Consider the following 57,671-nt stretch of genomic DNA (forward strand, 5'->3'; position numbering starts at 1 on the left):
CCCCCTCAAGATGAGATTTCCCAATTAGTAAGACCCCTGGAAGACGACCAGGTTGATAGGTTCGAGGTGGAAGCGCAGCAATGTGTGGAGCTGACGAATACTAATCGGTCGAGGGCTTATCCTAAAAGGTTTCACGAAGTGAACACTTGCTTCGGAAGCATAAACACAGCTAAAGATTTTCATTCCAGTTCGTATCCAGTTTTCAGGGTGTAACACCTGAACGTTTGGTGTCGATGGCGAAGGGGAACCACGCGTACCCATCCCGAACACGACCGTTAAGCCCTTCAGCGCCGATGGTACTTGAACCGCAGGGTTCTGGGAGAGTAGGACGTCGCCAAGCACGGAGAACCGGCTGCAGTGTTGCAGCTGGTTTTTTGTTGTTCTTCTGTTTTTCTGTGTTATGGCTGGGGAGGGTAGCCGATTGTTGCACAACATGCAACATTTGCAGGTGGATGGGGCCGAATTGTACGAAATGTTGTACGTTTTGCAACAATCTCCACCATTTCGGCCCCATCAAGGAGCAGATTGTTGCATTTCGTACAACAATTCGGGGCATGCTTGCCCTCATACCGCGGATTTATTGCATAACCTGCAACATTTGAGCGAGTTCTCCCATTTGCCGGACCGTAGATCCGCTATTTGTGAACAAAACAGCCCGAACGGCTGCTTCGCGGACCGTGGTTCCGCTAATCCCCTCCAATCGCCGCGAAAACCCAGCAAAATCTACGAATAAGGGATCGTGTGTCCACGAAACTGCAAATCTGGCTGCTTTTCGTCAAATAGCGGATTGTAGGTCCACCGCACCCAGCGGCCCGCGGACCGCGGCCCGTGGACCGCCGGAGACGGATCACCGGGATGTACAACAACGGTTACGTTCTTCGATTAGACGAAGAATGGCAAATTTCGAATAGGTTGAACAGTGGAACTTCGCGGCGTCGTTTCGAGAACATACGTTCTGTTTCGAGGTGTAAAAAAATCGGCTCCTGGCGGTCCGTAAAATTGTGTGTTTAATATCGCATTGGGCGGATGTCCGTCCAATTATTCACCATCGATACATACAGTGGGTCAAAATGAACTGCATATTCGCCTGATGTTGCGTAGATTCCATATTTCTGTTTGTAAAAATCAATCGATTCCTGCAGAAATTCCTCTGTAACTTCAAGCCACTCAGCGATACTGTGGCGGCCTTCAACGCCGGCTTTCCCTGCTTGGACAATTCTGGCTAGGGGGATAAGAATCGTATGGCCGCATCTCCGGGCACGCAGTTCTTGTTTTCGGGCAGTCAGGCTTGTCTGGTCTAGGATGTCTCCGGAACTGGTGCGGTAGTGGCCGATCTCCTCTGCCAGAATGCAGCCCTTGGCAATATATGATTGGGCTTTGTTAATCCAAATGATTCCGTCTGCGTACAAGCCCTTCAGACCAGAAGGCAGTTCTTTTTCATAGACGTTCAAGCCGCTCTCTTCGGCGAGCGTTAACAGCTGCTCATACATCGGCTCACCCCTTATTGCTGTTGCGTTGTGAACGAACAAACTCCTTGAATTTTTCGATGGATGCCAGTTCTTCCTCTGTCCAATCCTCCCCATCATGATGAGCGGCAATTGTCTGAATGTCATAGTTGCCCGTCGATGCCATCTCCTCTAATTGTTCCACAGTGATACCCAAAGCCTTGCAAACTTTCATGACATTGACAACGGATGCGCCTCCTACGCCTCTCATCAGCATAGAGCGAAGTGTTGTGTATGGAATACCAGCCTTTTCAGCGAAAGCTTTCGTGTTTAATCCGGCTTTATCAATCAAACCTTTCAATACTTCAGCCCTCTTCACAGTTAATCCTCCCTCGAAAAGCATGGAATCCCACACTTCTAGCACCAGTATAATGCTGTAACGTATAAATGTAAATATTCAATTTCGTATTTTACGCGCTATTTTCATTTGACAATATACGCAATTGAACATATTATGGATTTATAATACGCAATTGAGTACTTTCTTGTACAAGTCATAGTAAATGACGGATGACCACATAAATAATGCTTAAGGAGAGGGTTGGTATGAAAACGTTGGATCGCAAAAAATTGATCGACCATATCGATGCCTGCATTGATTTGGCAGAGAGGAAGCAAGAAACCAAGGTAGCGGAAGTGTTAAAAAATTTGAAAAAGGAAATTAAGGCAGGCGAATTCAGCGCAGCCGAGCAATAAGGAGGAATAATGAGATGGACGAATTAATCCAGCGATATATCGAGACGCAGCGAACTTTGCGGGCGCTTCGCACATTAAATACGGACGAATGGGAGCGTGGCATTATCGGCGGGATGATTTCCGACTGCGAGTTCGCACTGGAGTGGCTGCGGACTGGCCGGAGGCCGGGAAACCGGCGGGGCATTGAACGGAGAGCCCGCTATCAGCGCGAGGAAATTATGGACCCCTTTCGGCTGCAAATGTATATGGTTACGCGCCAGACTGACCGATCGATGATGGATTCCAATACCGGGATGCTGCAGCTTCAAGAAATCATGGACGTCTTGTCCAATCAGGAGAGAGAATGCTTTGAAATGGCCTATGGTGAGTGTATGCCCCACACTGAAATTGCACGGTACCTTGGGTTGTCGCGCGGGAATGTTTCCACTCTCCTGCAGAGGGCGCGCAAAAAGCTGGCCAAGAAGATCGCAGAATAGAAACAACAAAAATCCTGATTATGGATTCCTTGTGGGGCAAATGCCACCAATAAGTGTAAGGGAACATTTGTTCCCTTTTTCTCTCCGAAGCGGCCGAACATGGAGGGCAGCCTGCTGCTAACCATGGTATACGAACTGCGTGAAGGGCAAGCCCCTCTGGAATGAGGCCGCTGCATATAATTGGAACAAGATGTGAGGTGAAGCGGTGGAGGATTTACAGAACGCAATCATCGGCAGGCTGACGCAAGCATATCCGGACTATCAGGTGTACGATGATGATCATGTGCCGGCAGAGATGGAAAGGCCGTGCTTTGTTGTGACGGAACTCCATTCCAAACAAACGCGCGGTGTGGATCGCCGGTATATCCGCACGGTGCTGTATGACATTCAATATTTTCCGGCTAGTCCGGCAAGCAAACAAGAATGCAGATCGATGGCCGAATGGCTGTATGAACATTTATTGTTCGTCGGGCAGGAGGGAGTGCAATTCCGCACCCTCGATATGAGCGCGGAAATTAAAGAAGGCATCCTTCATTTCTCTGCCGGTTTCAGCGTACATCTCATCTTGGGACAATCGCAGTATCCAGTTATGGAAACGATGAATGAGGAGGCGCGTCTCAAATGAGCCAACAAGAGATGGAGACTGCGGCCAGCGCTGCAGGCTACACGAAGGCACAGCTGACGTCATCTGCGCGGTATGCCGAATGGCGGGATCTTCTGGCTGCGCTGCTGGAAGAAGACAAGCTCTACTCAGAGCAGCAGGCTTTACAAATTATCGATGGATATATGAAAAGGAAGGTGAAGTAATATGGCGGGTGGAGTATGGAGCACACAAAATAAAGTACGTCCAGGCGTTTATATTAATTTTTTATCGGAGAAAAGTTCACTCGGTTCGCTTGGGGAACGAGGCATTGCCGCCTTTCCGGCGCCGCTTCCATGGGGGAAGCCGGGGCTGATTGTTTTGGATGCAGCTTCATTTCTGGATAAATCGCTCTCACTAATTGGTTACCGCGCTGGAGATGCGCGAATTCGGCATATTACAGCGGCGCTTGCTCATGCCAGCCGGGTGCTGATCTACCGTCTGGGCGCCCAAGGAGCAGAAAAAGCGTCAGCCACAGTTGGAGCCTTGAAGGCAACTGCCAAATGGGGCGGACTGCGGGGCAATGATCTTTCCGTTATTGTGCGTCAAAGCCTGGATCAGGCAGATGCCTTCGAAGTCGTTACTGCCCTTGAAGGTCAAGAGGTAGACAAGCAAATCGCGGAAACCGTCGAGGAGCTGGCGGCCAACGATTTTATTGACTGGACAGGCTCCGGACCGCTGGCGGCGACAGCGGGAGCCGCGCTAGCGGGCGGCACGGAAGGTACGGCGACAGGCGATGAATATGCAGATGCTTTTGCCGCATTTGAGTCCGAGGATTTCAATGTGCTGGGCGTTCCTGTTGACGATGTACCGACCAAGAAGCTTGCTGTGGCCTTCACGAAGCGTCTGCGGGCGGAAGGCAAGAAGATCGTTGCGGTCGTCGTAAACTATCCCGCTGCAGACCATGAAGGGGTCATCAGCCTGAAGAACGGCATCGTTACCGCCGATGGCTTGCAAGTGGAGCCCGTATATTTATTATGGGAAATCGCAGCTATGGAAGCGGCGGCGAACATGAATCAATCCTTGACTTACCAGTCTATTCAGGACGCTGTCGATGCTTACCCGCGATTGACGAACTCGCAGACGGAGCAGGCGCTGTTGAATGGCGAGCTTGTTATTACGGCTTCTAACGGCCGGGCGTATATTGAGCAGGACATTAATACCCTGGTCAGTTACACGGTGGAGAAAGGCCGCATGTTCAGCAAAAACCGCGTCGTGCGCGTGCTGGACGGTTTTGCGAACGATGTACGCCGGATTTTCGAGCAGTTCTATGTCGGCAAAGTGGATAACAACCAGGACGGCCGGGCATTGTTGCAGGGCGAGATTGTCTCCTACATGCGCAATTTGCAAGAGATTGCAGCGATTCAAAATTTCGACCCGCAATCCGACGTCCGCGTACTGGAGGGCGAACAGTCCGACAGCGTCATGATTGAAGTGCTGCTGCAGCCGGTCGACGCAATTGAAAAAATCTACATGAAAGTGAGGGTTCGCTAATGCCATTCTTAAAAGCGAAAGATACGATCAGCGGTCAAGAGGGCCGGGCATATGCAACCATTAATGGCCAAGTGGAAGAAATGTTTTATGTCAAAAAACTGGAGGCAAAGGTAGAGAAAACCAAGGCCGAGGTGAAAACGCTTGGCCGCCGCGGCACCCAGCATAAAGCGACAGGCTGGAACGGCACCGGAACGATGACGATTTACTATGTCACCTCCATTTACCGGCAGATGATGCTGGACTATATCAACAAAGGCGTAGATATGTATTTCGATGTGACAGTCGTGAATGAAGATCCGTCATCAAGTGTCGGCAGCCAGACGGTGAAGCTGACAGGCGTTAACCTCGATAGCGTCATTATGGCTTCCCTGGACACGGAAAGCGAAGCGATGGAAGAAGAGGTTGCCTTCACTTTTGAAGGGGTCGAAATCGCGGCCAACGGCAAGTTTAAACTGCCCACATTGGGCTAATTTTATACGGGAGGGTACATAAATGAGCGATTTAAGCGTATTTTTTGCAGGTAATGCGGCCGTTGAGGTGACAGAGGATGTAGTCATTTCGCCACGCTTTAAAGATAAAAAAGGCAATGCCGTGCCATGGAAAATCCGCAGCATGACAGAGGATGAGAATGAACAATGCCGCAAAGCGGCAACGAAGAAGGTTAAAACGAAGAACGGCCAGTATGTGCCGGAGACGGACTACAACCAGGTTGTTGTCAACACGGTTGTGACAAGCGTCGTTTTTCCAAATTTGAAGGACGCGGAGCTGCAGAAGTCCTATGGCGTTGTCGGGGCAGACGAGCTGTTGAAAAAGATGCTGCTGCCCGGCGAATACGCCGCGCTCGTGCAAAAGGTGCAGGACATTAACGGCTACGACCGCGAAATGAACGAGCTTGTTGACGAGGTAAAAAACTGATCAAGGAGGGCGATAGCGAGGCGAATTACGCTTACTACGCCCTCCACGAGCTCGGTATCCTCCCCCATGATCTGGTCAAGATGAGCCGCTATGAAAAAGCGGCCATCTTCGCCATGATCGATATACGCGTCGAAGCTGAAAAGCAAGCGATGCGAAAACGGAAAGGCAAATAAGCGATAGAAGGGAGTGAGACAGGATGCCATCGTTTGAAGATACTTTGAACATGTTCAAGACGATGTTTTCTGGGATGAGCAGCGACTATGAAAACTCGCTTCGTGATATGGCAACTCGAATGAACCAAAATGCCAGTGAGGGAGAGCAGCAAATCAAGAAGCTGAAAGATATGATTCGCGCCCCTGCTCGTATGAAATTGGTGATAGATGCCCAGAGTGCCATAGACAAAGTGCAGCTTCACATTTCCTCATTAGCCAAACAAGTCGATGCTTTAAATAGTAAAGCCAGATCTATTAAAATCAAACCTCTCATAGATATTGCTAAAGAGGGTGTCATACAGAAAGCAGAAGCTATACGCAAGCAAATTCAAAAACAGCTTATTGTAGCGACAATAAGCACCAGGCTAATGATGCCTGAAGAAGGGATCCGCGCCTCTCTGGCAAAGAAAGCAGAAGCTATACGCAAGCAAATTCAAAAACAGCTTATTGTAGCGACAATAAGCGCCAGGTTGATGATGCCTGAAGGAGGGTTCCGCGCCTCTCTGGCAAAAGCATTTGAACCGGTGAGTAATAAATGGAATACACTTATGTCGAAATATCGCAGCTTTAGAGAGAAACGGAAAGGTGAAAAAATCAGTGGGGCCAGCAAGGCAGCCAGTAAGACAGAAGAGGCTGCCGAAAAAGCCAAAGCCCCTTTTTTCGGAAAGATAAAAGATTTTGCCGCCAAGCATGTTACAGTAGGCAGTGCAAAAAAGCTCATGAATGCTACAGTTGCTCCTGCCATGGATCAGATGCAGTTGGAAGATACGTTCAAGGCTCGCACTGGCGACTCGAAAGTTGGCAGTGCAATGTTCGCTAAGTTCAAGCAGGACGCTTTGGCGGCAGGGCAAGATGTCAATCAAACGCTGAAAAATACGTTATCCTTTATGCCAATGACGAAAAATACGAACCAGCTTGGCGAGCTGAATCGGCTTGCCCAGCAGATGGCGGTATTTGATACAAGCGGCAACGGGCTGGAGAAAGCAGCAAATGCTTTGCAAGCTGCAATGTCGGGTGACGTCGGTTCACTTGCAAGCAGCTTTAATATGTCCAAAGCGGATGTTGAAGCAGCTAATTTAGGACAGTTCGCCAATGCGGGGGATCTTGACGGCTTTATTCAGGCCTTTGACCAATTGCTGGAGAAGCAGCAGATGGGCAAGGAAGCTTTTGAAACGATGATGGCTACCCCTGCCAAGCAGGTGGAGACGCTGCAAACCAATTTCAATCAGGCTATGGCCGATATTGGCATGGCGGCAGCTGAGAGCTTGTTGCCAATAATTACAATGCTGAATGAAGCGTTTCAGGAAGGCAAGTTCGATCCTTTTATCCAAAGTTTGAGCGACGGTTTAAACTGGGTAGCGCAAGCAGCACTAGGTATCTATAATGCTGCAATGCAAGTTTTTGCATTTTTCATGGAAAATTGGTCGATTATTGGGCCTGTTGTAGAAGCGGTAGCTATTGCTGTTGGTGTATTGGCGTTCGCTATACAGGTTGCTTCGATTGCTCAGGCTATATTTAATGCCGTTATGGACGCAAATCCCTTTGTTTTAATTGCTTTGCTTATCATCGGTGTTATCACGGCTCTGGTTGCGTTATGGCAAAATAATGATGCATTCGCCGCTGCGTTGATAACAGTATGGAATAGCATTTTAGGTTTCTTTGATCAAATCCCGATCTTCTTTATGTGGGTTGGCAATGGTATTGTTAGTGCTTTTCTGTGGGCCAAAGTAGAGGCGCTTAAATTGATGGAAGGCTTGGCCAATGGTGTAATAGATGCGATTAACTGGATTATAGAAAAGTTAAATTCACTACCGTTTATTGAGATCCAAGCTATTGAAAATGTAAGCTGGGCAGCTGAGGCGGCTGTCGATGCCGAGGCCATTCGCCAGGCTAACGAACAAAAGCTAAAAAATGCACAGGATGAAGCTGCACAAAAAGCAGCGGAACGTGATGCGGATCTAGATCGATTCATTAAAGAGCGGCAACAGGAACGTGATAGAAAGAATGCTGACCCCACTAAGCAGCAGAAGGACATAATGAATGACTGGAATAAAAGCCTGCCTAAACAAGATCCGAACAACAAACCGCCCGGCAGCCCTGGTCTAAGCAATGCAAGTAAGCTTGCTAATCCGGCATCTAATGCGGCAGCAAGCAACATTGGCAGCGTCGGTAATATCGGCAATGTCGACAAAGTGAACAGCGTGGGCGGCATCGATGATACGGTAGACATCTCAAGCGAGGACTTGAAAATTATGCGTGATCTTGCCGAGGTTCAGTCGATCCAGAACTTTGTTTCTCTCACTCCCCAAGTCAATGTAACGACCGGGCCGATCATGAAGACGATCGATGAAGATGAGATGATCAATAAAATTGTTGCCGCGGCGGAAAGAGAAATTTCCGAAGCCGCCAAAGGGGTGTATGCATAATGGCAATGCCGAAATTAGAACGCGATTACAACATTTACATGTCGTGGAATAACTATCAGGAAGCGATCTACTTGCCCGTTATGCCTGAAAGGATAGAACTCAAACGGAAAGGCAACGGCAATACTTATGAAATTGTAGGGCTTGGCCAAATTAACACCATTCAAGCCCGGGATTTGGCGGAAATCAGCTTTGAAAGCTTTTTTCCTGGACGCGAGAGATTTCCGGACAATATGTCGGCGGGCAGCTATGTCCCCTTTCTTTCGTCAGAGGTGAAAAAGAACCCGGCAGCGCTCATTCAACCCCCGACGCACTATGTGAACCATTTGAATCGATGGCAGGATTCACGCCGGCCTGTCAGATTTGTATATAAAAGTCCTGTGCTCAACATCAGCCTGGCGGTCAGCATTGAACAGTTTGACCGTTGGGAGGAGGCGGGCGCAGAAGGTGATGTCAGCTTCAAGTTGACGTTAAAGGAGTACGCCTTCCATACGGCGCGCAAAATCATTATCGAGAAAAACCCGGTTACCGGCAAGCAAAAGGTCAAGCAGGCTCCCAAGCCAAGGCTGGATGAGCGAGTGCGCCCCAAAACGTATACGCTTAAGCCAGGAGACGATCTGGTTAAAGTAGCCAGGCTCTGGTATAGCGATTCTTCGGTCGCGAAAGAAATACAAAAGCTCAACAACATCCCTGACGCTCAGCTCAAAAATTTGCCGGTCGGCAAGGTCATCAAATTGCCGGAACGGAAATAAAGATCGCAAACCGCTAAGGTAAGGAGGAGCCGGACATGTTTGAAGTGATTCTAGATAACCGCGACGGGACGATGTGGAACATATCAGAGCTAATCACCTCTATAACTTGGAAGACCAGCCGCATCGGCAAAGCGGGAAGTGTGGACATTACATTTGTCGATGATCCCTATTGGCGCAACGAGTCGTTCCGTTTTGAAGTTGGCAATATCGTCCGGGTAAAAAAAGGGGAAACCCCGCTCATTCTGGCCTATATTTTTGAAGTCTCGGAAGGATTGGACCGCAAGGTTACGCTAAAATGCTACGATCAGACGCGCTATTTAATGGCCAGCGATCACTACGTGGAAGTCAATGTGACGGCTACGGAGGTCATTAAAACATTAGCCGGACGCCTGGAGTTGAAGGTTGGCGATCTGGCGGATACGAAGTACATCATCCCCAAAATTTCAGAAGATGCCCAGAAGATGATGGACATTATTTGCAAAGCGCTGACCGAAACGATGACCGCTACGCTGGAAACGTTTGTTTTCTATGACGATTTCGGCGAGCTTGTGCTCAAGTCGCTGCAAGATATGAAAGTGGACCGGCTCGTGCTTGGCGACAACGCGCAGGTCAGTGATTACTCCAAGTCGGTCTCGATAGATAACGATACGTATAACTATATCATTTTAGCCCAGGACGACAAAAAAGCGGGAATCCGCAATTTGTATAAGGCCCAGGATAGTTCAACCATCGCCAAATGGGGACGGTTGCAAGTTTATGATACGGTAGATGAAAAGTACAATGTGGAGCAAATTAAGCAGCTTTTGGATGCAAGGATCAAGCTCAGCAACCGTCCTACCCGCAAATTGAGCATTACCGCTTTGGGGGATGCGCGGATTCGTGCCGGTTCTTCATTCCGGCTGCAATTGAGCGCAATAGGTGTGGATAGCGATGCGGTCGTAACGGAATGCACACATAAGTTTGAGGGAAACGAGCATACGATGTCACTGGAAGTGGTGGTGAGAGAATGAGTCTAGTTGATGTGATGAAAAAAATTAGCGTCGGCGCTGTGGAAGCGTCCAGCCCGGCGGCAATTTATTATGGAACAATTATTAGCACCGATCCTTTGAAGGTAAACGTTGACCAGCGGTTTAACCTTCCAAAGGATTTTTTAGTTGTGCCGGAGACGCTTATGGAGTATAAGGCTGTGATCGGCGGCCAGGAGGTTGTCATCCGGCGTGGGCTGGAGACGGGAGACCATGTGGTGATGCTGCGAGCCCCCGGCGGACAGCAGTATATCTTGTTGGACCGGGTGGTGGAGTAATGACGATACCGATAGGCAGCATCGCTGACCACAATCAGGAGATTACTGCGGAGCCTAGCCGAACCTATCGTCTGGATCCGGCTTCCGGGCGGATTAGCGGCCATATCGACGGCATAGAAGCCGTCAGGCAAGCGGTATTCAAAATTTTGCGCACCGAGCGGTTTGCTCATGTAATTTACAGCGGCGATTTTGGCCATGACATCAGACAATCTGGAGATTTTTCCTATCAGTTGGAGGGTTGGATTCACGATGCTTTGACACAGGACGACCGGATCGACGACATTACCGATTTCAAGCTGGACATATCCGGCGATCAGGCATTGATCCAATTTACCGTCGTCTCCGCTTACGGCAGATTTAATATCTCGGAGAGGAGGGATACTGCGGATGTATGAACATCAAACGTATGAAACCATTTTGCAGCGTATGCTGAATCGGGTGCCGGATAATGTGGACAAGCGCGAGGGCGCCATTATTTACGATGCCCTGGCCCCGGCAGCGATGGAAATGGCGATTATGTATGCTGCGCTGGATACGGATTTGTCGCTCTCTTTTGCAGACACGGCGACAGGTGAGTATTTAAGCCGACGCACAGCCGAGTTCGGCATTAACCGCCACTCTGCGACGAAGGCCCGGCGCTTGGGGCGATTTTACAATAGCGGCGGCGAGTTTGTTGCCATTCCGACCGGGAGCCGGTTTGGCATTGAAGGGGTCGTCTATACTGCCCTTGCCAAGCAATCGGCCGGCAATTATGTACTGGAGTGCGAAGCGCCTGGCGAGATCGGCAACCAAAAATCAGGCGACCTGCTTCCTGTAGATTATGTGACAGGGCTGGCGCGGGCTGAATTGGCGGATGTTCTCGTACCCGGCGCCGATGAGGAGACGGATGAGGCACTGCGCCAGCGGTATTTTACGGCGCTTAACGAGCAGCCTTTCGGCGGCAATATTGCAGACTACAGAACCAAAATCGGCAGTATAGCCGGCGTCGGCGGCGTGAAGGTTGCCCCGGCATGGCAAGGCGGCGGCACGGTCAGATGTATATTGATCGCCAATGATTTTAATGTACCTTCGGCAACGCTCATTGAGAATGTACAGGAGGCGATCGATCCGGCGCCGCAGGGCAAGGGGCTTGGTCAGGCTCCGATTGGCCATACGGTGACAATTTCAGGCGTTGCCGCTGTGACGATCAATGTGGAAACGACGCTTACTTTGGCGGCCGGCATGACGATCGGTCAAGTGCAAAGTGATGTCGAAGCCGCTATAGGCGAGTATATGCTGATGCTACGGCGGAGCTGGGCCGCAGAAACAGAGCTTGTCGCCCGCATAAGCCAAATTGAAGCGAGGATACTGACTGTCCCGGGGATTGCGGATGTAACAGGCACGAAATTGAACGGCAGCACCGGGAATGTGACGCTGCAGGCAGAGGAGATCCCGCTGCCGGGGACGGTGATTTTACATGACTGATCTAATGGTTTTTTTGCCGGAGCTGTACCGGGATATTAAGGAGTTTGTCGAGCTGACGCAGACGGAGGATGCAGAGCTGGCGTCATTGTCGCTCGCGATCCAGCGTGTGCTTGACGACCAATTTATTACCACTTCTACTGAGCGGGCCGTCAAAAGGCGGGAAAAGCCGCTGGGGATCCAAGCCGACCCTACTCTGGAGACGCTGGAGTTTCGGCGCAAACGGCTAATTAACCGCTACTCCACCCGCCCGCCGTTTACCGTTCGTTACTTGCAGCAGCGGCTGGATGCTTTGCTTGGGCCCGGCATGGCTGAAGTATCTGTTGATGCACAAAACTTTGTGCTCACCGTGACGATCGGCATTCCGGATGCGGCCTATTTCAAGGAAATTATACGAACGATTGATATCGTCAAGCCGGCCAACCTGGAATATAAGCAGCAAACTGCAATCATGGACGGCATCGTGCTGGAGGAGCATATCTGGGCCATGCCTCTAATACGAAAAACAAAGCTAGGGTCGTGGCAGCTTGGAACGACTCCTTTTGCAATGGAAGGGCAGGAGGTGCAAATCAAATGATCGCAACAGCTTATTTGGGCGAGCTCGCCAGTTACACGAACAACAAAATCGCCAAAGTGGTCATCAATGGAACTTTTGAGATCACTTCATTTTCAGTCAAGCAGGCAACGGGCGGTGTCATTGAAATGAAGTACATGATCCCGAACGGGGCCGTCCCCGAGGCGACTTTGGTTGAGCTGAGGAGCGCTGGTAATGACGTCATCAGCTCCAATGTCGTATCTGTGCCAATTACGAGCGATACGATCATTACGCAGAAAATTCAGGTAAGGGAGGCGCAGGCATGAGTTATCAAGGGAAAACGGACTGGAAGCATAACGACACCGTGACGGAAAAAGATATGAACCGGATTGAGCAGGGGGTTCTGGATGCGAATGCAGATAATTCTGCAACCGACGATAAAATCGGCACCCGGACGATAAACGATTCAGCGGCGCCAACGGCAAATACTAGCAAGCTGACCGGGCTGCTTGGCTGGCTTGGCCATATGATAAAGGCGATCACTGGGGAGGCGTCATGGCGGACATTGCCGGGTATGACGATTAAGGGGATAAAGGCGATGTTGGATGCAGCGACAGCAGCAGCGACGCCCAACACTATGATTAAACGCGACGCATCGGGGCGTGCGAAGGTAGCCACTCCAGTTGCATCGGATGATATAGCGCGTAAAGCAGAGATTGACGCAGCACTAAATGATGCAATTGATTTTGCGAAAAGCTTCGGTCTGGGAGCTGGTTTAAGGTCGTTTGTGTCAGATCTGAACGATCTGCCGACAAGCGGCGGAACTGGATTTTATGCGACGGGTGGTGAAGGAGCCCTGAATATACCACCTGGGAGTGGTGGAAACGGATCAGTAATACACATCGCACGAGATTCTAGACCTTCACAGCTTTACATGGATTATGTTAGTCGTAAAGTATATCATCGAGGCTACACGGCGACTGGGTGGAATGATTGGGTTGAATTAATAAACAGTAGTGGTGGCACAATGACAGGCAGTCTTTCGATGGCACCGGAAAACGGTTCGGCAAATAACCGATCAAACGTTGTATATTTCCAATATCGCGAGGCATCAGGACAGCTAAAAACAACCTTTATTCAAGTTCGTGCTGATGGGGTGCCTATCTTCCGTGATAGCGGAGGAAAACAACATGATTTCTGGCATGGGGGAAATTGCCATGCCAGCATTTCGACTATCGGATATCAAAAACTAGCGAGTGGATTGATTATTCAGTGGGGGAGAGCAGATATTCCTTCAGGTGTCATCACTTCGGTACCTTTTCCAGCCACTTTTCCAACTGAGTGTGCGGTCGTAGCGCCAACAATTGACACCCCTGCTGCATTCCCTGTAGGGACATCAGGTTTAACCAAAAGCTATTTTAACGTTGTGCATTCGTCCAACGCTACACGTCTAGTGACATGGATTGCTGTAGGTTATTAAGGGAGGGTGTGGAATTTGGAAGAAGAACAAAGAAAGTTGCAATATTATGTTGATTTCCCGGCTAATCTGCCGATACCTATTTTTTACTCAAATGAGTTTAATGGTGAAAACATACCAGAATCTGCAATACCAATAACGGATGAGCAATGGCAAGAGTATGTAGCTGCCGCGCATTTGTATCGGCTGGACGAGGATGGTAAGTCTATTCGCCTAAAGACACGTAAAGAGCTTGATGATGAAGCAGCAGCGCGCCAGCCAGCACCCAAAACGCCAGAACAGCAGCAAATCGAAGCCCTGGAAGCCGAAAACGCCGATCTTAAATCCCGTTTGGGCGATGTTGAATTGATTATGGCTGACTTACTAATTGGGAGAGGTGAATAGCCATGTCGAATGCATTGAAACAAGCTAAAACCCGCTTGTTTGCAAATGCTTCCATTACTCGTTGGGATGCTGGCGAACGGGACATGGAACCGATTGTACAGTCATATAATCAGTCTGCTTCTGATTCTGAGCTTATACTTGTGCAAATCATTGCAAAGCGCCAAGATATTCCGATTTCGATGACAAATTAACATTTTTATATAGGGCTTCGCATAGCGCGGAGCCTTTAATATTTGGGGGTGAACTATGGATACAGCTGCAATTATATCGGTCATTGCCGCGATCTCCGGCATTGTGCTCGGATGGCTGGGGAGGTCGCGGACAGTGAGACAAGACACGGCGCAGGATGCCGGAAGAGATGCGAAGCTGCAGGCAGACATGGACTATATTAAGCACGGTATAGAAGATATACGGATTGAGCAGCGCGTACAGGGTCAGAGGTTTGACGCGCTGGCAGAACGGGTCACGAGGGCTGAGGAGTCCATTAAACAAGCCCATCACCGGATTAACCGGCTGGATGGCGGAAACCAATGAATTACAAGGAGATGATTATAATGGAATGGAACGCTATTTTTGAACTAATCGATCCACAATTACTAATCGTAGTTGCTGTGTGCTGGGTACTCGGCCTATCCATCAAGCAAGTGCCGCGAGTTCCCGATTGGAGCATCGTATTCATATTGACTGTGTTTGCAATTGCTACAGTAATCGGTCTGACAGGTCTATCTGTCCAAGCTGTATTGCAAGGCATTCTATGCGCAGCGGTAGCGGTCTACGGCCATCAGCTTGCCAAGCAAGCCCATGAAGGGAGCAGACAGCGATGAATTACATAAAAGACCATATCCCGCTTTCCACACCCCATAGACGCCGCCAAGGCACCAAGATTATTCCGACGACAATCACCATACATAACACCGGCAACCCATCCAGCACAGCCCGCAATGAACGCGGTTGGTTAACGAACCCAAGCAATGAACGGGAGGCATCCTTTCACATTGTTATTGACCAACTGGAGGCAATTGAATGCATTCCAACCAATGAAAAGGCGCTGCATGCAGGTTCTGCAAATGGAAACATGACATCGATCGGTATCGAAATTTGCGAGAGCGGCGATTATGCCAAGACGCTGGACAATGCCGCGCAATTGGTTGCCGACATGCTGCGGGAACGAGGTTGGGGTACAGAACGGCTGCGGCGGCATTATGACTGGTCAGGAAAAATATGTCCGCACCTGATGTATGATGGAGGCCGCTGGACAGGTTGGCAATCTTTTATTGATTTGGTTCAAGTTAAACTGAAGCCAGCGGCACCAGCCACACAGCCAACAGAGAAGATAGTGTTGGCACCGGATAAAATAAGCGTAGAGGTTAATGGTGTTTTGATACGGGATAGCTGGCTGGACAGCAAAAATGGCATTACATACGTTCCGCTGCGAGCTGTTGCGGAGGCTTTGGGAGCCCAAGTGAAATATGACAGCAGTACGAAAACTGCTAAAGTGACCAAATAATCCATTGCCGATGAGTTCGGTAGATTCCCACGCATGCCTGGCGAATTTGTTGCACAAAACACAACATTTCAAGCAGCATTCAGCCATATTTGCCGAAAATATTGTACGTTTTGCAATAATCAACGCCACTCCTCCCCCTTAAAGGAGCAGATTGTTGCACTCTGTACAACAACTAGCCGCTATGCCTGCTTCCCATCATGAAGCTATTGCATAAACTGCAACATTTCAACGCATTTTCCCTTCGACGGAGGTGGCAAGGGAGAGTCGCTAAGGCTGTTTCAACACTTGACGGACCGTAGATCCCTTATCTGTGAACAAACCAGCCCAAACCGCCGCTTCGCGGACCATAGTTCCGCTATCGGCCCCCACTCGCCACCAAAAACAAGCAAAATCCGCAAATAACGGATCGTGTGTCCGCGAAAGCCCACACTAAGCCTGTTTTCGCCAAAATAACGGATCTAATGTCCGCGAACGACAGTGAACGAGCGAGCAAGCGCGCGTATGCGCCCGAGCCCACGCTATCGCCAGCCGCCGTCGCCGCACCACCCAATCTCCAACCCGCGTTACATCCCACTGATAGACTCTCGATCCACTTCAGCATCTGCCTTTCTTGATATATCTGTATCTCAATATATACAGCGCCGCACCTCTATTTACAGCTCTGAAATATTTTACTTCTTATTGGCTAACAATATGTATAAAGCACAATAGCCACTATTCCGCCAAAAAATGGAACAAGAGAAGGCGAGTTCCAGCCGAACGCTCCCTGCGGTGAACAGACTGTACACGCCCTTTTGCAAAGGGCGTGAAATTTTCAAGAGCGATGTTTACTTGCTTCGGCTAACTGTGATAAACTATCAAAAATATAGAGCGCTAAGGAAGATATCGGAGAAATCAAGGGAGGCACCTGCTGTGTGGGAAAATAAATTTGCTAAAGAAGGACTTACATTCGATGACGTATTGCTCGTTCCCCGTCGATCGGAAGTACTGCCCAGGGAAGTTGACGTTTCGGTCCAGCTAAGTCCGCAAGTGAAGCTGAATATTCCGCTCATGAGCGCTGGGATGGATACTGTTACGGAAGCGGCATTGGCGATTGCAATCGCTCGTGAAGGCGGCATCGGAATTATCCATAAAAATATGTCGATTCAACAGCAAGCGGAAGAAGTGGACCGGGTCAAACGGTCCGAGAGCGGCGTTATTACAAATCCATTTTCGCTGACGCCGGACCATCATGTATATGATGCTGAAGAGCTGATGGGCAAATATCGGATTTCCGGGGTGCCGATTGTGGATGAAGACAAGAAGCTTGTCGGCATTATTACAAACCGCGACTTGCGCTTCGTGCATGATTATTCCATCAGAATCAGCGAAGTTATGACCCGCGACAATCTTGTCACCGCACCGGTAGGAACGACGCTTGAGCAGGCGGAAGTGCTGCTGCAAAAGCACAAGATCGAAAAGCTGCCGCTAGTGGATGAGACGAACACGCTCAAAGGATTAATTACGATAAAAGATATCGAAAAAGCGATTCAGTTCCCTCATGCAGCCAAAGACGCGCAAGGGCGGCTGCTCTGCGGCGCAGCTGTAGGCATTGCCAAAGATACGCCGGAGCGTGCCGCGGCGCTTGTTGAAGCCGGCGCGGACGTTGTCGTAATCGATACAGCTCACGGTCATCAACGCAATGTAATTGAAATGGTGAAGAAATTGCGCTCGGCCTATCCTGAATTGACGATTGTAGCCGGCAACGTGGCGACTGGCGACGGAACCCGCGACTTGATTGAAGCGGGCGCATCGGTTATTAAAGTCGGTATGGGCCCAGGCTCGATTTGTACAACGCGGGTTATTGCCGGTATCGGCGTACCGCAAATTACAGCGATTTATGATTGTGCGGATGTGGCGCGCAAATACAATATACCTGTTATCGCTGATGGCGGCATCAAATATTCCGGAGATGTGTCCAAAGCGATCGCTGCAGGCGCTAGCGCAATTATGATCGGCAGCCTGTTTGCAGGCACGGAGGAAAGCCCGGGCGAGCAAGAAATTTACCAGGGGCGCCGTTTCAAAGTCTATCGCGGCATGGGCTCCATTGGTGCGATGAAAGAAGGCAGCAAGGACCGCTATTTCCAAGAGAATGAGAATAAGCTCGTTCCGGAAGGGATCGAAGGGCGCGTTCCGTTCAAAGGGCCACTCGCGGATACTGTGCACCAACTGATTGGCGGCCTGCGTTCCGGCATGGGCTATTGCGGCGCGAAAACGATCGAAGAGCTGAAAAACGACACCCAGTTTATTCGAATTACAAATGCTGGATTGCGGGAAAGCCATCCGCATGATGTACAAATTACGAAAGAAGCGCCCAACTACTCGTTGTAGAAGGTGGGACTATAAGCACAAGGACAGGTTGGGAAGGGCGATTAGTATCGTTTTCCCTGCTTGTCCTTTTTTTGATGGGCGGCGGTGTGATACAATGGGAAATAGATTATTAATTATGGATAAAGGAGCGAAGACGTTGAAACGGAACCGAACACTAGCACGACTAAAGCCGTTTATTGCCGGTCTGTTAGCCGTGTGGTTGCTGACATTAATGATGGGTTCTGCGATAGTAGAAGCGGCACCGGACAAGAAAGACAACAAGACGCAAACGCCAACGCAAAACAATAATCCGCTTGGTCTCGACGTACAGGGAGCGGCCATTTTGATTGATGCGGTGACAGGGCAAGTACTGTATGGGATGAATGCAGACACACCTCTTCCTCCAGCAAGTATGACCAAGCTGATGACTGAATATATCATATTGGAAGAAATCTCAGCGAAAAGGCAATCCTGGGATACAGTTGTAACGACTTCCAAAGAAGCGGCTTCGACCCCGCCGGACGGATCGCAAATTTATTTGGCTGAGGGCGACAAGCATACGCTAAAGGATCTATACATCGCTATGGAGGTTGGCTCCGCAAATGATGCGACCGTAGCGCTGGCAGGGCATATTGCCGGGTCCGAGCAGGCATTTGTAGAGAAAATGAACGAAACGGCGCAAAAGCTGGGACTGAAAACGGCTCATTTTACAAGCGCGACTGGACTCCTGGAAACTACTATTATTTCCGCACGCGATCTTTCTAAGCTGGCACAAATATTGCTCAGAGATCATAAAGAGTTTTTGGACTACTCCAAAATTTCTACCTATAAATTCCGCGAGCGGGATAAGAAGCCAATGCTTAACTGGAACTGGATGCTCGAATCGCATAAGAACAATCCTGATGCTAAGGGCGTTAGGCATTTGGCTTATGATGGAGTGGACGGTCTGAAAACCGGCTTTATCAGCAAAGCGGGATACTGCTTCGCGGGAACGGCGCAGCGCGGAGATACGCGCCTGATTACGGTTGTGATGAATACAAAGTCGAAGGAAGCGCGGTTCCGCGAAACGGCCAAGCTGCTTGACTATGGATTTAACGAGTTTGAAAGAAAAACAGTCGTCGCTCCAAAAACAGCAATAGAAAATGCCGCAACGGTTAACATAAAGAAAGGCGTATCGACCGAGGTGCCGGCGATTACAAAGTCGGATATTACTTTCCTGGTCAAGAAAAATTCCGAGCCAAAAATTGAGCAGACGCGTCTTGATCTGCTGCCGGAAGATCAACTGATTGCTCCGATTTCCAAGGAGCAAAAGCTTGGTACAGTAACCTACAAGTACACGGATCCATCCGGCCAGACAGTTGAAAAAACGGTCGATTTGATTGCCTCCGAGGATGTGGAAAAAGGCAGCTGGTGGCGTCTTATGTTCCGGGCAATCAAAGATTTCTTTGTCGGTTTGTTCAAAGGGATCGTTGATTTGTTCTAACCACATAAGAATTTGTAAGATTCCAAGCTATGCGGAAAAACAAATTCTTATTGGCGATAAAAACTGCCTTATGCTTACGAAGCGGGTTTGCCAGGCAAACCTTTAGGTCACTCATCCTCGAATGACTTCGAAAGAAGTTTTTCTCATCGGCAAAAGGAATCTGTGGTTGTCGATTGCAGCCGAATACTGTAAAATCAATGGTTAGAGCAGAATTAGCGGCTAGTAATAATCGTTTAATAAGCGACGGCGGCAGCCGTCGCTTCATATTAGAAAGAAGGCCGATGAAGACGATGAAAATAGGCGTATTGGCGCTTCAAGGCGCTGTAACGGAACATATGCGAAGCATCGAGGCGGCTGGCGGCGAAGCAGTCGCAGTCAAGCTCACGGAGCAGCTTGAAGATCTGGACGGAATCATTATTCCTGGCGGAGAAAGTACGACGATTGGCAAGCTGATGCGCAAGTACGGTTTTATCGAGGCGCTTCAGCAATTTTCCAAACAAGGCAAACCGCTATTTGGAACGTGCGCCGGTCTAATCGTTCTGGCCAAGCAGATTGAGGGTCAGGAAGAGACGCATTTGGGCATAATGGATATAACGGTTGCCCGCAATGCATTTGGCCGTCAGCGTGAAAGCTTTGAAACCGATTTGCCGGTAAAAGGCATTGACGAGCCGATTCGCGCCGTTTTTATTCGCGCTCCCTTAATTAAGGAGGCTGCGCCAGGGGTTGATGTATTGTCAACTTACAATGGTGAAATTGTCACTGCGCGCCAAGGGCATTTGCTGGCCTGTTCCTATCATCCAGAGCTGACAGATGATTATCGACTGCACGCCTATTTTCTCAATATGGCGCAAGAGGCGGCCGCTGCGGCTGGAAAATAGTAATTATTAGCCCTAAAAGAGAGGGGTATACGTTTCGTGTTAGATGTAAAATTGTTAAGAAATGATTTTGCCAAGGTAGAGCAAGCATTGCAAAATCGGGGGAAATCGCTTGATCTGATCGCAGGCTTTCCTGCGCAGGACGCCAGGCGGTTAGAAATTTTGCAAGAGGGCGAGCGGCTCAAAAACCGCCGTAACACTGTATCTCAAGAAGTAGCCAAGCTCAAGAAGAGTGGCGGGGATGCAGAGGAGCTCATTCTTGAAATGCGCCAAGTAAGCGACCGTATTAAAGAATTGGATGAAGAGCTGCGTGAGGCTGAAGCGGCCATAGAAGAATTGACGCTCGCGATTCCGAATATTCCGAATGAAACTGTGCCAGTAGGCGCATCTGAAGAGGATAATGTAGAAATCCGCCGTATTGGTGATGTGCCAAGCTTTGATTTCGATCCGAAGGCACACTGGGAAATTGCTCAAAATTTGGGTATGCTCGACTTCGAAACAGCGGGTAAGGTAACAGGTTCGCGCTTTGTCATTTATCGGGGATTGGGCGCTCGGCTGGAGCGTGCGTTAATCAACTTTATGATGGATTTGCACAGCGACAAGCATGGGTACAGCGAGATGCTGCCGCCATATATCGTAAATCGGGATAGCCTGATCGGCACTGGGCAGCTGCCTAAGTTTGAGGAAGACCTGTTCAAAATCGCCGATACCGATTATTATTTGATACCGACTGCTGAAGTGCCGGTAACGAATGTGCACCGCGATGAAATTTTGAGCGTCGAGGATTTGCCGAAGAACTATGTCGCTTACAGCGCATGCTTCCGTTCCGAGGCGGGAGCTGCCGGCCGGGACACTCGCGGACTGATCAGGCAGCACCAATTCAACAAGGTTGAGCTGGTCAAGCTGTGCAAGCCGGAGGACTCTTACAACGAGCTGGAGACTTTGTCCGAGAATGCCGAGAAGGTACTGCAGCTGCTGGGGCTGCCATACCGCGTTATGACGCTTTGTACCGGGGATATGGGCTTCACGTCGGCGAAGACCTACGATCTGGAAGTTTGGCTGCCAAGCGGCGGCACGTACCGCGAAATTTCGTCGTGCTCGAACTTTGAAGATTTCCAGGCACGCCGTGCAGGGATCCGTTTCCGTCGCGAAGCGAAGAGCAAGCCTGAATTTGTGCATACGCTTAATGGTTCAGGACTGGCGATCGGCCGCACATTCGCAGCCATTCTGGAAAATTACCAGCAGGCAGACGGTTCAGTCATTATACCGGAAGCATTGCGGCCATATATGGGCGGCCTAGAAGTTTTACGCTAATTTGCCAAAAAAATATTTGATCCACAGGTCAAAAATGAGTTGATTATCTTTTTTGGCCTGTGGTACAATAAGTAGTGCATTGTTCTTAAGAGAGCAGTGATTATGATGTGGAGAGGTACCGAAGCGGTCATAACGGGGCGGTCTTGAAAACCGTTAGGGCGCAAGCCCACGTGGGTTCGAGTCCCACCCTCTCCGCCAGATTATAGCGATCAACTGCTGTGCGTATATGAGACGTGCAGCATTTTTTTGTTTATTAATGAAAACGTATTATAAATCTTTACCTAAATTTAAGCTTCATTTTCATGTTTCTATCGTATACAATGTTTAGAGTCTAAGATTTATGAAATAATGGAGGGAGTTTACGACATGAAAGTATGGAAGACTAGTCTCGTTGTCTTGCTGGCGGCTATTCTAATGGTTGTCACAGCCTGCAGCTCAGGCAAACCGCCGAAGGAAGCGGCCGTGTCTGCACTGTCGAAAATGACAGAATTGAAATCATACACTTTTAAAGGTTCATTCGGTTTTGATGAAGTTGAAATTCCGCAGGATCTTGCTGATTCCGCTGAAGCTGCAGGCGCTGCAGCTGTAGTGAGCATGCTGAAAGGCGCAAAAGTAGATGTTAAGGGTACTTATCAAGCAGATCCGATGCGTTCGGACATTACCCTTGATTTGACGCTAGGCAGTGCAGATTCCAGCTTTAATCTGTCGATTCCGATGATTATGACAAAAGAGAAAATGTGGGTAAAAGTGCCTGCAATTCCTGGATTGCCTATTCCGGAGGAAATTTCCGGCAAGTTTGTCGAAATTGATACGAAGAAGCTGATGGAAGAGGCAGAGACGCCTATGCCGGATACGGCCTTGATGCAGAAGCTAGGACAGGAAGCTCTTAAGGTACTGCTTGACGGCTTTGATGAGAAAACTTACTTCAGCGAGTTGAAAGCGAAAGATGTGCAAGGCTTGCCAGAAGGCATGAAGCCGGATCAAATTGTACGTTTTGCCATCACGCCTGATAACTTTGACGATACAGTGAAAACTCTGGTATCGACTGTTATACCAAAACTGATTGACACCGTTGCAAGCAAAGAAGAGTATATGACTGCTCTGAACTTAAAGAAAGAAGACTTGGAACAAGCCAAGAAAGAAGTTACAGCTACAGATGATTCCGAGATTACAAAAGCTCTGGAAGAAATGAAGAAAGATCTGGTTGTCCATGAGTTGAGCATGACTGGCGCGATTAAAGGCGGATATTTGACTTATCAAGACGTGCGCGCTAACCTGGAGTTTACTCCGGAAGACAGTGAGAAAGTAAAGCTGGGCTTCCATTTCTCCACGACATATGATGACATCAACAAATCTGTCAAGTTCGAAAACGAAATTCCGTCAGATGCTATTTCAATTGAAGAGTTGTTCGGCGGTGCATATTAATAATACTAAGTAATACTTAGTGATATTTGCAAGGGCGCTTCTTAGGAGAGGCGCCCTTGTTGCTTTATTTATAAACTTGGCGGTAAGCGGTTGGTGTCATGCCATAATACTTTTTGAAGTTCCTCAGAAAGCTGGAGAAATTGGTATAGCCGATCTGCCAGGCAACCTCATTCAAAGTCAAAGTGGTTTCCAGAAGCAGACTATGGGCTGCCTTCATCCGAATGTCCATCAGACAATCCACAAAGTTGCTGAAGGTGTATTCCTTGAACAGTTTGCTCAAATAGTTAGGACTAATGCCGAATAGGTCAGCCAAGTAATTGACGGATAAATCGCTTTGCGCATAGTGAACATGCACATAAGCGAGAATAGCTTCGATGAGCTCATTCGTTTTTTTGCGATTGCTCCGCTTCTTATCCAGCGCTCTCAACAGACCAGTCAGCAAGATGCCAAGTTCGGTATGCATCTCCTGCAGTGATTCGCAATTGTGCAGCTGGAAGAGAATGCTGTCCTGCTCCTCCTGAAATTGTTCGTGCAATTCCGTATTTGCTGTGGCCCTTAGTGCTTTCAATATCACCTGCAGACAGAGCTGGACGACGGTATCTTTGGATAATTTGCAGGCTGCTACGCGATCAAATAATTCGTTCAACAGCAACTCTGTACTGCTGCCGTTCACTTGCTTTACCGCCTCAATCAATTCATCAACCGTTTCGAATACTTCGAGCAAGCTTTGGCTATTCCAGCCGCGCACGTTATCTGAAGTAATAAGCGTATTTGGTCCGGTCAATATTTTAAAGGAAATGAATGTAGCTGACTCCCGGTAGGAGGTATGGATTTCCGGAAAATCGGTATAATGAGTGCCGATCCCGATGCAGATTGTCCGCTTGAAATGATCCTTGATATAGCTTTTCAACAACTCTCCGAAACGAAGCGATGTCGCAGCGTTCTCAGCTGTGTTCTCTGAAGCGAAGCTGAGAATCATCACCGCCTGATAGTCGTTCATTTGGACAGCCGCTCCGCGAACCCCATCATAATGGTCATGCACCGTCTCTTCTGCTACGTTGCATAGTGCATAGAGATACAGGTTATGATCGCCCACATTTTGCATCACAGCTTTATTATCGAACTCCATCGTCATCACTATATAGTTGGCTGGAAATAGCTTGATTCCCACATGCTTCAGCAGCGGCTCTGCGGCAGTAAATTTCGTGCGATTGCCTGTCAGCATATCGAACATCATTTGCAGCTTCAGCGCAGGGATGCTCTCGTGCAATTTTCTCTCTGCATCAGAATAGCCGGTAAAAACTTGCTGGATTTTATTATGCAGATCGGTGTAGGATGCATCGGTTGATAACGAATGATTAGATACTGGAGACGTATGACGTGTTGTGATCTCCTCCAGCTTGACGACAAAATGCTCCATCGGAGTAAACCAGCGGTGATTAACAAACCGGGTGACGATAATGGCAAGGATGACCATGAAGCATGCTAATCCAATCAGGATGTTGCGCACCGTTTCCGATAATGCGCTCAGCTGCTGCTGCGATACAATATAGACTAACGTCCAGCCGCTGTAACCGGAATGATTGTAAAAGACATATTGGCGGCCTGAGCTTGTTTTTTCCGTCATATAGCCTGCTCCTTCTTGTGACAGGATGGAGGAGCTGTAGCTTTTATCTATAATTGTCTGGTGGATAAGCGTCGGATCCTTATGCGATAAAATCGTTCCTTCTCGATCAATGAGGAATACATTATAACTGTCATTGAATTGCAGGTCGGCAAACATGCTTGAAATACTTTTTTCATTAATTTGGGTAATGATAACGCCTGTACTGTCGCGGGCGCGTGCTGTAAAGGGATAATGCCGCACAAGCAGCACATCATTGTTGAGTGGAGTTGAAGTCCATTTGGCAGTCTGATTGCTTTCGCTTAATGACTTGACCCAGGTTTTCTCCGGGACATCCTGCAAGTCATAATAGTCGGCTGCGGTGACGAGCTTGCCGCTGCGCTTGGAATAAAGCAAGATTGATTTCATGTTGAAATTAGAGCCAAGTATGCTGCCCATCCTGTCTTGCAGCGTGGAAATACTAAGCAAGTATTCAGAATCATTAGAAGCGGAATTTTCGAAAAAAGTATGACTGTCATTCGTCCGCAAAAAATTAAGCATGGTCAGATCGATTTCTTGTAATGTATGATCAACGCGTTTGCTAATTTGATTGAGTACATTTTGGTTGGAGCTAATGACTTGTTTTTCTAATTGGCGCATGGAGCTTACATAATAGATGACAGCTGTTGTCATAATGATCAGAACGAATAAAGCGATATAGATGATTTGAACTTTCAGCGATATTTTTCTTTTTCTCAATCTATTTGCGCCCCCCCCCTTGCACACTATCTCTACGATTATAGGACAAGCGAAAGTGAGTTGCGAGTGGCAAATTCCCTCCGCTAGGTTGCGATGTCTATACAAATGGATCGAAAATGGGAAGTGAGACCTTATTGTAGGTTATGCAACTATTCAGAGCAGCCGTTTGTTAGCTATATTGAGTGTGTGATCTTTCGATCCATGTATCAGGCTGACGAAAAATAAGGAGGGCAAATGGATGTACAGAAAGAGAAAGAAAATGATGGCACGCTCCATGTTAATAATGTCCTTGTGTGCAACCTCTGTGTTGTCTGCTTGCGGGGAAAGCAATAATGCCGATATTCCTACAGGCACCGAACCGACTCCAGTTAATGCTAATAACGAGGACAAACTGGCCTCGCTGCCCAAGGAAATATCGGCTTCTATTTATGACCGTGGACAGGTGGCAACTGATGAAGGCGCATATGAGGACAATCGGTGGACAAAGTTTATTAATGAAAACTCCGGCGTCAAGGTGAACTGGGTGCCGATTCCCCGTAACCAGGAGGCTGATAAGTTTAACGTCTTGATTGCATCGGAGCAGGCTCCGGATTTACTGACCACATACAATCGTGATTTTATCGGACGCTGGGCAAATGAAGGCGCGATACAGCCGCTTGACGAGTACATCGATAAATATAGCACGAGCTATAAAAAGTATTTGCAGGAGCACCCGGAGCTGAAGCCGTATTTGACGATGGAAGATGGAAAGATCTATGCGATTGCCAGTACGAGGCCGACACGTGCCAATACAGTCATATTAATCCGTCAGGACTGGCTGGATAAGCTGGGTCTGGAAATGCCGAAGACCGTAGATGATCTGATTGCAGTAGCGAAAGCGTTCCGCGACAATGATCCGGATGGCAACGGCGTCAAAGATACGATTCCGATGGCGATGTCAACTTCTTATACAGCCATTACGGATGACTGGTTCATGGCTCGCAGCGCTGAGTGGTTTGTGGAGGAAGGCAAAACCGTTCAGAGCTTTTTTACAGATCGATATCTGGATGCGCTGGCTTTCCGCCAGCTTGCTTATAAGGAAGGGCTTGTAGATAAAGAGTATGCGACAGACAAAGAATTTTCACGTCAGAAGCAGCTATGGACGACAGGCAGATCCGGCATTTATTTTACTGGCTTAATGGACAACACGTTAACAGATTTGCGGAAAAATGACCCGAATGCCAAGCTGGCAGCCGTGCCGCCGCTGGCGACAAAGTACGGTACGAACGGTTATCAGGTAGAGGTTCCGAATCACTTGCTGACGGCATTCAACAAAGGGATGAAAAATCCGAAGGCTGCGATGGAATTTATCGACTGGCTGCTGGATACGGGCTGGATGCCGCTAACCTATGGCACCGAAGATGTCCATTACAAGCTGAAAGGCGATATTCCGGTCACGATCGATTACGATAAGTGGAAAAAAGAAGTGAGCTACGCAAGTGAATATCGCGTTGTGCAGCAAGAGAAAATGACACCGGAATATTTGACGACACAAGCGGGCGACGATCCGATCAGTCTTGATTTAGCGGCCATGCGCAATGAAATTATTGGTTTCTCCAATTCGTATTCCTACCGCAAAGATATTCCTTACACGCCTCCTGTTGCAGAGTATGCCTCGATAGCCGGCCAATTCGAAGCAAAGTGGAAGGAAATTATTACCCGGATGTCAATGACCGATATGACGCCTGAGGAGGCGGTAACAGAAATTCGCAAAGCTTGGGATGGACTAGGCGGCGCTGGCGTTACCGAGAAGGTTCAAGCCTGGTATGACGCTAACAAGGATAAATTAAAGTAAGCTTACGCCAGGGAGGAGTCGGACAATGATGATACAGAAGCGGAGGCGCTCCCTGCTGCACTATTTGTACCGTGATCGTTATCTCTATTTATTTTTAATCCCTGCAGTGTCCTATTTCTTTTTATTCAAATATGTCACGCTTTTTGGGGAATTGATCGCGTTCAAAGATTTCCGGCTGGTGAAGGGGATTTGGAATAGTCCATGGGTCGGATTCAAGCATTTCGAAGCCCTCTTTGCCAGCAAGGATTTCTGGCTAGTGCTGCGCAACACGATGCTGCTGAATTTATATAACTTGGTCTTTGCGTTTCCGGCGCCGATTGTACTCGCGCTGCTGCTGAATGAAGTTCGGGTCAATTGGTTTAAAAGGACGGTCCAGAACATGATGTACTTGCCGTTTTTCATTTCGTGGGTCGTGCTTGGGGGAATCATTGTCTCCTTGCTGTCGCCTTCAACGGGAGTCGTCAATGCGGCGTTGCGCTCAATCGGCTTGGAGCCGGTCTATTTTATGACCAAAACCGAATGGTGGCCTGTCGTGTTCAGCGCATCGACGATCTGGCAAAGTGCAGGCTGGGGAACAATTATTTATATGGCTGCTATTACCGCTATTGACCCAGGATTATATGAAGCGGCGAAGATGGATGGGGCGAGCAAAATGCGACAGATCTGGCATATTACGCTGCCGGGCATTCGCGGGACGATTGCCATTTTGCTCGTCCTGCAAATGGGCAAAATGATGGATGTCGGATTTGAGCATGTATTTAACCTGCAAAACCCCGCTGTCATGAGCGTGTCGGATGTTATAAGCACGTATGTCTACCGAATAGGCTTGCAGAATGCGCAATATAGCTTGGCAACCGCAGTTGGATTATTTCAAGGCATTATTGGCCTAGTGCTAGTGTTGATCGTCAATAAAATCGTGAAAAAGCTGGGTGAAGGCGGATTATGGTAAATAAACTGGGCAAAGCGCCTTTGTACGTTTTTCTAATGCTGTGCGCCTTTGTGACGATGTTCCCGATCCTCAACATTCTAGCAATGTCGCTAAGCAGCAGCCGGGCGATTATATCTGGCGAGGTAACGCTTATTCCGGTCGAGTTCAGCTGGGCAGCGTATAAGCAATTGTTTGTGGATGGCCAGCTGCTGGTGGCGATGAAAAATACGGTGGTCATTACGGTGGCTGGGACTGGGCTGCAAATGATCGCGACAACCTTGGCTGCGTATTCGTTATCCAAGCCGCGGCTGAAGGGGCGGGCGTTGTTCACCTTCATGGTGCTGTTCAGCATGCTGTTCGGCACCGGATTGATTCCGCTGTTTCTGCTTGTGAAGGAGCTGCATTTGATTAATACGTTTTGGGCCATTTGGCTGCCTGGACTCGTCAGTGCTTATAATTTGTTTGTGATGAAATCGTTTTTCGAAGGCTTGCCTGTCGAGCTGGAGGAATCTGCGACGATTGACGGGGCAACGGATCTGACGGTGTTTGCCAGACTGACGATTCCGCTATCGAAACCGATCCTCGCTGCAATATCGTTATTCTATGCAGTAGCTTTGTGGAACACCTATGCGAATGCCTTGTATTTTATAAGCAAATCACAGCTGCTGCCGGTGACGGTCAAGCTCTATCAGATGCTGCAAACACCGCTTGATTCGCTGCTAGGCGGCGGCGATGCAGCGGCCTACATTCAGCCAGAAGGCTTGAAATCGGCTGCCATCATGATAACTGTCATTCCGATCTTATGTATCTATCCGTTTTTGCAAAAGTATTTCGTTAAAGGCGTTTTGCTCGGTTCTGTGAAGGGATAAAGGAAGTTGAGGGAAGCCGGAGATGAAGCATTTCCGGCGGCCTTCGTCCGTCTGGAATAGCAACTAACTTAGAGGAGGCTAGCGATAATGAGCTATCGATTCGCAAGAAAATTAGCGCTGTATACGAGTATTTTGTCTCTATGCACAGGCATTGCTGCAGGTGGAGTAGCTACGGGAGTTGTTCATGGATCAGAAATGAAAGCGCTATCCATTAATGGCGGTGAGCAGTCGGAGCCTCAAACCGTGACAGGATCCGTGTATGGCTCTTTTGTGCTTACGCCGTGGGAAACAGCCAAGCATGATTTTGGCAGCCGCAAGTATGTACCTGTATTGGAAGCGGGAAATATCGTTGTTGACGGTGTTTTAGATGAGTGGGATGACTTCTCCGGGCTGCATTTGCCGCAACAGCCTGAGCAGATTGTAATGGATGGCTGGACTGGCGAGGATGACTTGTCGGCTGTTGTCCGTTTTGCCTATGATGCCGACTATTTCTATTGGTCGGCACGTGTGACGGACAATATACACACTCCTGTAGCAGATTCTACAATGTGGAGAGGAGACAGCATTCAGTTCTCATTTGGGCTTGATGGGGAGTATGGCCCTGAATATGGCATCAACTATATGAACGGCGAAGCGCATCTCTGGCGATTTAGCGAAGGCAATGCCGTGACTGGCACGGAGCAAGTGGTTGTCGCAGCATCGCAGGATGGCCATGAAACTCGCTACGAGGCCAAGATGCCTTGGACGGCAATTTCGTCAGGCAAGCCGGAAGACGGCATTGTCCCGTTTACGCTGCTATTTAATGATAATGATGGAGGCGGGCGTAGGGGCTGGGTAGAGTGGACACCGGGCATAGGCAAGGCGAAAAGCCCGAATGAGCATGCGCGCCTCCTTCTCGTACCGTCCGGGCAAGCTTGGAGCTTCTGGGTAGAGGGGCCGGATGCCATCCATACTTCCGAAGCGGCTAACTATATGATGCATGCGGTGAACTGGAGCGATGCTCCGGTGACGCTGGATCTGGTGTCGGAGGCACTTGAGGTGCAGCAAAACATGGAGATTCCGGCGCATTTTGCAGGTGAGCTTACACTGCCATTCACTGCTGCGGGAACTGGAGCGCTTGAGCTTGATTTTGTCATGACAGAGCCAGCCACGAGCCAAGTACGGCAGCAGCATATCGCAGTAGATGTATCGATGCGGATCGAGACAATCGAGGCTAAACTAGATGCGCTGCAAGCAAAGCTGCCACAGCTCGAGCAGCTGCTGCTGCAGTGTGAAGCGCAAGGCTTGTCTACTGATTATGAACGGATCAACTACACCGTCATTAAAGATTTTATCGGTTATGGCAAGGAAGACCTTGTCAAAGGCCGGCAAAGCCGGGCGCAATATGTCGCCATCGAATTGGAGCAGCTACATAATGAAGCGGAAGCAAAGCTGCAAAGCTATTTGAACGCATTGGAGGTGCCGCAAGCTGCGCCACGTTATATAACTGGCCGATCAGAGATTTCCGGCTATTCCTTCATCGGGGATACGAAGGTGAGAAGCACCGGCACAATTGAGCAGCGTCCTATTTTCTATACAGGTTACGGTCATTTCAATCAAGTGAGAGCGGATATTCCGAAGTTCCAGGACTTGGGCGCCAATATTATTCAGATTGAGATGGGCCCGCGCGATGTCATTTTCGGCAAAAAAGATATTATGAAATATGAGGTTTACAAATCCGGCGCTGTGAATGCAACTGCGCAAGTTGCAGATGAGGCTGCCCATTCTGGCAATTACTCGCTGCGTATCGCCAATTCTTCGCCGAAGCAAGCTAATGTATTTATTAATGTTTGGCAAGCGCTCCAAGTGGAGCCGAATACGACATACACGTTCAAAGCATGGGTGAAGGGCGAAAATGCGAAAAACGTCTGGTTCCCGGGCGGAGCGGGATGGAGTCAGCGCCAGCCATTCCCGAATGGCACGTATGATTGGACAGAGGTGACACATACGTATACTACAGGTGATGCAGAGACTTCTTTTAATCTGACGATCCTGTCAGAAAATATTGGTACGGTATGGATTGATGATTTATCTGTTACGAAAGCAGGCAGTTCTGCCAACCTGGTGCAAAATCCAGGCTTTGAAGAGGTGGGTGAATACCCGGACAAGGAATATAATATTTCAACGCAAAAAATTGACACCGATATCGTGAAGGTGCTGCAGCGTGCCGAGGAAAACGATATTGCTGTAAACCTGCTAGTGTCGCCGCATTATTTTCCGGCATGGGTACTGGAGAAATGGCCGGAGCTGAATGTCAACAATGGAGGGTCATTGAAATTTTCATTATTTCATCCTATGGCGAAAAACATAATTGAAGATTATTTGCGGGTGCTGATTCCTCGCATCAAAGATTATGAATCACTGCATAGTATTACGCTCAGCAATGAGCCTGTCTATCAAACCCATATGGATGCTTATGCCCAGAATGCATGGCATGACTATCTCGAAGCTGTATACAAGGGCGATATTCAGGCGCTAAATGAGGTCTACGGCAGTGCCTATAGCTCTTTTGCAGAGATTACGATGCCTGCGCATATTACAGCATCTCCGGCATCCTATGATTACGTGATGTTCAATCAGGATTATTTTGCCCGCTGGCATGAATGGATGGCGGATATTATCCATGAGCTTGCTCCAGAGCTGCCTGTTCATGCCAAAATAATGGGTGATCCAAGGGGCAGTCTGGCCTGGGGGATCGATATTGAGCGTTTCTCGGAAATGAGCCAGATTAATGGCAATGATAACTGGAATTATGTAAATGAGGGGCCGAAGGGGTTCATGGAGGAGCTCAGCTTCTACGATATGCAGACTTCATTCAAGCAAGCGCCGATCTATAATTCTGAGCAGCATCTAATTGCTGACGGGGATAAGTGGTATAACCCGAAGCAAGCGAAGCATACTCGTTCGGTATTATGGCAAAGCGCGATCCATGGACGCAGTGCATCTACGATCTGGATTTGGGAGCGTACCTATAATGAAGCGGCCTCTTCAGAGGGGAGTGTGCTTCACCGCCCGGATGTTGTAGCTGAGGTGGGACGAACGAATCTGGACTTGAACCGTCTTGCTCTGGAAGTTACAGCTTTGCAAAATGAAGTGCCACAGACGGCAATCCTGCATTCGGTTCCGTCGGGGATCTACAGCAACGATTATGCGAATGTGTCACTGCGCGCTTATGAGGCGCTGTCGTACAGCGGCAGGAAAGCTGGATATGTTTCTGAGCGACAAATTGCTGGCGGTGGCTTGAGCGACTACAAGCTGCTTATCGTCCCAAATGCGACGCATGTAAATGCGGCGACGCTTAGCGGCATCCGGCAATTTATGGAGCAGGGCGGGTGGGTGCTTGTCATTGGCTCGAATGCTTTGAAATATAATCCGCATGCGGAGGCATTATCTGCGGCAGATCGCGACTATGTCATGAGCCATGCGGATACAATTGCGGCTGTTGATTCGACAGCTGCGCAAATCCGAACGAAGCTCGCGCCTATTTTGGAGGCGGTTGATCCTGGCCGGCTTATGCTGATTGATCAGGCTGCCGGGCAGCCGGTTTATAGCGTGGAATGGCGCAGTGTAGAGCGGGAAGATGGGCGCACGCTGCTAAATATCATGAACTACGGAACGGCAGCAGTTACGGTTACAGCGGACGGCGGATCGTATTCGTTAGCCGGTGCAACGAATTTGCTTTCTGGCAAGCAGGTATTGACAGCATCACTTGAATTGCAGCCGCTGACGCCATATTTGCTTGAGCTTCCTGCTGCGGTAGACCCGGTAGACCCGGTAGACCCGGTAGATCCAGTCGATCCTGTAGACCCAGTCGACCCAGTCGACCCGGTAGATCCGGTGGATCCCGTGGATCCCGTGGACCCGGTAGATCCGGTGGGTCCTGTAGATCCAGTGGATCCAGGTGGATCCACTGATGAGCGGAATGGTGCTGGCGACGGTATAGAGCAGAAGGCGGGCTCAGATGTACGGTTGATTGCTCCCGCCGAAATTGTGTTGGGACGTCAGGAAGTAGCCTTGCAGGCAGGGCAGGACAGTGTGGTGCTGCCGACGGAGACGCTGCAGAAATTGATCGATAAACAAGCTCAGCTTGTAATCATACAAGGAGACACGCGGCTTATGCTGACAGGGGAAGCAGCAAAGTCGTGGTTAGGTGAAAAGCGTCCGGAGGGCGCTTCACTACAAATCTTTTTGCGTGCAGAGACAGAGCAAGCAGGGCATAGCTTAGCGGCACAGGCTGGAACGGCTGCCTATGCTGATATAACTGTGCAGGGAAAAGTATGGCATGTTACCGTTCAATGGGTGAGCAAGGGTAAAGAACAAATCGTGGCGACTTTCTCAGAGCCGCTCCTGCTTTCGTTGTCTGCAAATAGCGGTGCTCCAGATACACCTGCCGGGATTTATGAGTTCAAGAGGAACGGACAGTTGGTGTTTATGGCGAGTGAAGCCACAACAGGGCGTATGGAGACCAGGATACAACAATCAGGGCGTTATGCTGTGCTCTCCTATATGAAAAAGTTTGACGATGTACCGCAGTCTCATTGGGCTTCCGTAGCGATTAGACAACTCGCTGGCTGGCAAGTGGCTACAGGCGTGACGTCAGCTTCATTTGCGCCGGAACGTCAAGTAATACGCGCCGAGTTTATAGCATTGTTGGCACGGGCACTTGGAATTGATGAAGCGGAACAAAGCCCTTTCAGTGACGTTCAGTCAGGAACGTGGTTTGCGAGACCTGTTGCAGGTGCAGCGAAGGCTGGACTGATTCAGGGGGATGACAAAGGTCGGTTTTTACCGGGAGATGTCATGAGTCGTGAGCAAATGGCAGTTTTGCTAGTGCGGGCTTACAGATGGAAGAAGGACGGGAAACTGGAGCCGATTAGTTCCGAAGCGGGAACATTCTCAAATGGCACTCAAGTGTCGGCGTGGGCTGCCCATGGCGTACAGGCGGCAGTCGATTTGCAGCTAATGAAGGGGCGCTCACGCTCAGCCCAAGCCTTCGTTCCTAAAGGCCAGGTTAGTCGCGCAGAGAGCGCTCAAGCCATTTACAACCTTTTGCAGTTGCTGAAGGGTTAGGAATAATAAAAAGGGATTGCTCTCTATTGCAAGTGTTGATAGAAGCAGTCCCTATTAGAATTTTCCTAGGCACTGGTCCACAAAAACAGGGAAAAGGGACTCAACTGCTTAGTCCCAGCCAAATGAGGCGGAAATATTGCACAAAACACATCATTTTAGGGCGATTTTATGGATTTTCTCGGAATTGTTGCACGTTCTGCAACAATCGTCTCGTACCCGGCCGCCCTTTGCAGAAGGATGATGCCCTTTCCAGATCGAGGCCGTTCATTAAGCACAGCGACATGGCGCCGATCCAGGCTTCAAGGTTGTCGCCGGGCTCAAGGCGCACCGTCATACCTGGGGTGCCGCTCCAACTGGCGCCCGGCTCGTAGACAAGGGTATCCGCAGCATCGCCGATCAGACTATCAGAAGCCATCCCTTCTGCCTTCAGCCCAATGACCACGCGCGTGTCCCAAGCTTCCGGGCATACCTGCTGCTTTCAACATCATATCAACTTTGGAACGGGAGATCCAAATCATCTTACAACCGTATCAACGGGAACTCGAATGGTTGGACACGATCCCCGGTATCAACAAGGATGGATCGGCGGACATCCTTACGGAGATCGGTCCTGACATGTCGCCCTTTCCGAAAGATCATCATTTGGCCTCATGGTCTACGCTAAGTCCGGGACAAAATGAAAGTGCTGGCAAAAAAGGGAAGACGAAGACAGGTAAAGGCAACAAGTATTTGAGAGCGGCCTTGAATCAAGCTCCGAATGCTGCGGTTCGAAGCAAAGACACCCGATTAGGTCTTTTTTATCGAAGTGTAAAAACCCGACATGGACACAAACAAACAGTCGTAGCCGTCTCCCACTTGCTCATCCGAATCATCTACCACCTGTTGAAAACGGGTAGCCCTTAACAAGAGATGGGAGATCGATTTATACGTAAGAAAAAGAATCCTAGCGTGAATTCGCTGGTCAAAGAAATCGAGCAATTAGGATACAAAGTTCAACTCACTTCCAACTCAGCCGCTACGGAGTAATCCTAAAAAAAGGAAGGAACTCCGTCTAGGGAGGACTTTTTGCGCTTTTCTTCGACTTTAGAGTATATTTTCGTACAAAAATAACGGATCGTCGGTCCGCACGCCTCTTGGTCACCCGTCTACTCGCTCGTCAGCCCTCAGCGGCCAAATCCGCTACATCCGCTGCAGAAAGCGGGTAGTTGAAAATGCGCACCTCATCGACCGCACCCTGCAAATAGCCGGTCGTGCCGACGCTTCCAAGCAGCAGCGGGAGAGGGCTGCTCACATTTCCGCCTAGCAGCGTCGCCTTCTGTCCTTGAAGCACGCCATCGACATAGAGGGAAAGGCTTTTCTCACGGTCGACAACGGCGGCGATGTGATGCCACTGCCCGTCATTCCAGGAGGAGGTGGATCGTACATCGTCATAGGTCGGCCCGTAATCCAGCAGAAACCGGATCTTGCCGTCAGCTTCATAACGAAGCCAGAAGGAAGCGTTGGTATCGCCCTTGTTGATGATGTACTGCGGAACGCCACCGCGGCCCGTTCTGGCCCATAGCGACAGCGAAAAGGACTGGCTGGTTCCGAAGTTGAGCGCCGTTGTGCCCGAAGCAGGGAATGCAGCTTTGCCTGTTATCCCATCGAACGCCAGACCATTCCCGATTGCCCCGTCTGTTATGCGAGATGCCCCGGCAAATGTGCCGTTAATGCGATGAACAGTGGCGTCGTACAGGATGTCGCCTGACGGCTCCTCCATGGACCAGGAAGCCATCAGCCCATATAGCTGCTGAATCTCCTGCTCTCCGAGCGGATAATTGTAAAGTTTTACCTCATCCACCAGGCCGGTTAGCGAGTTTGCGCCCGGCACTCCGACGGTAAGCGGCAGCTGGCTGGATACGCTGCCTCCGCTCAATTGCCCGTTGGCTGCTACTTTTACCCCATCTACATACAAAGCCATTCCGGCGCCCCGCTTCACTGTACCGGCAACATGATGCCATTTGCCGTCGTTATAGGCGGCGGTTGATCGTACATCGTCATAGGTGCTGCCGTAGTCCAGCAGAAAACGCAATGTTCCGTCCGCTTCGAAGCGCAGCCAGTAGGAGGCGTTCGTATCGCCTTTGTTCAAAACAAACTGCACCTTGCCTGTTTTGCTTGTTTTTACCCAGGCGGATAAGGTGAAGTCCTTGTCAGTGCCAAAGTTGAAGTCGCCGCTGTCTGGATTGCCCAGATCGGCATAATGCCCGTTGCCGCCAAGCTCTAGCGCACTGCCGAATTTGCCCGCGCTGCTGCGGGACGCTTGTACGATCATGCCGTCGTGACCGCCGGACGACCGGTCATAGACGATGCTTCCCGCAGCCTCATCAAAGGGCCAGTGCCCGAGCAGTTTCCGATCCCAATGCAGCAGAGAGACGATGGCGCGGTTCGGCACAAGCGAGTTCCATTCATTGCTGGAGACGATGCTCAAGGAAGGTGAAACATCATAGGTTCCAAAATTGCCGAGCTGGGCCCGGTCGCTCGTAATGCCCATCACAATGCGCTCGCTTTCCTTTTGCAGCCGCAGGGTAACCGGATCGACCTTGGCCATCCACAGCGGCGCGCGGTAGCGGAATATGTCCGAATTAGAGCTGTCCTTGCGCGTGTAGACGAGGTAGAGCGCGTCAGGGCGATTGATCCAGTGCATCTGTGTGTTCATACTGCCTTCAACAAGCGTACCGTCATCCCATTGCAGCGGCACGGCATCCTCCCAATGCAGCCCGTCAGCGCTTTTGGCTAGACGGTTTTGCAAATCGTCGCGCATGGTCATGAAGAATTCGCCGTTCCATCGGGTCAGCGAAGGCTCGATGCCGGAACGATTGCCATTGCCGCCTGTCTTGCCAACCGCAGTACCTTCCCCCAGATAGGTCAGGGTCGAACCGTCGAATCCGACCTGCATCACTTTCAGCGTGCCTGAACCATCCAGCGGGTTGATCGGCCACAAAATCGTGCCGCTGCTGTCGTCAAGTATATAAGGATAGACGCTGCCAGTATGTCCATAGACGCCGGGCCAGTCCATCAGGTACCAATCGGCGCTCCATGTGTCAGTGGCGGGATCGTACACGGCATAAGCAGGGTAATTGTGCTTCTTGTAATTGGAGCTTGCCAGATTATAGGATTGCGCCATGCCGAACAGAATGATTTTGCCGGATTGCGGATGGTAGACCGGCACAGGATCAATCAGCATGCCGTCATAGCCGTCCGGCAGCGTCTTCCATTGGTACTGCGGAATGCGTACAAGAGGCGACCACGTATCCCCGCCATCGGTACTTACAGCGTAGGCGATATCATAGAAAACATCGCTCAAATTCGGGGTTTCTTTCGGGTCGAGCGAGACTGTGCATAGCAGCTTGGGCTCAGGCTCCAACGGGCGGGGGATAGCCGCGCAGCGCAGATGGGACCACCAGAAGTTATTGCTGCCATCGTTCTCATACAATACTTTCTCTTCCAGTACAAAATCCGGAGTTGAATGGGAAGCGCTTACATAAAAAACTGCAGAAAAATTGGTTATTGCGGTTAAGCATAAAGTGAGCATTAGTACCATGGACAGGACACGGCTGCAAGTTTCCATCGTGAATGACTCATCTCCTCGGAAGGGAATAAGAACGAAGCGAAACCTGCCCCCTTTACCGTAAGCTCCGGGAACGCCGAAGCCAGGCGCAGGCGATTCGTTCTTATTCAGCATAGCAGCAAAGCAGGCAAGGAGAAATGGGAGAAAATCAAGAAAAAGTGGACAAAATTATTGATTGCGGAATTCCGAAGGCGTCATCCCCACTTTTTTCTTGAAGAGCCGGCTGAAATATTTCTCATCCTGGTAGCCGACCAGCCGGGCGATTTCGTAGGTTTTGACCGAAGCTCCTCGTAGCAGCTCTTTTGCCCGGTCGAGCCGCACCTGGGTCAAATAATCGGTTACATTCATCCCCTTCACCTGTTTGAACAAAAAACTGAGATAGACGGGCGAGACGAATACTTCCCTGGCGAGCGTATCCAGCGAGATCGCTTCGGCATAGCGGGCATCGATATAACGCTTGACCGTCTCAACAATGCTGTTTTTTCCGGAATGGCGCAAGGTGACCGTACGATCCAACAATTGCCGGAAATAAGAGCGCGCTACGTCCTGAAGCTGGCTAAGCGCAGCGGCGGCGAGAACAGCCTCCACGCGTTCGGCGGTCAGCAGCTCCTGCGGCTTTAGCGCCGGATGCAGCTCCGCAAGCGCATTGGCTGCCAGCAGCATGGCCTGCAGCATGGCGGTACGGGTTGCGGACACGGACGTGTCCTGCCGGGCGAGGGCTGCGAAGAAATCAGCCATCCAGTCTTCCAGCAGTGCCGGATCGCCGGCCCGCAGGGCGTTTTCCAGCCGCTCCTCCTCCCCTGTCCAGCCGGGTAAAGCATGTCCCCGCTCTGAAGAGCTGCCTGATTGCAGTAGCTCGTTATAGCCGATGAGCTCATTCGGGCCGGTATAGTATTGGCGTTCGAGCGCAGCAGCCGCCTGGGCGAGGGCGGTCGGGCCGTCGCAGAGAAGATTGGCGCCTGCCGAAGAGATGCCGATCGTCACCAAAAATTGCAGTGTCGTATGAATATTATGAATAAGCTGTTTCAAGCACTGCTGAAAGCGGTCGTCACCGCCGCTGCCATTAATATTCAGCAGCAGCGCAAAGCGGGGAACGGATTCATCGAGCACGACACAGAACGGATTCCAATCGGCCAACGTTTCTTCCGCGATATTGGCGACCGCATAATTCATCAGCCGGCGGTCCTCATACAAATAGGCCTTGGGGTCGTCAGGGTTTTGGATGATGTCCATCAGGATAACATAAAAGGGAGCCGGCTGCAGCGTCATTTGCAGCTCTGCCAACTTGCCTGCCAGCTGCGCCTCATCCATTTTCGTCCCCTCCAGCAGGGAGCGGACTAGCCGTTCGCGCGCAATTGCCCGCTGCTCCCAAGACTGCCGCGCCTTTTTCTGCTCCTGCTGCCATTCCTCTTTGGCGCGCAGCACCGTCTTCAGCAGCTGTTCGATGTCCGGCGGCTTCAGCACATAGTCAAGCGCTCCAAGCTGCAGCGCCTGCCGAGCATATTCAAACTCGTCATGGCCGCTCAGTATGATTGCTTTATGCGGGATATGGCGTTCTTTTAGCTCGGCCAACAGCTCCAGTCCGGTCATCAGCGGCATTTTGCAATCCAGCAGCAGTAGATCGGGGCGCGTCTGTTCGATTTGCCGGAGGGCAGCGACGCCGTTGTCGGCAGGAGGAAGCCACTGGAAGCCATGCTCCTCCCACGGAACCAGGGTGCGCAATCCCCGGGCAACAATCGGTTCATCGTCAATGACCATAATTTTCATAGCGCGACCTCCATTCTTCTTCACTTCTAACGATAGGCAGCCGCATAATAATCAGTGTTCCCTCGCCGGGGGCGCTTTCAATATGAAGTCCATATTCGGGGCCAAGCAGCATCTGCAGCCGTTCATTTACATTGCGGACGCCATAGCCGCCCTGGCTGCGGCTCGAAACCTGCAGCAGGCTGGAAACTTGAGCGGCACTCATCCCCCGGCCGTTATCTTGAACGTAAAGCACGATCTGCTCCTCCATCTGCCGGGCAGTTATGCGCAGCAGACCCGGTTGTTCCGCGCTGCCGTCAAAGGCGTGAACAATCGCATTTTCCACAATCGGCTGCAGCAGCAGCTTCATCGTGTAGCATGGTTCGACTGCGGGATCAATATCATATTCCGGCCGGAAGCGATTCGGAAACCGCGCATGCTGAATCCGGATATAAGCCTTGATCTGGACGAATTCCTGCGCGAGCGGGTAATAATCATTGCCTTTATTGAGGGAGAGCCGGAACAGCTCGCTCAAGGAACGAACGACCTGAGCCGTCTCGTCGTCGCCGTTAATTTTGGAATTGAAAAAAATATAATCAAGCGTGTTATAAAGAAAATGCGGCTCAATCTGGGTCTGCAGCGTCTTCAGCTCGATGATTTTTTGGTTCGTCTGGGTAATGTACACCTTCTGGATCATATCGTTCAATTCGGTGATCATCTCATTGTACTTGTGGGTAAGCAGCCCGATTTCGTCGCGGGATTCAACCGGCACCTCCTGCTTGATATTGCCATGTCGAAAATGGCTCATCGAACGCAGCAGCTTTTTGATCGGCAGCGTGATGCTCCGGGACAGCAAGAAGGAGATCAGCATGACGACAAGCAGCAAAGAAACTGTCAGCAGCAAGGTAATCCGTAGAACGATGCTGTACTGCTTCTCAATATCCTGAAGCGGGGTAAGACTGACGACATGCCAGCCGTAACCGTCGATGACCGTACTGGCGCTCAGATAGGAATCGTCGCTGGTCGTGAAGATGCTGCTGTCCCCCTGCTCTAGCAGGCGCCGGGTCTCCTTGATGTTGCTTTCCCACAAGTTATTCATGCGCTTATCCTCCAGCTTGCTGGCAATAAGCTTGTAATTGTCGTCAAACAGCAGGAGATTGGTCGTCTGGCTGATCTTTACATCCTGAATAATCGATGCGAGAAATTGCCGGTTAATGCCCAGAAACAGCATTCCCAGCTTGTCCTCCGGATCATAGTTGTTAATGATGCGCCTGCCCATCGTCACCTCATCATAGCTGCGAGGGTGAATGAACAGCGGCGCGCTGGAGGAGGACAGTAGAGCTTGTCCGTCCCGGGAAGCGGTGGCGATATAGAGCGGGTCATTCTGAAATTCCTGATACGGCACGACCTGCCTGTAGTAATTTGCAAAATCCCGGTAGAGAAAGTCATTTTCGCCGTAAATAATAATGAATGACAAGTATTTTTTCGCCAGCTTCAGATTGGAAAGATACTCCATAATCATTTTTTGCCGATTGGCGGCAGAGGAGGCTGACACAGCCGAAGAATCGGGAGATGCCGCCGAAGCATCGCCAAGCAGCATCTGGATCGTTTCATTGGTCATGATAAACGAGGAAATATCTTGGGCGTCATTGAGCGTCTGCCGGATGATATCGGCCACGAGCCGGATTGTCTGCTCCTGATTTTGTTCCGTCTGCTGCTGTACCAAACCAGTAGAAATCAGGTACGAGGAAGCTCCCAAGCCGAGCAAAGGAATCAGCACAAGCAGCAAAAAAGAGAGCAATATTTTCGTCTGCAAGCGCTTAAATGGAACCATTTTGCACCCCCTCTCGGCAACCCTGGCGATAGTGAACCCTATTATATAGCCAACAGCTTGAAAAAGTCCACCAAACCTTGAGGGCGTCTCATTGTCGCTCGACCCGGCGCCCGGTAAGATAATTACAGCAGAACACCTATATGATGAACCGGAGGGGGACAAACATGACAAGGAATAAAACGATTTTGTCGTTATCGTTAGTGATGATGCTCATGGCCGGAACCGCGCTTGCCGGATGCAGCTCCAGCACAGGGCAAACCGGCGGTGGAAACGGAAGCAATAAAGGAAGTGCCGGCAGCGGCGACAATAATGGCGGGACAGCGGCAACCGGCGAGACTGTCGATTGGTCGCAGGTGGAGGCCGATATTCGCTTTGTTTATCCGGGAACCTCGGAGCTCGAGAAGGAGCTGGCCGAGCAGTTCAAGGCCAAAATGAAAGAGAAATATCCGAAGGTCAACATTGAATATATGTTTCTTTCCTGGAATGATATGGAGAAAAAGCTGGCGGTTATGATCAATTCCAACGACTGGCCGGATATGACGATGACACAGGACGTAACCAATCTGGTACAGCTGAAAGGGCTGGCGGACCTCACGCCATTTTTGAATGCAGCAGACAGCAAGATCAAAAGGGATAATTTCTTGCCGGGGACGCTGGAATACGTATCGCGGGGTGACGCGGTCTATTACATTCCGAATCTGGTCAACTCCTTTAGCCTAATGGTCAATGAGGCCATGCTTGAAGAGGCGGGCATGAAGCTTGATGAGCTGCGAACTTGGGCGGATGTCGAGCGGGCGGCGGAACTGATGACGAAGGATGGCAAGTATGGTTTTGGTTACCCGCTTGGAGCGTCCCGTTTTGCCTTCCGCGTTCCGTTCACTGCCGGTTACAGCAATGAACTGGTGCTTGATGATACTTCAGAAACGAGCAAGCAAAAATATTTGGAAACGCTGCAGCACATGCAAAATCTCGAGAAATTCCAGCCGAAGGCCCATCTGACCTGGGGTTACCCGGAAATGTTCCGTGCGTTCAGCAACGGCGAAGTGGGCATGATTGCCGCCGGTACCTTTTTCTCGGCCAATGTATACAGCATTAATCCGGACATTATGAATACTGCCCGGGCGATTCCTTATCCGAGCGGTCCATCTGCGGCCAAACCGCAGGCTCCGGTCTCCAGTGTCGGGGTTGCGATGTTCGAAGGCAGCAAGCATAAGGAGCTGGTATGGAAGCTGATGGAGGAGTGGTCGTCTGCGGAATTCAACACAACCCAAGCGGCAACGGTCAATATTAGCGCCTTTAAGGATGCGAATCTTGAGGCGATTATCGAGAAGGCAGAGAGCATCTATCCGAAGACGATCGACGGGCATAAGCGTCTGCTGGAGGATTTCAATGCCATGGTCAATACAGCGGGCGCTCCGATGGCGACGATTCCGGGGCAAAGCGAGATGGAGGTTGTCGTACAGGACAATATGCAAAAGCTGCTGACCGGTAAAAGTACGGTGGAGGAATCTTATGAAGCGATTCGCGCGGGCATCGACGCCATCAAAGCCAAATTCAACTAGAGCGGCAAAGGAGGAGGAAGGCAATGGCTCAGCTTAATCCGGTCATGCGGAGACGCTCTTCGGTATGGAAGCGGTACGGCTTCGGCTACTTCCTGCTCTCCCCAGTCATTCTATATGTTGTGGTGTTCCAGTTCTATCCGTTGTTCGATACGGTCAGGCTGAGCCTGTATGATTACTCGCTGCTCAGCGGGAGGGGGATATCCTTTAACGGGCTGGAGAACTACAAACAGCTGCTGCTGGCGGATGCACAGTTCTGGCCGATTTTTGTCAACAGCTTGCTATGGGTGCTTGGGTCTACCATACTGCAATTTGCCGTAGCGGTCCCGGTCGCGCTTGTGCTGAATCAGAAGCTGAAAGGGCGCGGCCTGTGGCGCGGATTGGTGATGGTGCCATGGGTAGCTCCGGTAGTCATTATCGGGATCGTGTGGAAGTGGATCTATGACGGGCAGTACGGCCTGCTCAATTATTACCTCAAGGAGCTGCAGCTGATCGGCGAGAACATTGTCTGGCTAGGCGATGAATTTTGGGTCTGGCCGGCCTTGCTCCTCACCTCGACGTGGAAAGGGTTCCCATATATTACGTTGATGATTCTTTCCGGTCTGCAAGGCATCTCCAGCGATATGAAGGAAGCCGCACAGATTGACGGAGCTACGGCCTGGCAGCGGTTTATCCATGTCACGCTTCCGCTGCTGAAGCCGATTATGTACGTCACCGGTCTGGTGTCGATTATCGCTTCCTGGACCAAGTTTGAGATGATTTGGGCACTTACCGGGGGCGGCCCGGGGTATGCGACAAGCATATTGCCGACCTATCTGTATACGAACTCCTTTGTCTACTTTGATCTGGGCAAGGGCGCGGCAATCGGGACGCTGTCTATGGTGCTGATTCTGATCATTGCGTTTCTATATTCCAGGCTGCTAGGCAGAAATATCGATTAGGAGGGCATAGCCATGATGCAACCGATGGCGCATCGCCTTTGGAAATACAGCAGCCTGCTGCTTGTTATGCTGTTTACACTTCTTCCTTTTCTTTGGCTGCTCAGTACAACAATCAAGCCGGTGGAGCAGATTTTCGCTTCCGTCCCGGTCTGGTGGCCATCGAAGATAACGTTTAGCCACTATCAGTGGGCGTTCAGTCCGCAAGGCATCGAGCTGGGGCAGCTCCTCTTCAACTCGCTGCTCGTCTGCGGCATAACCGCTGTCCTGACAGGCATTATCGCTTGTATGAGCGGTTATGCACTGGCACGGTATCAGGTGCCGGGCATCCGTCTAGTGTTCGTTCTTCTTGTACTGGCGCAAATGATTCAGGGACCGCTTATTATGATTCCGTGGTATAAATTTGCGGCGGCAGCTTCCCTGCTCAATACGAAAACGATTCTGGTCATGATTTACGGCACGATGACCGTCCCGGTGGCCGCCTGGATTATGAGCGGCTTTTTCAAAACGATCCCGCTGGAGCTGGAGGAGGCAGCCGTCATTGACGGAGCTTCCAAGTTTACGACGCTGTATCGCGTCATTATTCCACTAGCGCTGCCAGGCTTGGTCGCGATCAGCTTATACGCATTTATACTTGGGTGGAACGACTACCAGTATTCGCTGATTCTCACCAATTCTTTGTCAGCCAAGACCGTTCAGGTTGGGATCGCGGAGGTCATGGAAAGTATGGGGCAGACCAACTGGGGCGGCATCCTGGCCAGCGGCGTGATCGTCATTTTGCCGATTATCGTCATTTTCGCGGTGATCCAGCGGTTTTTGATCGAAGGAATGACGGCAGGCAGTGTAAAAGGCTAGCATAAATATAAGCATTGAAGCGGAGGGAACGATTTTTGGCTCACGAGGATTATAAAGGTATTTATCCGGCGCTGTTGACGCCGATGCTGGAGGATGGATCGATCGATGAACGTTCGCTGCAGCGTCATGTGGAACGTCTGCTGTCGCAGGGCGTGCATGGTTTTTATGTAGGCGGCAGTACCGGAGAAGCATTCATGCTGGATAGGGAAGAGCGGATGCGAATATTGGAGACGGTTATCCGGGCCAATGACGGAAAAGGCAAAATTATTGCCCATGTCGGCAGCATTGGTACACGCGAGACGATCAAGCTGGCGCGCCATGCCGAGGAGGCAGGTGCGGATATGCTGTCGGCAGTCGTTCCCTTCTATTATAAGGCAGGGATGAAGGAGATCCGCGACCATTACCTGACGATCATGACAGCAACAAAGCTGCCGATGCTGATTTATCATTTTCCGGGAGCGACGGGCGTCAGCTTGTCCATGGATTTCTATGAGGAAATGGCTAAGGAAGAGCAGTGTATCGGCGTCAAGTTTACATCGCTTAATCTGTTTGAGATGCAGCAAATACGAGCTCGCTGCGGCAAAGACTTCCTGATTTTCAACGGGCATGATGAGGTGTATGCGGCAGGTGCGCTAATGGGCGCAGACGGCGCGATAGGCAGCACCTTTAATATGATGCCAGGGCTGTTCGTAGAAATGTTCCGCTGCGCTTCAAGCGGGCAGTGGGAAAAGCTGCCGAAGCTGCAGGAGCAGGCGAATGAAATTATTGCCGATTTGGTCCGCTATGATGTCATCGCTTATGAGAAATATGTCGCTCATCTGCAAGGCAGCTTGGCGCATCCAACCGCCAGACAGCCGCTCCCGCAGCTGACGGCACAGCAGCAGGAGGAGATCCGCCGCTTCTTTGCAGGAAATTCGCTGCTTAAGCTTTGAAGAAGTCGTCTCCCGGCAGTTGTCAGCTGCTGGCGAGACGACTTTTTACGTTGCTAATCGCGGACGGTATCAGTACACTTGAAGTATCCTGTAGCTGATGGAGGACAAGCAGATGGCGGACAGACGGAGAAGCCGTTCTCGTTCTGAGCGAGACCGAATCAAGTTTCAATTCGACAATTCTTACTTTCACAATCCGCAATTGCACGAGTCGGTGCTGCTTTATCAGATCGGGGATGTGAGCTGTGCCGCAGGCTTTGCTATCGGTCCTCATAAACAGTACTGCTATGAGATTAGCTACATTGTATCGGGCAAAGGCTCATTTTCGGTGAATGGCGAGGTCTATCACGTCCAGGAGCGGGATATTATTTTGAATGTGCCGGAGGAAATCCATGACGGCGAAGCCGATCCGCTAGAGCCCTTCCGTTATTTTTATGTCGGCTTCAACTTTGATGCCGAGGCTCGAGAGGGCTACTCGATGGCTGCCATAAAGGAACTGTTCGATCGGGTAGAGCGCCCGGTGCTGGCAGATCGGTTCGGTATCGATGTACCGTTCATTCGCATATTGGATGAGCTTCACAATTTGAAGGAATATTCGGCGCTAATGATCAGCATGTATCTGCATCAAATTATTGTACTGGCCTACCGGAATTTTGCCGAGCAGCAGAATCGGACGATCAAAGCGGCCAGTTATGTGCAAGTGGACGAGCAGAAGAAGATTGTATATGAAGTCATACAATATATTGATGCCAATCTGCTGCGGATTACAGAGCTGGGCAAGGTGGCCGAGGAACTCCATTACAGCTACTCCTATCTCTCTCATATATTCAAGAAGGAAGTCGGGATGACGATTAAGGAATATTTCGACAGTAAACGGTTCGAGCAAGCGGTTGAGTGGCTGAAGCTTGGCGGGATGACAATTACCCAAATGGCGGACAGGCTGCACTACCAATCGATTCATACGTTCAGCAAAGCCTTTCGCAATAAATTCGGCATTTCTCCTTCCGAATATCAAGCGCTGCTGCATAGCAGCAAAAAATGAACAATGGCAGCACAAAAAAAGTTAAAGTAAAGGATCGGGCAACTTGCTATGATGAATCCGTCATCATATTTTGAGGAGGCGCCGATTCTATGAAAAAAACGAAAATTGCCGTGATTGGCTGCGGAACCATTGCTACGTCACAGCATATTCCAGCTTATGCCCGCAATGAACGGGCTGAGATTAAATATTTGGTCGATATTAGACAAGAGCAGGCTGTTAAGCTGGCAGAAAAATATAACGTACCGCATACAGCGGCGGACTATAAGACCATTCTGGACGATCCTGAGGTAGAGGCGGTTTCGATCTGTACGCCGAACGGCACCCATGCCGAGATTGCGATCGCATGTCTGAATGCAGGCAAGCATGTGCTGTGCGAGAAGCCGGCAGCGATCAATATTGAGGAAGTGCGCGAAATGCAAGCCGCGGCCGAGCGCACCGGACGCATGCTCAATATTGGCGTCGTCAATCGTTTCAATACGGCCGTAAACAAAATTAAGGAACTGATCGACGCCGGCGAGCTGGGCAATGTTTATCACATTTATTGCTCGTTCCGTGCCCATCGCTCCATTCCGGGACTTGGCGGACAATTTACGACAAAAGCACTTTCGGGCGGCGGGGTGCTTATCGACTGGGGTGTACACTTCCTGGATCTGATCTTCTATGCTACCGGCCAGCCGAAAGTACGTACCGTTTCCGGTGCAATCTATAATGAAATGGCTAAAAATATGAAGGATTACGCCTATGTCGATATGTGGGCAGGCCCGCCAAATTACGAAGGCACCAACGATGTCGAGGATTTCGTTACAGGCCTTGTGCGCACAGAAGGGCCGACGATCAGCTTGAATGGGGCTTGGGCGCAAAATATCGGCGAGTCTGCGATGTTTGTCGAATTTTTAGGCGACAAAGCAGGTATCAAATTGCAGTACGGCGGCGATTTCAAGATTTATTCCGGCAAAGACGGTACGCTGTATGAAACATCGCCATCCTTTGCCAAGCAGGATATGTTCTATGAGGAAATCGACAGCTTCCTGGAATCGATTAGCACGATGACAAAAAATCGCGCCCATATCGACAATGCGCTCATTACTTCTGAAGTGATGGATGCGCTGTACCGGTCTGCCGCTGAGGGCCGCGAGGTGCAGCTATGAGCAAGATCGGCTTCATTGATTACTATATTGATGAATGGCATGCCAACAATTATCCGGCGTGGATCCGCGAGGCTGCCGCTGCGGGCGGCAAGAAATGGGACGTGGCCTACGCCTGGGCGGAAACAGTCAAAGAGGGCGGTATGGATACGGCGGCTTGGTGCGCAGAGCATAACGTACAAATGATTGAGTCGCTGGAGGAAATCGTCGCGCTGTCTGATGCGCTGATCGTGCTTTCTCCTGACAATCCGGAGCATCATGAGCGGCTCGCCGAGCTGGCCTTAAAATCGGGCAAGCCGGTCTACATCGACAAAACCTTCTCGCCGGATTTGGCGTCAGGAGAGCGGATGTTTGCGCTGGCTGCCGAGCATGGAACGCCGCTGTTCTCCAGCTCTGCCCTGCGCTTTTCGGAAGAGCTGCTGCAATTCGCCGCCTCGGATGTATTGGAATTCACGGCAGTAACCGGACCGGGACAGTTCGGCAATTATGCCGTTCATCAGCTGGAGATGATCGTGGCGCTGATGGGGCCGGGAGCGAAGCGGATGAAGAGCTTGTCGACTGCAAACGGGCGGCTGTTCGTTATCGATTACGGCGACGGCAGACAGGCGACTATGCAGCAGCTCGAAGCTGCGCCCTTCCAGGTGCTGCTGCAGATGAAAGACGGCCAAGGCGCAGCGCTCGGCTGCTCCAACTTTTTTCCGGGCTTGATCAGGGCCATGCTCGACTTTTTTGAATCCGGCAAGCCGCCTGTGCCGCAGGCGGAGACGCTGGAGATTATGGCGCTCATCGAAGCGGGCCGCCGCGCGCTCGCTGAGCAGGATCAATGGGTTGAAATTTAAGGCTGAGAATTTAAGTGTAACAAGCAAACAACCACCGCATTCTGGGCTGATAGCCTACGCGGTGGTTTTTACTTCTCTTGGCGCAGGAATTAGCGAATAAAATCCGAATAGAGTAAGAGTGAAGAATTGCGTCTGATGGCGTTTGCGAAGAGGAAGGAATAACTGCCGGAGAGCACGATATGCGCCTAAGTCGCTTACTTTAAAGTGAGATGGAGGGGTAGCAATGTCAATCTTGCGGTTTGTTGTTGCAGGTACTGGCTGGGTAGCGGGAGAGTATTTGAAAGCGATTGATCAACGTCAGGATGCCGAGGTATACGGAATTGTCAGCGCCAATAAAGAGCGCGCCGGGGCGCGGCTGGCAGAGCTTGGCATCGATGCGCGGGTATTTGAGCGCTATGAGGATGCGGTGCAGGATGCCAATGTCGATGTGATTGTCCTCTGTTCAACGCCTGGGCAGCGGCGGGAACAGACGATACTGGCTGCGCAGCATGACAAGCATCTCGTACTGGAGAAGCCGCTGGCCATGAACCGCGATGATTTGCGGGCGATGGGCGATGCGATTGAAAGCAGTTCGGTGAAAACGGTTGCGGGTTTTGTGCTGCGCTGGAATCCATCCTTCGCTAACACCAAAGCGTTGATCGATGATGATGCGCTGGGCCGTATCTTTATGGCGCAAATCGACTATTGGCATTTTGTTGGCCCCCAATACCGACAGTATGTCTGGAGTAAGACGAAGGCGCTGGGGGGAAGCAGCATGCTGTCCGCCGGCTGCCATGCTGTCGATGCAGTCCGTTATTTTGCCGGCGAGATTACAGAGGTGACGGCGTACAGCTGCCGGACCTGGGCGGATAGCGATTACGAATTCGATCCGAATGCGATTGCCATCTTCAAGCTGAGCAACGGCGGGATCGGTAAAGTGTCCTCCTCGCTGGAGTGCAAAACGCCGTACAAGTTCAATGTGCATTTGCTTGGCGAAAAGGGCGCAATCATGAATAACCAGTTTTTTAGCCATAAGCTGCCGGGGCAGACAGAATATGCGACGATACCGACAATTTTGCCGGATAGCGGGGATGTTTCGCATCATCCGTTCGCCGAGGAAATTGCCGACTTCATACAGGCGATCCGGAATGATGTAAAGACGCGCTGCGACTTTTCCGATGCGCTGCGCTCTATGGAGGTGGCCTTCGCCATCGATGAATCGATCGCCAGCGGCAAGAGCGTCCAGGTGCCTGCGGCAGGAAGCCAGTGACGTCCATGGTAAGGCACCCGCCTCGCTGAGCGCTCGGCTGAAGGACAGCCCCAGGAAATGCAGCGTAGAATTTGAAATGTGGTGAATAGAGTGGAACAGACGGCGCGCTGGGTATTTGAGGACGAGTCCTTCATCCCGGAGGTTGTAACCTTTGGTTATGACGATTTGCGTGAGGCATTGTTGCTAACGGAGCATCATCACGCGGGCTGCTTCGAATTTGTCTATATGGAGAAAGGGCGAACGGTCTGGGAGGTTGACGATCGTACCTTCGAGACGAAGAGCGGCGAAGTTTTTACGGCATTTCCGGACGAGGTGCATAAAGGGAATTATGATATTATCGAGCCGTGCCGCTTTTGGTGGATTATTGTGCGGGTTCCTCCGGACGAAGAGCGGCAGGTACCGGCCGCCGATAAGCAATCCAGATGGTTGCGGCTGGCGCGCGACGAAGAGCAATCCATTTTGGAGGGTTTGCGCAATTTGCCGCGGGTCGTTTCGCTTGGTCCCGGAGCGAATCCGTTGTTCCGCAGAATACAAGCTGCGGCACAGCGGCAGGGAGAGCTGGATCGGCTGGAAGGGACGATGGCACTGCTCGAATTTCTGTTGATGCTGGTCCGTTGCAGCGATCAGCCGGATAAAGCGAATGCGACGATGCCGCGGGTAGCCGAGATCATTGCCCAACTGCCCGTTCGTTTGGGAAGTAGTCTATCTATCCCGGAGCTGGCTGAGGAAGCGGGACTGGGGACGACGCATTTTTATCGTTTATTTCAGGAAATGACCGGCTTGACGCCCAAAGCGTATATTGAACATCTGCGAATTGAAGAGGCGAGCCGCAGGCTGCTTTATACGGATGAGAGCATCACCAGCTTGGCGATGGATCTCGGCTTTACGACGAGCCAGCATTTTGCGACAGTTTTTCGGCGCATCAAGGGCAGAACGCCGACACAGTGGCGGCGGCAGTCCGGTAAGGCGCCTTAAGGCGGGAAGCTTCGGCAAAGCTGCGCGAGCTGGCCTATAAAAAATGAAAAACAGGGAGCACTGCCGGTTTGCGGGCAGGGCAACCTGTTTTTTGCTGTCATGACTAACTCTTATTTCTTGCGGAATACAGCACCGGAAAATATTCATTATCAAAGCGCTGTCCGGCGTACGGCCGCGGTCCGAGCAGTTTGATATTGCCATGGTACTGCACGCCTGGTCTGTAGAAGGTATCGTGCGGCATTAAGTGCGCAACAACCGACAGGCGCGGCTGATCGGTCATGTTCGGTCCGGAGCCGTGGAAAGTAAGCGAATGATGGAAGCTGGCGTGGCCGGCCTTCAGAATGCAAGGCTCCTCGACCCATTCGCGGCCGTCGGACGTGTATCTTTGCTTCAGCTTTTCCATATCCTGATCAAAGAACGTATCGCTGTCAGGGATAAGCCCCCATTTGTGCGAGCCGTTGATGCTCATCATGCCGCCGTTCGTCAAGTCGGTATCTTGCAGGGCAATCCAGACTGTAACCATATTGGTGGTGCTGGATGCCTGCCAATAACCATAGTCCTGGTGCCAGCCGACATTCCCTGCTTTTGTTCCCGCGCCGCTTGCACCGGGCTTGTAAATGAGCTGATCATGCCATAGGCGGACTTCTTCGGTTTGCATCAGGTAAGCGGCCATTTCACCGATGATCGGATCGGTTACGACATTTCGCACTTCATCGTTAATCCACCAGGCGTTATCCAGCTTGCGGATTTTCAGCGGATCGGCCGGCATCGACCAGCCGCCGTAATAGTCGAAGCCGTCTCCGTCATAGTCGCCGGACCAGATGCGGTCGTGCGCCTTGCGCAATCTTTCGATTTGCTCGTCGTCCAGCAGTTTGGGGCTGATCCAGTAGCCTTTTTCGTTGTAGGACTGCAGGTCTTGCTCTGTAAGTTTGGGAATGTTTTTTTCCATCGCGATCGCCTCCGATTTGGAATGTTAATCGTTCGATAAACCAAGAATAATCAAAACGAAACGAATTGACGTCCATAAGTCTGCAATGTAGAATCTGAAACATAGGCGAACACAATGAAACTCGCCAACCATATTTAAGCAAATGTTAAGAATTGCGGCTAGGAAATGATAAGAACCTTTTTGTAGACTATATAGCAGTCAGAAAGGGAGGTTCGCAAGTAGATGCAGGAAAAAGAGCAACTTCAACTGCAAAAGAGAGAAAGGCTGCCGCATGTGCAGCTTGTCAGGGCGATCGCGATCATTGGTGTGGTCACTGTCCATTCAACCGCAAGCGCCACGATTGACATGAAAGAATCGGGGATTTACTGGGCCTATAACTTCTTCAATATCTTTTTTCGGATGGGTACGCCAACCTTTTTGTTTTTGAGCGCTTTTGTGCTGTTTTACAGCTATTTTAACCGGCCGCTGGATGGCAAATTGCTGAAAAACTTTTATACGCGCAGATTGAAGTTCATATTAGTGCCGTATATTGTATTTTCGGTTATCTATTTTGCCATGCTACATGTTGTTTTTTATAAAAATCGCCCGCTTGGCGATACACTCTCTTCATTTTTTGATAAACTGCTGCACGGACAAGCCTACTCGCATTTATATTTTATTTTTATTAATGTGCAGTTCTATCTGTTGTTTCCTTTGCTGTTGATGTTATTCAAGCGCAAGCCTTCATGGACAAAGTGGGGGCTGGTTGCCGGGTTTATTATACAATGGGCATATATCGTGCTGAACAAGTATTACTTCCATATTCCCAATAAAGGCAGCTACTCGTTCTTTTACATGTCGAACTTTATGCTGGGGGCATTCCTCGGCATCTATTATCCGAAGGTGAAGAACTGGTTCATTATTTGCCGGGAGAATGCTACGGTGAGGCGCGTAATCGGCTGGAGCGTGTTATGGCTCTTCGGTTTGTGCGCGGCGGGCTTTGATGTTTATGTCTGGTATCAGGCCCGTGTGCATGCTACTCCGTTTCATCCACTGACTTATGAGCTGGCATGGAATTTGCATACTTATCCGGTAGCGCTCATGGGGCTGCAGATTGCACATTTTGCTTACAGGAAATTTCCAAAGAAGCTGGTGCGCTTTTTCCATCGCTTGGGTGAGCTGTCGTTCGGCATTTATTTGATCCACGAGATCTTTCTCTTTATTTACCACCGGTATTTGCCGAAAGCAACCGGAGCAAAGACGGTGCATCTCTGGTATGTGGGCGGATTTTTCTTTGCGATGATTTGTTCGTGGCTGGTTGTCGCCGCGGTTACAAGATGGCTGCCAGGGTCATGGGTGCTGTTCGGCAAGGTATCTTCGGATACGAAGGATAGGAAGCAAAAGGAGCAGTCAGAGGTAAAGCAGAGGTAAAGCCGGATGGCGTTGGCGCAGCAATCGGAATCAGATAAGTGATAAGAACAGGCAAAAAGGAAAGGACCTCAATTCTCGCTAGATAAGGCGGGGAGGAGGCCTTTTTTTGATGGTGGATTTCTAGTTCGCCCTCGATTGTACGAAAGACAACAATCTGCTCCTCCAGCGGGCTTAAACGGCGATGATTGCTGTAAAACTCAGCCGAATCCTGATTGGAATGTTGTATTGTGTGCATGTCTGTTGATTATCCAAAAAAAGTAATACATAGCGCTCAACCTTAAAAGCTGATCCCGACTTCCTTACCCCAAAACTAACTGGATTTTATGTAGGTAGATACGCCAGAACAGACAATTTTTGCAGTCTAACTGGAAATCATCCAGCTAGTTTGAGCCAAATCGCGTCTATCCATCTCTAACTCCCATTCTAACTGTAGGTTTTCCATCTAGTCCGGCTAACTAACGAACAAAACAAAAAATGAACTGTAGAAAATCCATTTAGTCCGCCAATACAACAATAGCGCCTCTACCCCAGCCTTCTCCTCCCCCGCCAACGGCGAACTGAAAAGGCGTATAAAATGTTGAAATTTGCCGCCAGTCAATTCAGACAGCATACAACGAAAAAGGAGCGCGGGCTCACCGCGCTCCAATCCAACACTATGATTGATTCCCTTCAGAAATGCTGTCCACTACATCTTTGAGCAGCAGATACATTTCTCCTTCTTTCAACTGCTTGCGATCCGCAATCATTGCAAAAGTATCAGCGTTCAACACCTTCCGGTTAACAAGCAGATCGACAGCATTGTCCAAATCCGTGCTCAAGCCTAACGAACAAGCGATTGTCAACGCAGCTTGCTCCAGGCTGAGCGGCACCTTTTCGGGGCTGGAGATTCCGGCCACCGCATCGTACGAATTGCCCGGCAATTGCGCGGGAAACTTTTTGCCAGCAAACTTCATCATGTTGACCATCCGCAGCGCGTTGGACTCGCCGTCAGGTGTGAAAGTCGAGTTATGATAGCCTCCGTTGGCAATCCCCAAGGATACGGCAACTTTCAGGCCCGGATAGGTTTTGTGTTTCATGTAAGGCTCTGGATCCAACTGATAAGGCTTCAGCTCCATTCCTTGCTCATTTAACCGGCTGTGCAGTTTTTCAATCCATTCCTTTGATTCCGACAATTGCTGAAAAGTCATGTTTTGTTCAGCTGCCAATACCGCTGCCGCTCCGGCTGCTTGGCCGGTAGCCATTCCGACCGGAATAACGCGCGCGCTGCCATGAGGCAACGTGTCGAAGCTGGCTGAACGTCCGACGACGAGCAGGCCGTCAACGCCTTTGGGAACGATGGAACGGAAAGGAACGGCATATTTTTTCGGCTGAACGACCACATTGCCGAAATGTTCAGGCGATGTACTTTGAATATCCGCCGAATAGGAACCAAAGGCGATGCGATCCCACTGGTCGCGGTTTTCGAGCAGATCTACAATGTTAAGGCGGTAGAGCCCGATCAGATGCCGCGTTTCGCGCACATACAGCTCTGGCGCGATGGCGTCCAATTCAACGTTGGCGAATTCGGGGTATTGCTTCAAATACTCGATGACATGCGGCACTTCGCGGTGGGCGATAGCCAGCCCCTCTTGGCGAGAAGCCTCATCCAACCCGTCGACACCGAAGATTTGCAGCGCATTAATGAGTGCAGTGCCGCCCTTTTGACGGCCGATGTTGAGGCCCCTCATGCGGGTGCGCTCTGGATCTACAGGTTTGTAGTCCTTCATTTCTTTAGCGTAGCCCCACGCCGTCCAATTGTTAATTCCGCTAACAGCCCCATTTTCAGCTGTATCAACCCGTTGCGCGATCTGCTTCCATACGTGATCGTCGACATTGCGCAGACGAAAGACCGCTGTAACGGCCATTCTAGCTTTCTCGTCACCCATATCTTCTCGGCCAATGGTAAACTCGGCGCCCGCCGCCGCGGCGATATCCGCGTCTTGCGTCGCATCAATTACGGTTGGCGCGAATATGTCCTGCGTTTTGCCATCCGGCATCGTAACTTTGATGCCTTTGACCGCTATTCTTTGATTGCCGCTAGAAGTAATTGGCTCGATTGCCTTTACGGACAATTGCAGATCGAGATTAGGCTCGGCCTTCACCAGCTTATAGAAAGCGTTGGCCGCCGTTGTCACGTCGAAAGAGTGGCTTTCAATTTGCTCATACCATTCTGAAAAGATACCTTTATTTAAATAGACCCCTTTGCCTTTGCCGTGATCTTGGACTGTCTTATCCCAGTTCATGTCGATACTGTTCAGCCAGCCTACAGTCATCAGGCCGCCAAGCACTTCGCGGTCTTGGCGGGGTTCGATCAACAGTGTTTTCGCTCCGTTTCGCGAAGCGGATATAGCAGCGGCAACCCCTTCAGGGTCTGTACCGACTACAATTACATCATACTGATCTTTAAGTCCAGTGACCGACAATACTGCAACCTGCTCCGGCTTCACCATTCCGTCAGTTTTGACCAAGTCCTTTTTCTGCCATAGCCAGGCTATGGCTCCCCCCGCACATACGACCGCGACCGCGCATAGCGTTGCCGCTATGATCGCAATCTTGCCTTTCGTTGCCATTCTATTTTCCTCCTTGTTATTCACTACACATAATTATAAAGGAGAAAACTGAACGAATGGCGATGGTTCTCCTTAACAAATTATTATGTAATTCTAAAGAAAACTTAATACTTTTGCGTTATTAATAGATTATTATGATATAATCGAACGAGAATAACCGCGGAAATGTTGCACATCATTCATGTTTAAGCAAAAATTAAGAAGTGTGTCGTTTGAAACAAAAATACCTTTCTGTGTTTATATCAGAGAGGGAGGGATGCGAACAAAATGCAAGAAAATGAGCAACTGCAATTGCAAGAAAGAGAAAAGCTGCCGCAGGTGCAGCTCATCAGGGCGATGGCGATCATTGGTGTTGTTACTGTCCATGCGACCTCTTTTGCAACGATTAAAATGAAAACTTCGGGGATTTACTGGGCATATAACTTCTTCAATATCTTTTTGCGGATGGGGACGCCCACCTTTTTGTTTTTGAGCGCTTTTGTGCTGTTTTACGGATATTTCAACCGGCCGATCAATGGCAAACTGCTGAAAAACTTCTACTCACGCAGGTTAAAGTTCATATTAGTTCCATATATTGTATTTTCAGTGATATATTTTACAATAATGCACTATACCTATTATGAGAATCGCGCATTCGCTGATACCATCGATTCGTTTTTTGACAAGCTGCTGCACGGACAGGCTTACACGCACTTATATTTTATTTTTATTAACGTACAATTTTACGTATTGTTCCCATTGCTGCTGATGATTTTCAAACGCAAGCCTTCGTGGACAAAATGGGGACTGATTATTGGGTTTATTGTACAGTGGGGCTATATCCTGTTGAACAAATATTATTTGGATATTGACAATAAAGCGAGCTATTCCTTCTTCTATATGTCGAACTTTATGCTGGGAGCATTCCTTGGCATCTACTATCCGAAGGTAAAAGAATGGTTCATCATTTGCCGGGAAAATGCTACGAGAAGGCGCATAATCGGCTGGAGCGTGCTCTGGATCTTTGGCTTGTGCGCAGCGGCTCTGGATATATACATCTGGTATGACACCCGCATGAACGGTGCGAGGTATAATGCGCTAATGTTTGAGTTTGCGTGGAATATGCATACGTATCCTGTTGCGCTGATGACGCTGCAAATTGCACATTTTGCCTACCGAAACTTTCCGAAGTGGATCGTTCGCTTTTTCCACCGTTTAGGCGAGCTATCATTTGGCATATACTTGGTTCATCCGCTATTTCTCTTTTATTATCGGCAGTATCCTCCGACGGCGACCGGAGGGAAAATTGTCCATCTGTGGTATTTGGGCGGTTTTTTCGTCGCGATGGCCGGTTCATGGCTGGTAGTAGCGGCGATTACTAGGTGGGTGCCGGGATCATGGATGCTGTTCGGCAAGGTATCTTCGGATACGAAGGAAAGGAAGCGGAAGGAACAAAAGTCCAAACCGGGACAAATGGTGTTTACACAAGGCAGTGATTGAAAGATCCGCCCAAAGCAGCTGTAAGCTGGCTGGGCGGATCTTTTTCATTCGGCCGAAGGGACAGTGGCTCTGCGTTTAGCTGTTTTGCTGCTGGCACGAAGCACTAGCGCGGAACCGAGCAGAAGTATGAGCGCTGCCAGCGCATAAGGGTAATTAATGTTAATATCGAACAAAAATCCGG

At 50.1% G+C, this 57,671-nt stretch carries 52 protein-coding genes, 1 tRNA gene and 2 rRNA genes (1 of these 55 running past the window's edge); 45 read left to right on the forward strand and 10 right to left on the reverse strand.

What is annotated here, in order from left to right:
• Both ACFQ0N_RS13105 and rrf read left to right on the forward strand, forming a co-directional pair.
• Positions 1-124: ribosomal RNA gene (locus tag ACFQ0N_RS13105) — 23S ribosomal RNA — on the forward strand; the annotation flags it as partial.
• A gap of 99 nt (positions 125-223) precedes the next feature.
• Positions 224-340: ribosomal RNA gene (gene rrf, locus ACFQ0N_RS13110) — 5S ribosomal RNA — on the forward strand.
• 667 nt (positions 341-1,007) lie between these two features.
• Here rrf and ACFQ0N_RS13115 read toward each other — a convergent pair.
• Both ACFQ0N_RS13115 and ACFQ0N_RS13120 read right to left on the reverse strand, forming a co-directional pair.
• A complete protein-coding gene (locus ACFQ0N_RS13115; protein ID WP_379326685.1) occupies positions 1,008-1,490 on the reverse strand; it encodes an ImmA/IrrE family metallo-endopeptidase in 483 nt (160 codons plus the stop codon).
• A 4-nt stretch (positions 1,491-1,494) separates the two neighbouring features.
• Positions 1,495-1,806, reverse strand: coding sequence for a helix-turn-helix domain-containing protein (locus tag ACFQ0N_RS13120; protein WP_379326687.1), 312 nt, complete (start codon positions 1,804-1,806; stop codon positions 1,495-1,497).
• A gap of 245 nt (positions 1,807-2,051) precedes the next feature.
• Here ACFQ0N_RS13120 and ACFQ0N_RS13125 point away from each other — a divergent pair, with 245 nt between their 5' ends.
• The 27 genes from ACFQ0N_RS13125 (at position 2,052) to ACFQ0N_RS13255 (ending at position 23,226) form a co-directional block, all read left to right on the forward strand.
• The gene (locus ACFQ0N_RS13125; protein ID WP_379326689.1) at positions 2,052-2,201 is read left to right on the forward strand and encodes a hypothetical protein; all 150 of its coding nucleotides are present in this window, start codon (positions 2,052-2,054) and stop codon (positions 2,199-2,201) included.
• Positions 2,202-2,215: 14 nt separating this feature from the next.
• A complete protein-coding gene (locus ACFQ0N_RS13130; protein WP_379326691.1) occupies positions 2,216-2,677 on the forward strand; it encodes a sigma-70 family RNA polymerase sigma factor in 462 nt (153 codons plus the stop codon).
• Positions 2,678-2,882: 205 nt separating this feature from the next.
• Positions 2,883-3,302, forward strand: a complete 420-nt coding sequence (locus ACFQ0N_RS13135) for a phage tail terminator family protein (protein ID WP_379326693.1) — start codon at positions 2,883-2,885, stop codon at positions 3,300-3,302.
• Positions 3,299-3,484, forward strand: a complete 186-nt coding sequence (locus ACFQ0N_RS13140) for a hypothetical protein (RefSeq protein ID WP_379326695.1) — start codon at positions 3,299-3,301, stop codon at positions 3,482-3,484. Before ACFQ0N_RS13135 ends, ACFQ0N_RS13140 begins: the two co-directional genes overlap by 4 nt.
• A gap of 1 nt (position 3,485) precedes the next feature.
• Positions 3,486-4,811, forward strand: coding sequence for a phage tail sheath family protein (locus ACFQ0N_RS13145; protein ID WP_379326697.1), 1,326 nt, complete (start codon positions 3,486-3,488; stop codon positions 4,809-4,811).
• Entirely contained in the window at positions 4,811-5,281 is a 471-nt protein-coding gene (locus tag ACFQ0N_RS13150; RefSeq protein ID WP_379326699.1) for a phage tail tube protein, read from the forward strand. The genes ACFQ0N_RS13145 and ACFQ0N_RS13150 overlap by 1 nt, the downstream gene beginning before the upstream one ends.
• A gap of 22 nt (positions 5,282-5,303) precedes the next feature.
• A complete protein-coding gene (locus ACFQ0N_RS13155) occupies positions 5,304-5,726 on the forward strand; it encodes a phage tail assembly chaperone (protein ID WP_379326701.1) in 423 nt (140 codons plus the stop codon).
• Positions 5,727-5,922: 196 nt separating this feature from the next.
• The gene (locus ACFQ0N_RS13160) at positions 5,923-8,364 is read left to right on the forward strand and encodes a phage tail tape measure protein (protein WP_379326703.1); all 2,442 of its coding nucleotides are present in this window, start codon (positions 5,923-5,925) and stop codon (positions 8,362-8,364) included.
• Positions 8,364-9,113 carry a peptidoglycan-binding LysM gene (locus ACFQ0N_RS13165; RefSeq protein WP_379326705.1) on the forward strand — a complete coding sequence of 250 codons (750 nt, stop codon included), beginning with the start codon at positions 8,364-8,366 and terminating at the stop codon, positions 9,111-9,113. The genes ACFQ0N_RS13160 and ACFQ0N_RS13165 overlap by 1 nt, the downstream gene beginning before the upstream one ends.
• Positions 9,114-9,148: 35 nt before the next feature.
• Positions 9,149-10,123, forward strand: coding sequence for an XkdQ/YqbQ family protein (locus tag ACFQ0N_RS13170; protein WP_379326707.1), 975 nt, complete (start codon positions 9,149-9,151; stop codon positions 10,121-10,123).
• Positions 10,120-10,416: a DUF2577 domain-containing protein gene (locus tag ACFQ0N_RS13175; protein WP_379326709.1), complete on the forward strand. Its 297-nt coding sequence runs from the start codon at positions 10,120-10,122 to the stop codon at positions 10,414-10,416. The genes ACFQ0N_RS13170 and ACFQ0N_RS13175 overlap by 4 nt, the downstream gene beginning before the upstream one ends.
• Entirely contained in the window at positions 10,416-10,811 is a 396-nt protein-coding gene (locus ACFQ0N_RS13180; protein WP_379326711.1) for a DUF2634 domain-containing protein, read from the forward strand. The genes ACFQ0N_RS13175 and ACFQ0N_RS13180 overlap by 1 nt, the downstream gene beginning before the upstream one ends.
• Positions 10,804-11,880 (forward strand): baseplate J/gp47 family protein, encoded by a 1,077-nt coding sequence (locus tag ACFQ0N_RS13185; protein WP_379326713.1) that lies wholly within the window; start codon positions 10,804-10,806, stop codon positions 11,878-11,880. The genes ACFQ0N_RS13180 and ACFQ0N_RS13185 overlap by 8 nt, the downstream gene beginning before the upstream one ends.
• Entirely contained in the window at positions 11,873-12,454 is a 582-nt protein-coding gene (locus ACFQ0N_RS13190) for a putative phage tail protein (protein ID WP_379326715.1), read from the forward strand. The genes ACFQ0N_RS13185 and ACFQ0N_RS13190 overlap by 8 nt, the downstream gene beginning before the upstream one ends.
• Entirely contained in the window at positions 12,451-12,738 is a 288-nt protein-coding gene (locus ACFQ0N_RS13195; protein ID WP_379326717.1) for a ketopantoate hydroxymethyltransferase, read from the forward strand. The genes ACFQ0N_RS13190 and ACFQ0N_RS13195 overlap by 4 nt, the downstream gene beginning before the upstream one ends.
• A complete protein-coding gene (locus ACFQ0N_RS13200; protein ID WP_379326719.1) occupies positions 12,735-13,892 on the forward strand; it encodes a pyocin knob domain-containing protein in 1,158 nt (385 codons plus the stop codon). The genes ACFQ0N_RS13195 and ACFQ0N_RS13200 overlap by 4 nt, the downstream gene beginning before the upstream one ends.
• Positions 13,893-13,907: 15 nt before the next feature.
• On the forward strand, positions 13,908-14,273 hold the full coding sequence (locus ACFQ0N_RS13205; RefSeq protein WP_379326721.1) for a hypothetical protein: 366 nt from the start codon (positions 13,908-13,910) through the stop codon (positions 14,271-14,273).
• Positions 14,274-14,275: 2 nt separating this feature from the next.
• Positions 14,276-14,464, forward strand: a complete 189-nt coding sequence (locus ACFQ0N_RS13210; RefSeq protein ID WP_379326723.1) for a hypothetical protein — start codon at positions 14,276-14,278, stop codon at positions 14,462-14,464.
• Positions 14,465-14,519: 55 nt separating this feature from the next.
• Positions 14,520-14,807 (forward strand): hypothetical protein, encoded by a 288-nt coding sequence (locus ACFQ0N_RS13215; RefSeq protein ID WP_379326725.1) that lies wholly within the window; start codon positions 14,520-14,522, stop codon positions 14,805-14,807.
• A gap of 20 nt (positions 14,808-14,827) precedes the next feature.
• Complete coding sequence (locus ACFQ0N_RS13220; protein WP_379326727.1) at positions 14,828-15,097, forward strand: phage holin family protein; 270 nt, start codon at positions 14,828-14,830, stop codon at positions 15,095-15,097.
• Complete coding sequence (locus ACFQ0N_RS13225; protein ID WP_379326729.1) at positions 15,094-15,780, forward strand: N-acetylmuramoyl-L-alanine amidase; 687 nt, start codon at positions 15,094-15,096, stop codon at positions 15,778-15,780. Before ACFQ0N_RS13220 ends, ACFQ0N_RS13225 begins: the two co-directional genes overlap by 4 nt.
• Positions 15,781-16,692: 912 nt before the next feature.
• On the forward strand, positions 16,693-18,150 hold the full coding sequence (guaB, locus tag ACFQ0N_RS13230) for an IMP dehydrogenase (RefSeq protein WP_379326731.1): 1,458 nt from the start codon (positions 16,693-16,695) through the stop codon (positions 18,148-18,150).
• Positions 18,151-18,286: 136 nt separating this feature from the next.
• Complete coding sequence (locus ACFQ0N_RS13235) at positions 18,287-19,612, forward strand: D-alanyl-D-alanine carboxypeptidase family protein (protein ID WP_379326733.1); 1,326 nt, start codon at positions 18,287-18,289, stop codon at positions 19,610-19,612.
• A gap of 290 nt (positions 19,613-19,902) precedes the next feature.
• Entirely contained in the window at positions 19,903-20,490 is a 588-nt protein-coding gene (gene pdxT / locus ACFQ0N_RS13240; protein WP_379327307.1) for a pyridoxal 5'-phosphate synthase glutaminase subunit PdxT, read from the forward strand.
• A 36-nt stretch (positions 20,491-20,526) separates the two neighbouring features.
• Positions 20,527-21,801, forward strand: a complete 1,275-nt coding sequence (gene serS / locus ACFQ0N_RS13245; RefSeq protein WP_379326735.1) for a serine--tRNA ligase — start codon at positions 20,527-20,529, stop codon at positions 21,799-21,801.
• A gap of 109 nt (positions 21,802-21,910) precedes the next feature.
• Positions 21,911-21,999 (forward strand) — tRNA-Ser (locus ACFQ0N_RS13250).
• 168 nt (positions 22,000-22,167) lie between these two features.
• Positions 22,168-23,226, forward strand: a complete 1,059-nt coding sequence (locus ACFQ0N_RS13255; RefSeq protein ID WP_379326737.1) for a hypothetical protein — start codon at positions 22,168-22,170, stop codon at positions 23,224-23,226.
• Between the two features lie 64 nt (positions 23,227-23,290).
• On the opposite strand, the gene ACFQ0N_RS13260 is transcribed toward ACFQ0N_RS13255, so the two are convergent.
• Positions 23,291-25,588 (reverse strand): helix-turn-helix domain-containing protein, encoded by a 2,298-nt coding sequence (locus ACFQ0N_RS13260; protein ID WP_379326739.1) that lies wholly within the window; start codon positions 25,586-25,588, stop codon positions 23,291-23,293.
• A gap of 238 nt (positions 25,589-25,826) precedes the next feature.
• On the opposite strand from ACFQ0N_RS13260, the gene ACFQ0N_RS13265 reads away from it, so the two are divergent.
• The 4 genes from ACFQ0N_RS13265 to ACFQ0N_RS13280 all read left to right on the forward strand — a co-directional run bounded on the left by ACFQ0N_RS13265 (position 25,827) and on the right by ACFQ0N_RS13280 (position 34,328).
• Positions 25,827-27,422 (forward strand): extracellular solute-binding protein, encoded by a 1,596-nt coding sequence (locus tag ACFQ0N_RS13265; protein ID WP_379326741.1) that lies wholly within the window; start codon positions 25,827-25,829, stop codon positions 27,420-27,422.
• 25 nt (positions 27,423-27,447) lie between these two features.
• Positions 27,448-28,371: an ABC transporter permease gene (locus ACFQ0N_RS13270; protein WP_379326743.1), complete on the forward strand. Its 924-nt coding sequence runs from the start codon at positions 27,448-27,450 to the stop codon at positions 28,369-28,371.
• Positions 28,365-29,219: a carbohydrate ABC transporter permease gene (locus tag ACFQ0N_RS13275; protein WP_379326745.1), complete on the forward strand. Its 855-nt coding sequence runs from the start codon at positions 28,365-28,367 to the stop codon at positions 29,217-29,219. Before ACFQ0N_RS13270 ends, ACFQ0N_RS13275 begins: the two co-directional genes overlap by 7 nt.
• Positions 29,220-29,306: 87 nt before the next feature.
• Positions 29,307-34,328 carry an S-layer homology domain-containing protein gene (locus ACFQ0N_RS13280; protein ID WP_379326747.1) on the forward strand — a complete coding sequence of 1,674 codons (5,022 nt, stop codon included), beginning with the start codon at positions 29,307-29,309 and terminating at the stop codon, positions 34,326-34,328.
• Positions 34,329-34,494: 166 nt separating this feature from the next.
• Here ACFQ0N_RS13280 and ACFQ0N_RS13285 read toward each other — a convergent pair whose 3' ends face one another.
• Positions 34,495-34,743: a hypothetical protein gene (locus ACFQ0N_RS13285; protein WP_379326749.1), complete on the reverse strand. Its 249-nt coding sequence runs from the start codon at positions 34,741-34,743 to the stop codon at positions 34,495-34,497.
• Between the two features lie 134 nt (positions 34,744-34,877).
• Here ACFQ0N_RS13285 and ACFQ0N_RS13290 point away from each other — a divergent pair, with 134 nt between their 5' ends.
• Entirely contained in the window at positions 34,878-35,231 is a 354-nt protein-coding gene (locus tag ACFQ0N_RS13290) for a transposase (protein WP_379326751.1), read from the forward strand.
• 253 nt (positions 35,232-35,484) lie between these two features.
• Here the strand turns inward: ACFQ0N_RS13290 and ACFQ0N_RS13295 are convergent, their stop codons facing one another.
• The 3 genes from ACFQ0N_RS13295 to ACFQ0N_RS13305 form a co-directional block, all read right to left on the reverse strand.
• Positions 35,485-37,935, reverse strand: a complete 2,451-nt coding sequence (locus ACFQ0N_RS13295; RefSeq protein WP_379326753.1) for a sialidase family protein — start codon at positions 37,933-37,935, stop codon at positions 35,485-35,487.
• Between the two features lie 168 nt (positions 37,936-38,103).
• A complete protein-coding gene (locus ACFQ0N_RS13300; protein ID WP_379326756.1) occupies positions 38,104-39,702 on the reverse strand; it encodes a response regulator transcription factor in 1,599 nt (532 codons plus the stop codon).
• Positions 39,683-41,512, reverse strand: a complete 1,830-nt coding sequence (locus ACFQ0N_RS13305) for a sensor histidine kinase (RefSeq protein WP_379326758.1) — start codon at positions 41,510-41,512, stop codon at positions 39,683-39,685. Before ACFQ0N_RS13305 ends, ACFQ0N_RS13300 begins: the two co-directional genes overlap by 20 nt.
• 164 nt (positions 41,513-41,676) lie before the next feature.
• On the opposite strand from ACFQ0N_RS13305, the gene ACFQ0N_RS13310 reads away from it, so the two are divergent.
• The 9 genes from ACFQ0N_RS13310 (at position 41,677) to ACFQ0N_RS13350 (ending at position 51,043) form a co-directional block, all read left to right on the forward strand.
• Positions 41,677-43,074: an ABC transporter substrate-binding protein gene (locus ACFQ0N_RS13310; protein WP_379326760.1), complete on the forward strand. Its 1,398-nt coding sequence runs from the start codon at positions 41,677-41,679 to the stop codon at positions 43,072-43,074.
• 23 nt (positions 43,075-43,097) lie between these two features.
• Positions 43,098-44,012 carry a carbohydrate ABC transporter permease gene (locus ACFQ0N_RS13315; RefSeq protein ID WP_379326762.1) on the forward strand — a complete coding sequence of 305 codons (915 nt, stop codon included), beginning with the start codon at positions 43,098-43,100 and terminating at the stop codon, positions 44,010-44,012.
• Positions 44,013-44,024: 12 nt separating this feature from the next.
• Positions 44,025-44,864, forward strand: a complete 840-nt coding sequence (locus tag ACFQ0N_RS13320; RefSeq protein ID WP_379326764.1) for a carbohydrate ABC transporter permease — start codon at positions 44,025-44,027, stop codon at positions 44,862-44,864.
• Positions 44,865-44,899: 35 nt separating this feature from the next.
• Positions 44,900-45,796, forward strand: a complete 897-nt coding sequence (locus ACFQ0N_RS13325) for a dihydrodipicolinate synthase family protein (protein ID WP_379326766.1) — start codon at positions 44,900-44,902, stop codon at positions 45,794-45,796.
• A gap of 112 nt (positions 45,797-45,908) precedes the next feature.
• On the forward strand, positions 45,909-46,835 hold the full coding sequence (locus ACFQ0N_RS13330) for an AraC family transcriptional regulator (RefSeq protein ID WP_379326768.1): 927 nt from the start codon (positions 45,909-45,911) through the stop codon (positions 46,833-46,835).
• A gap of 89 nt (positions 46,836-46,924) precedes the next feature.
• Complete coding sequence (locus ACFQ0N_RS13335; protein ID WP_379326770.1) at positions 46,925-47,983, forward strand: Gfo/Idh/MocA family protein; 1,059 nt, start codon at positions 46,925-46,927, stop codon at positions 47,981-47,983.
• On the forward strand, positions 47,980-48,819 hold the full coding sequence (locus ACFQ0N_RS13340) for a Gfo/Idh/MocA family protein (RefSeq protein ID WP_379326772.1): 840 nt from the start codon (positions 47,980-47,982) through the stop codon (positions 48,817-48,819). Before ACFQ0N_RS13335 ends, ACFQ0N_RS13340 begins: the two co-directional genes overlap by 4 nt.
• Before the next feature lie 223 nt (positions 48,820-49,042).
• A complete protein-coding gene (locus ACFQ0N_RS13345; protein ID WP_379326774.1) occupies positions 49,043-50,068 on the forward strand; it encodes a Gfo/Idh/MocA family protein in 1,026 nt (341 codons plus the stop codon).
• Between the two features lie 90 nt (positions 50,069-50,158).
• Entirely contained in the window at positions 50,159-51,043 is an 885-nt protein-coding gene (locus tag ACFQ0N_RS13350; RefSeq protein ID WP_379326776.1) for a helix-turn-helix domain-containing protein, read from the forward strand.
• 103 nt (positions 51,044-51,146) lie between these two features.
• Here the strand turns inward: ACFQ0N_RS13350 and ACFQ0N_RS13355 are convergent, their stop codons facing one another.
• The gene (locus ACFQ0N_RS13355) at positions 51,147-51,992 is read right to left on the reverse strand and encodes a phytanoyl-CoA dioxygenase family protein (RefSeq protein ID WP_379326778.1); all 846 of its coding nucleotides are present in this window, start codon (positions 51,990-51,992) and stop codon (positions 51,147-51,149) included.
• Between the two features lie 222 nt (positions 51,993-52,214).
• Here ACFQ0N_RS13355 and ACFQ0N_RS13360 point away from each other — a divergent pair, with 222 nt between their 5' ends.
• Complete coding sequence (locus tag ACFQ0N_RS13360) at positions 52,215-53,402, forward strand: acyltransferase (protein WP_379326780.1); 1,188 nt, start codon at positions 52,215-52,217, stop codon at positions 53,400-53,402.
• A 653-nt stretch (positions 53,403-54,055) separates the two neighbouring features.
• Here ACFQ0N_RS13360 and ACFQ0N_RS13365 read toward each other — a convergent pair.
• On the reverse strand, positions 54,056-56,011 hold the full coding sequence (locus ACFQ0N_RS13365) for an FAD-dependent oxidoreductase (protein ID WP_379326782.1): 1,956 nt from the start codon (positions 56,009-56,011) through the stop codon (positions 54,056-54,058).
• Positions 56,012-56,278: 267 nt separating this feature from the next.
• On the opposite strand from ACFQ0N_RS13365, the gene ACFQ0N_RS13370 reads away from it, so the two are divergent.
• On the forward strand, positions 56,279-57,490 hold the full coding sequence (locus tag ACFQ0N_RS13370; RefSeq protein WP_379326784.1) for an acyltransferase: 1,212 nt from the start codon (positions 56,279-56,281) through the stop codon (positions 57,488-57,490).
• Between the two features lie 44 nt (positions 57,491-57,534).
• Here the strand turns inward: ACFQ0N_RS13370 and ACFQ0N_RS13375 are convergent, their stop codons facing one another.
• Positions 57,535-57,671 carry the end of an MFS transporter gene (locus ACFQ0N_RS13375; RefSeq protein WP_379326786.1) on the reverse strand. Its footprint extends 1,108 nt past the window's final position, so the window shows 137 of its 1,245 coding nt (coding positions 1,109-1,245); the start codon falls outside the window, past its right edge; the stop codon is at positions 57,535-57,537.

The sequence above is a fragment of the Paenibacillus sp. GCM10027626 genome (genome assembly GCF_042676285.1).
Classification (GTDB): domain Bacteria; phylum Bacillota; class Bacilli; order Paenibacillales; family Paenibacillaceae; genus Paenibacillus_Z.

Coding starts and splice junctions, on each gene's coding strand:
- ACFQ0N_RS13115 (WP_379326685.1), bottom strand. CDS start 1,490: ATGTATGAGCAGCTGTTAACGCTCGCCGAAGAGAGCGGCTTGAACGTC.
- ACFQ0N_RS13125 (WP_379326689.1), top strand. CDS start 2,052: ATGAAAACGTTGGATCGCAAAAAATTGATCGACCATATCGATGCCTGC.
- ACFQ0N_RS13130 (WP_379326691.1), top strand. CDS start 2,216: ATGGACGAATTAATCCAGCGATATATCGAGACGCAGCGAACTTTGCGG.
- ACFQ0N_RS13140 (WP_379326695.1), top strand. CDS start 3,299: ATGAGCCAACAAGAGATGGAGACTGCGGCCAGCGCTGCAGGCTACACG.
- ACFQ0N_RS13145 (WP_379326697.1), top strand. CDS start 3,486: ATGGCGGGTGGAGTATGGAGCACACAAAATAAAGTACGTCCAGGCGTT.
- ACFQ0N_RS13150 (WP_379326699.1), top strand. CDS start 4,811: ATGCCATTCTTAAAAGCGAAAGATACGATCAGCGGTCAAGAGGGCCGG.
- ACFQ0N_RS13155 (WP_379326701.1), top strand. CDS start 5,304: ATGAGCGATTTAAGCGTATTTTTTGCAGGTAATGCGGCCGTTGAGGTG.
- ACFQ0N_RS13160 (WP_379326703.1), top strand. CDS start 5,923: ATGCCATCGTTTGAAGATACTTTGAACATGTTCAAGACGATGTTTTCT.
- ACFQ0N_RS13165 (WP_379326705.1), top strand. CDS start 8,364: ATGGCAATGCCGAAATTAGAACGCGATTACAACATTTACATGTCGTGG.
- ACFQ0N_RS13170 (WP_379326707.1), top strand. CDS start 9,149: ATGTTTGAAGTGATTCTAGATAACCGCGACGGGACGATGTGGAACATA.
- ACFQ0N_RS13175 (WP_379326709.1), top strand. CDS start 10,120: ATGAGTCTAGTTGATGTGATGAAAAAAATTAGCGTCGGCGCTGTGGAA.
- ACFQ0N_RS13180 (WP_379326711.1), top strand. CDS start 10,416: ATGACGATACCGATAGGCAGCATCGCTGACCACAATCAGGAGATTACT.
- ACFQ0N_RS13185 (WP_379326713.1), top strand. CDS start 10,804: ATGTATGAACATCAAACGTATGAAACCATTTTGCAGCGTATGCTGAAT.
- ACFQ0N_RS13190 (WP_379326715.1), top strand. CDS start 11,873: ATGACTGATCTAATGGTTTTTTTGCCGGAGCTGTACCGGGATATTAAG.
- ACFQ0N_RS13195 (WP_379326717.1), top strand. CDS start 12,451: ATGATCGCAACAGCTTATTTGGGCGAGCTCGCCAGTTACACGAACAAC.
- ACFQ0N_RS13200 (WP_379326719.1), top strand. CDS start 12,735: ATGAGTTATCAAGGGAAAACGGACTGGAAGCATAACGACACCGTGACG.
- ACFQ0N_RS13210 (WP_379326723.1), top strand. CDS start 14,276: ATGTCGAATGCATTGAAACAAGCTAAAACCCGCTTGTTTGCAAATGCT.
- ACFQ0N_RS13215 (WP_379326725.1), top strand. CDS start 14,520: ATGGATACAGCTGCAATTATATCGGTCATTGCCGCGATCTCCGGCATT.
- ACFQ0N_RS13220 (WP_379326727.1), top strand. CDS start 14,828: ATGGAATGGAACGCTATTTTTGAACTAATCGATCCACAATTACTAATC.
- ACFQ0N_RS13225 (WP_379326729.1), top strand. CDS start 15,094: ATGAATTACATAAAAGACCATATCCCGCTTTCCACACCCCATAGACGC.
- pdxT (WP_379327307.1), top strand. CDS start 19,903: ATGAAAATAGGCGTATTGGCGCTTCAAGGCGCTGTAACGGAACATATG.
- ACFQ0N_RS13255 (WP_379326737.1), top strand. CDS start 22,168: ATGAAAGTATGGAAGACTAGTCTCGTTGTCTTGCTGGCGGCTATTCTA.
- ACFQ0N_RS13265 (WP_379326741.1), top strand. CDS start 25,827: ATGTACAGAAAGAGAAAGAAAATGATGGCACGCTCCATGTTAATAATG.
- ACFQ0N_RS13270 (WP_379326743.1), top strand. CDS start 27,448: ATGATGATACAGAAGCGGAGGCGCTCCCTGCTGCACTATTTGTACCGT.
- ACFQ0N_RS13275 (WP_379326745.1), top strand. CDS start 28,365: ATGGTAAATAAACTGGGCAAAGCGCCTTTGTACGTTTTTCTAATGCTG.
- ACFQ0N_RS13280 (WP_379326747.1), top strand. CDS start 29,307: ATGAGCTATCGATTCGCAAGAAAATTAGCGCTGTATACGAGTATTTTG.
- ACFQ0N_RS13285 (WP_379326749.1), bottom strand. CDS start 34,743: ATGGCTTCTGATAGTCTGATCGGCGATGCTGCGGATACCCTTGTCTAC.
- ACFQ0N_RS13295 (WP_379326753.1), bottom strand. CDS start 37,935: ATGGAAACTTGCAGCCGTGTCCTGTCCATGGTACTAATGCTCACTTTA.
- ACFQ0N_RS13300 (WP_379326756.1), bottom strand. CDS start 39,702: ATGAAAATTATGGTCATTGACGATGAACCGATTGTTGCCCGGGGATTG.
- ACFQ0N_RS13305 (WP_379326758.1), bottom strand. CDS start 41,512: ATGGTTCCATTTAAGCGCTTGCAGACGAAAATATTGCTCTCTTTTTTG.
- ACFQ0N_RS13310 (WP_379326760.1), top strand. CDS start 41,677: ATGACAAGGAATAAAACGATTTTGTCGTTATCGTTAGTGATGATGCTC.
- ACFQ0N_RS13315 (WP_379326762.1), top strand. CDS start 43,098: ATGGCTCAGCTTAATCCGGTCATGCGGAGACGCTCTTCGGTATGGAAG.
- ACFQ0N_RS13320 (WP_379326764.1), top strand. CDS start 44,025: ATGATGCAACCGATGGCGCATCGCCTTTGGAAATACAGCAGCCTGCTG.
- ACFQ0N_RS13330 (WP_379326768.1), top strand. CDS start 45,909: ATGGCGGACAGACGGAGAAGCCGTTCTCGTTCTGAGCGAGACCGAATC.
- ACFQ0N_RS13335 (WP_379326770.1), top strand. CDS start 46,925: ATGAAAAAAACGAAAATTGCCGTGATTGGCTGCGGAACCATTGCTACG.
- ACFQ0N_RS13340 (WP_379326772.1), top strand. CDS start 47,980: ATGAGCAAGATCGGCTTCATTGATTACTATATTGATGAATGGCATGCC.
- ACFQ0N_RS13345 (WP_379326774.1), top strand. CDS start 49,043: ATGTCAATCTTGCGGTTTGTTGTTGCAGGTACTGGCTGGGTAGCGGGA.
- ACFQ0N_RS13355 (WP_379326778.1), bottom strand. CDS start 51,992: ATGGAAAAAAACATTCCCAAACTTACAGAGCAAGACCTGCAGTCCTAC.
- ACFQ0N_RS13360 (WP_379326780.1), top strand. CDS start 52,215: ATGCAGGAAAAAGAGCAACTTCAACTGCAAAAGAGAGAAAGGCTGCCG.
- ACFQ0N_RS13365 (WP_379326782.1), bottom strand. CDS start 56,011: ATGGCAACGAAAGGCAAGATTGCGATCATAGCGGCAACGCTATGCGCG.
- ACFQ0N_RS13370 (WP_379326784.1), top strand. CDS start 56,279: ATGCAAGAAAATGAGCAACTGCAATTGCAAGAAAGAGAAAAGCTGCCG.